At 70.4% G+C, this 55,582-nt stretch carries 54 protein-coding genes and 1 pseudogene (1 of these 55 cut by a window edge); 33 read left to right on the top strand and 22 right to left on the bottom strand.

Annotation, left to right across the window (positions count from 1 at the left end; all coding sequences use genetic code 11):
- A protein-coding gene (locus D7I43_RS28365) for an AfsR/SARP family transcriptional regulator (RefSeq protein WP_120331649.1) crosses the window boundary here: on the top strand, positions 1–1,402 show its 3' portion. 1,790 nt of this gene lie to the left of the window's left edge; 1,402 of the gene's 3,192 nt are visible here — the last part of the coding sequence; its start codon lies off the left edge, out of view; it ends in the stop codon at positions 1,400–1,402.
- Between the two features lie 134 nt (positions 1,403–1,536).
- Here the strand turns inward: D7I43_RS28365 and D7I43_RS28360 are convergent, their stop codons facing one another.
- A complete protein-coding gene (locus D7I43_RS28360) occupies positions 1,537–2,295 on the bottom strand; it encodes a hypothetical protein (RefSeq protein WP_120331672.1) in 759 nt (252 codons plus the stop codon).
- A 281-nt stretch (positions 2,296–2,576) separates the two neighbouring features.
- Here D7I43_RS28360 and D7I43_RS28355 point away from each other — a divergent pair, with 281 nt between their 5' ends.
- The 5 genes from D7I43_RS28355 to D7I43_RS28335 are packed head-to-tail and all read left to right on the top strand — an operon-like array spanning position 2,577 to position 7,179.
- Positions 2,577–3,755, top strand: a complete 1,179-nt coding sequence (locus D7I43_RS28355) for a mandelate racemase/muconate lactonizing enzyme family protein (protein ID WP_120331648.1) — start codon at positions 2,577–2,579, stop codon at positions 3,753–3,755.
- On the top strand, positions 3,752–4,669 hold the full coding sequence (locus D7I43_RS28350; RefSeq protein ID WP_120331647.1) for a dihydrodipicolinate synthase family protein: 918 nt from the start codon (positions 3,752–3,754) through the stop codon (positions 4,667–4,669). The genes D7I43_RS28355 and D7I43_RS28350 overlap by 4 nt, the downstream gene beginning before the upstream one ends.
- A 13-nt stretch (positions 4,670–4,682) precedes the next feature.
- Entirely contained in the window at positions 4,683–5,822 is a 1,140-nt protein-coding gene (locus D7I43_RS28345; RefSeq protein ID WP_120331646.1) for a mandelate racemase/muconate lactonizing enzyme family protein, read from the top strand.
- Positions 5,819–6,547 (top strand): SDR family NAD(P)-dependent oxidoreductase, encoded by a 729-nt coding sequence (locus D7I43_RS28340; RefSeq protein ID WP_120331671.1) that lies wholly within the window; start codon positions 5,819–5,821, stop codon positions 6,545–6,547. Before D7I43_RS28345 ends, D7I43_RS28340 begins: the two co-directional genes overlap by 4 nt.
- Positions 6,544–7,179, top strand: a complete 636-nt coding sequence (locus tag D7I43_RS28335; protein ID WP_120331645.1) for a YesL family protein — start codon at positions 6,544–6,546, stop codon at positions 7,177–7,179. The genes D7I43_RS28340 and D7I43_RS28335 overlap by 4 nt, the downstream gene beginning before the upstream one ends.
- A gap of 197 nt (positions 7,180–7,376) precedes the next feature.
- On the opposite strand, the gene D7I43_RS28330 is transcribed toward D7I43_RS28335, so the two are convergent.
- Both D7I43_RS28330 and D7I43_RS28325 read right to left on the bottom strand, forming a co-directional pair.
- Positions 7,377–8,189, bottom strand: coding sequence for an IclR family transcriptional regulator (locus tag D7I43_RS28330; protein ID WP_120331644.1), 813 nt, complete (start codon positions 8,187–8,189; stop codon positions 7,377–7,379).
- Positions 8,190–8,287: 98 nt separating this feature from the next.
- Positions 8,288–12,979, bottom strand: a complete 4,692-nt coding sequence (locus D7I43_RS28325; protein ID WP_147427311.1) for a golvesin C-terminal-like domain-containing protein — start codon at positions 12,977–12,979, stop codon at positions 8,288–8,290.
- Positions 12,980–13,276: 297 nt separating this feature from the next.
- Between D7I43_RS28325 and D7I43_RS28320 the strand changes: the two genes are divergently transcribed.
- The 8 genes from D7I43_RS28320 to D7I43_RS28285 all read left to right on the top strand — a co-directional run bounded on the left by D7I43_RS28320 (position 13,277) and on the right by D7I43_RS28285 (position 21,308).
- On the top strand, positions 13,277–14,752 hold the full coding sequence (locus D7I43_RS28320; protein ID WP_120331642.1) for an ABC transporter substrate-binding protein: 1,476 nt from the start codon (positions 13,277–13,279) through the stop codon (positions 14,750–14,752).
- Positions 14,749–15,741, top strand: coding sequence for a carbohydrate ABC transporter permease (locus D7I43_RS28315; protein ID WP_204985307.1), 993 nt, complete (start codon positions 14,749–14,751; stop codon positions 15,739–15,741). Before D7I43_RS28320 ends, D7I43_RS28315 begins: the two co-directional genes overlap by 4 nt.
- Entirely contained in the window at positions 15,741–16,559 is an 819-nt protein-coding gene (locus D7I43_RS28310) for a carbohydrate ABC transporter permease (protein WP_120331641.1), read from the top strand. Before D7I43_RS28315 ends, D7I43_RS28310 begins: the two co-directional genes overlap by 1 nt.
- Positions 16,543–17,430: an SMP-30/gluconolactonase/LRE family protein gene (locus D7I43_RS28305; protein WP_120331640.1), complete on the top strand. Its 888-nt coding sequence runs from the start codon at positions 16,543–16,545 to the stop codon at positions 17,428–17,430. Before D7I43_RS28310 ends, D7I43_RS28305 begins: the two co-directional genes overlap by 17 nt.
- Positions 17,427–18,569, top strand: coding sequence for a mandelate racemase/muconate lactonizing enzyme family protein (locus D7I43_RS28300; protein WP_120331639.1), 1,143 nt, complete (start codon positions 17,427–17,429; stop codon positions 18,567–18,569). The genes D7I43_RS28305 and D7I43_RS28300 overlap by 4 nt, the downstream gene beginning before the upstream one ends.
- 5 nt (positions 18,570–18,574) lie before the next feature.
- A complete protein-coding gene (locus tag D7I43_RS28295) occupies positions 18,575–19,333 on the top strand; it encodes an NAD-dependent epimerase/dehydratase family protein (RefSeq protein ID WP_120331638.1) in 759 nt (252 codons plus the stop codon).
- Positions 19,334–19,554: 221 nt separating this feature from the next.
- Positions 19,555–20,634 (top strand): tetratricopeptide repeat protein, encoded by a 1,080-nt coding sequence (locus D7I43_RS28290; RefSeq protein WP_120331637.1) that lies wholly within the window; start codon positions 19,555–19,557, stop codon positions 20,632–20,634.
- A 323-nt stretch (positions 20,635–20,957) separates the two neighbouring features.
- The gene (locus tag D7I43_RS28285; protein WP_120331636.1) at positions 20,958–21,308 is read left to right on the top strand and encodes a hypothetical protein; all 351 of its coding nucleotides are present in this window, start codon (positions 20,958–20,960) and stop codon (positions 21,306–21,308) included.
- A gap of 160 nt (positions 21,309–21,468) precedes the next feature.
- Here the strand turns inward: D7I43_RS28285 and D7I43_RS28275 are convergent, their stop codons facing one another.
- Entirely contained in the window at positions 21,469–22,116 is a 648-nt protein-coding gene (locus tag D7I43_RS28275) for a TetR/AcrR family transcriptional regulator (protein WP_120331634.1), read from the bottom strand.
- A 153-nt stretch (positions 22,117–22,269) separates the two neighbouring features.
- On the opposite strand from D7I43_RS28275, the gene D7I43_RS28270 reads away from it, so the two are divergent.
- Together D7I43_RS28270 and D7I43_RS28265 are read left to right on the top strand one after the other, a co-directional pair.
- Positions 22,270–22,821 (top strand): dihydrofolate reductase family protein, encoded by a 552-nt coding sequence (locus D7I43_RS28270; protein WP_120331633.1) that lies wholly within the window; start codon positions 22,270–22,272, stop codon positions 22,819–22,821.
- Between the two features lie 228 nt (positions 22,822–23,049).
- On the top strand, positions 23,050–23,346 hold the full coding sequence (locus D7I43_RS28265) for a metal-sensitive transcriptional regulator (protein ID WP_074311710.1): 297 nt from the start codon (positions 23,050–23,052) through the stop codon (positions 23,344–23,346).
- Between the two features lie 375 nt (positions 23,347–23,721).
- Here the strand turns inward: D7I43_RS28265 and D7I43_RS28260 are convergent, their stop codons facing one another.
- Positions 23,722–25,149, bottom strand: coding sequence for an MFS transporter (locus D7I43_RS28260; RefSeq protein WP_120331669.1), 1,428 nt, complete (start codon positions 25,147–25,149; stop codon positions 23,722–23,724).
- A gap of 262 nt (positions 25,150–25,411) precedes the next feature.
- Here D7I43_RS28260 and D7I43_RS33830 point away from each other — a divergent pair, with 262 nt between their 5' ends.
- A complete protein-coding gene (locus tag D7I43_RS33830; RefSeq protein ID WP_120331632.1) occupies positions 25,412–25,696 on the top strand; it encodes a heavy-metal-associated domain-containing protein in 285 nt (94 codons plus the stop codon).
- 396 nt (positions 25,697–26,092) lie between these two features.
- Here D7I43_RS33830 and D7I43_RS28250 read toward each other — a convergent pair whose 3' ends face one another.
- The 3 genes from D7I43_RS28250 to D7I43_RS28240 all read right to left on the bottom strand — a co-directional run bounded on the left by D7I43_RS28250 (position 26,093) and on the right by D7I43_RS28240 (position 29,232).
- Complete coding sequence (locus D7I43_RS28250) at positions 26,093–28,360, bottom strand: heavy metal translocating P-type ATPase (RefSeq protein ID WP_240033204.1); 2,268 nt, start codon at positions 28,358–28,360, stop codon at positions 26,093–26,095.
- Between the two features lie 203 nt (positions 28,361–28,563).
- Positions 28,564–29,022 (bottom strand): Clp protease N-terminal domain-containing protein, encoded by a 459-nt coding sequence (locus D7I43_RS28245; RefSeq protein WP_120331631.1) that lies wholly within the window; start codon positions 29,020–29,022, stop codon positions 28,564–28,566.
- Positions 29,023–29,028: 6 nt separating this feature from the next.
- Positions 29,029–29,232, bottom strand: coding sequence for a helix-turn-helix domain-containing protein (locus D7I43_RS28240; protein WP_120331630.1), 204 nt, complete (start codon positions 29,230–29,232; stop codon positions 29,029–29,031).
- Positions 29,233–29,305: 73 nt separating this feature from the next.
- Between D7I43_RS28240 and D7I43_RS28235 the strand changes: the two genes are divergently transcribed.
- Positions 29,306–29,974 (top strand): DUF998 domain-containing protein, encoded by a 669-nt coding sequence (locus D7I43_RS28235; RefSeq protein ID WP_120331629.1) that lies wholly within the window; start codon positions 29,306–29,308, stop codon positions 29,972–29,974.
- Between the two features lie 104 nt (positions 29,975–30,078).
- Here the strand turns inward: D7I43_RS28235 and D7I43_RS28230 are convergent, their stop codons facing one another.
- Both D7I43_RS28230 and D7I43_RS28225 read right to left on the bottom strand, forming a co-directional pair.
- The gene (locus tag D7I43_RS28230; protein WP_120331628.1) at positions 30,079–31,305 is read right to left on the bottom strand and encodes an RNA polymerase sigma factor; all 1,227 of its coding nucleotides are present in this window, start codon (positions 31,303–31,305) and stop codon (positions 30,079–30,081) included.
- Entirely contained in the window at positions 31,302–31,700 is a 399-nt protein-coding gene (locus D7I43_RS28225; RefSeq protein WP_120331627.1) for a YciI family protein, read from the bottom strand. Before D7I43_RS28225 ends, D7I43_RS28230 begins: the two co-directional genes overlap by 4 nt.
- Positions 31,701–31,860: 160 nt before the next feature.
- Between D7I43_RS28225 and D7I43_RS28220 the strand changes: the two genes are divergently transcribed.
- The 3 genes from D7I43_RS28220 (at position 31,861) to D7I43_RS28210 (ending at position 33,286) form a co-directional block, all read left to right on the top strand.
- Positions 31,861–32,274 (top strand): DoxX family protein, encoded by a 414-nt coding sequence (locus D7I43_RS28220; RefSeq protein ID WP_204985306.1) that lies wholly within the window; start codon positions 31,861–31,863, stop codon positions 32,272–32,274.
- A 46-nt stretch (positions 32,275–32,320) separates the two neighbouring features.
- A complete protein-coding gene (locus D7I43_RS28215; RefSeq protein ID WP_120331626.1) occupies positions 32,321–32,761 on the top strand; it encodes a DUF1579 family protein in 441 nt (146 codons plus the stop codon).
- A gap of 174 nt (positions 32,762–32,935) precedes the next feature.
- The gene (locus D7I43_RS28210) at positions 32,936–33,286 is read left to right on the top strand and encodes a hypothetical protein (RefSeq protein ID WP_120331625.1); all 351 of its coding nucleotides are present in this window, start codon (positions 32,936–32,938) and stop codon (positions 33,284–33,286) included.
- A 67-nt stretch (positions 33,287–33,353) separates the two neighbouring features.
- Here the strand turns inward: D7I43_RS28210 and D7I43_RS28205 are convergent, their stop codons facing one another.
- Positions 33,354–33,782 carry a DUF6010 family protein gene (locus D7I43_RS28205; protein WP_120331624.1) on the bottom strand — a complete coding sequence of 143 codons (429 nt, stop codon included), beginning with the start codon at positions 33,780–33,782 and terminating at the stop codon, positions 33,354–33,356.
- Positions 33,783–33,865: 83 nt separating this feature from the next.
- Between D7I43_RS28205 and D7I43_RS28200 the strand changes: the two genes are divergently transcribed.
- Positions 33,866–34,807, top strand: a complete 942-nt coding sequence (locus tag D7I43_RS28200; RefSeq protein WP_120331623.1) for a GlxA family transcriptional regulator — start codon at positions 33,866–33,868, stop codon at positions 34,805–34,807.
- Positions 34,808–34,826: 19 nt separating this feature from the next.
- Here D7I43_RS28200 and D7I43_RS28195 read toward each other — a convergent pair whose 3' ends face one another.
- Positions 34,827–35,438: a GNAT family N-acetyltransferase gene (locus D7I43_RS28195; protein WP_120331622.1), complete on the bottom strand. Its 612-nt coding sequence runs from the start codon at positions 35,436–35,438 to the stop codon at positions 34,827–34,829.
- A gap of 211 nt (positions 35,439–35,649) precedes the next feature.
- On the bottom strand, positions 35,650–36,558 hold the full coding sequence (locus tag D7I43_RS28190) for a LysR substrate-binding domain-containing protein (RefSeq protein ID WP_120331621.1): 909 nt from the start codon (positions 36,556–36,558) through the stop codon (positions 35,650–35,652).
- An 87-nt stretch (positions 36,559–36,645) separates the two neighbouring features.
- Between D7I43_RS28190 and D7I43_RS28185 the strand changes: the two genes are divergently transcribed.
- Positions 36,646–37,968: an aspartate aminotransferase family protein gene (locus tag D7I43_RS28185; RefSeq protein ID WP_120331620.1), complete on the top strand. Its 1,323-nt coding sequence runs from the start codon at positions 36,646–36,648 to the stop codon at positions 37,966–37,968.
- 218 nt (positions 37,969–38,186) lie between these two features.
- Here the strand turns inward: D7I43_RS28185 and D7I43_RS28180 are convergent, their stop codons facing one another.
- On the bottom strand, positions 38,187–38,771 hold the full coding sequence (locus D7I43_RS28180; protein WP_120331619.1) for a TetR family transcriptional regulator: 585 nt from the start codon (positions 38,769–38,771) through the stop codon (positions 38,187–38,189).
- A gap of 120 nt (positions 38,772–38,891) precedes the next feature.
- Between D7I43_RS28180 and D7I43_RS28175 the strand changes: the two genes are divergently transcribed.
- Positions 38,892–39,800, top strand: coding sequence for an SDR family oxidoreductase (locus D7I43_RS28175; RefSeq protein ID WP_120331618.1), 909 nt, complete (start codon positions 38,892–38,894; stop codon positions 39,798–39,800).
- 243 nt (positions 39,801–40,043) lie between these two features.
- On the opposite strand, the gene D7I43_RS28170 is transcribed toward D7I43_RS28175, so the two are convergent.
- Both D7I43_RS28170 and D7I43_RS28165 read right to left on the bottom strand, forming a co-directional pair.
- Positions 40,044–40,601 carry a YdeI/OmpD-associated family protein gene (locus D7I43_RS28170; protein WP_204985305.1) on the bottom strand — a complete coding sequence of 186 codons (558 nt, stop codon included), beginning with the start codon at positions 40,599–40,601 and terminating at the stop codon, positions 40,044–40,046.
- Complete coding sequence (locus D7I43_RS28165) at positions 40,598–41,323, bottom strand: DUF998 domain-containing protein (RefSeq protein ID WP_120331616.1); 726 nt, start codon at positions 41,321–41,323, stop codon at positions 40,598–40,600. Before D7I43_RS28165 ends, D7I43_RS28170 begins: the two co-directional genes overlap by 4 nt.
- A gap of 81 nt (positions 41,324–41,404) precedes the next feature.
- Here D7I43_RS28165 and D7I43_RS28160 point away from each other — a divergent pair, with 81 nt between their 5' ends.
- The 3 genes from D7I43_RS28160 to lexA all read left to right on the top strand — a co-directional run bounded on the left by D7I43_RS28160 (position 41,405) and on the right by lexA (position 45,295).
- Positions 41,405–42,136 carry a TetR/AcrR family transcriptional regulator gene (locus tag D7I43_RS28160; RefSeq protein WP_120331615.1) on the top strand — a complete coding sequence of 244 codons (732 nt, stop codon included), beginning with the start codon at positions 41,405–41,407 and terminating at the stop codon, positions 42,134–42,136.
- 397 nt (positions 42,137–42,533) lie between these two features.
- Positions 42,534–43,691, top strand: a complete 1,158-nt coding sequence (locus D7I43_RS28155; RefSeq protein ID WP_158610169.1) for a serine hydrolase domain-containing protein — start codon at positions 42,534–42,536, stop codon at positions 43,689–43,691.
- 953 nt (positions 43,692–44,644) lie between these two features.
- A complete protein-coding gene (gene lexA, locus D7I43_RS28145) occupies positions 44,645–45,295 on the top strand; it encodes a transcriptional repressor LexA (protein WP_120331612.1) in 651 nt (216 codons plus the stop codon).
- Between the two features lie 5 nt (positions 45,296–45,300).
- On the opposite strand, the gene D7I43_RS28140 is transcribed toward lexA, so the two are convergent.
- The gene (locus D7I43_RS28140; protein ID WP_400326917.1) at positions 45,301–46,179 is read right to left on the bottom strand and encodes an IS5 family transposase; all 879 of its coding nucleotides are present in this window, start codon (positions 46,177–46,179) and stop codon (positions 45,301–45,303) included.
- 227 nt (positions 46,180–46,406) lie between these two features.
- Complete coding sequence (locus D7I43_RS28135) at positions 46,407–47,315, bottom strand: SDR family oxidoreductase (protein ID WP_120331610.1); 909 nt, start codon at positions 47,313–47,315, stop codon at positions 46,407–46,409.
- Positions 47,316–47,368: 53 nt separating this feature from the next.
- Between D7I43_RS28135 and D7I43_RS28130 the strand changes: the two genes are divergently transcribed.
- Positions 47,369–48,031 (top strand): TetR/AcrR family transcriptional regulator, encoded by a 663-nt coding sequence (locus tag D7I43_RS28130; protein WP_240033202.1) that lies wholly within the window; start codon positions 47,369–47,371, stop codon positions 48,029–48,031.
- 214 nt (positions 48,032–48,245) lie between these two features.
- Here the strand turns inward: D7I43_RS28130 and D7I43_RS28125 are convergent, their stop codons facing one another.
- Positions 48,246–48,839, bottom strand: a complete 594-nt coding sequence (locus tag D7I43_RS28125) for a TetR/AcrR family transcriptional regulator (RefSeq protein WP_204985304.1) — start codon at positions 48,837–48,839, stop codon at positions 48,246–48,248.
- A 95-nt stretch (positions 48,840–48,934) separates the two neighbouring features.
- On the opposite strand from D7I43_RS28125, the gene D7I43_RS28120 reads away from it, so the two are divergent.
- The 3 genes and pseudogenes from D7I43_RS28120 (at position 48,935) to D7I43_RS34465 (ending at position 51,307) form a co-directional block, all read left to right on the top strand.
- The gene (locus D7I43_RS28120; protein ID WP_120331607.1) at positions 48,935–49,963 is read left to right on the top strand and encodes an aldo/keto reductase; all 1,029 of its coding nucleotides are present in this window, start codon (positions 48,935–48,937) and stop codon (positions 49,961–49,963) included.
- Positions 49,964–50,289: 326 nt separating this feature from the next.
- Positions 50,290–50,559, top strand: a pseudogene (locus tag D7I43_RS34470) (hypothetical protein); the annotation flags it as partial.
- Positions 50,560–50,950: 391 nt separating this feature from the next.
- A complete protein-coding gene (locus D7I43_RS34465; protein WP_363607206.1) occupies positions 50,951–51,307 on the top strand; it encodes a tyrosine-type recombinase/integrase in 357 nt (118 codons plus the stop codon).
- Here the strand turns inward: D7I43_RS34465 and D7I43_RS28110 are convergent.
- The 3 genes from D7I43_RS28110 to D7I43_RS28100 form a co-directional block, all read right to left on the bottom strand.
- A complete protein-coding gene (locus D7I43_RS28110; RefSeq protein WP_120331606.1) occupies positions 51,232–51,639 on the bottom strand; it encodes an Imm32 family immunity protein in 408 nt (135 codons plus the stop codon). The two genes, D7I43_RS34465 and D7I43_RS28110, sit on opposite strands and share 76 nt — an antisense overlap.
- A gap of 184 nt (positions 51,640–51,823) precedes the next feature.
- On the bottom strand, positions 51,824–52,138 hold the full coding sequence (locus tag D7I43_RS28105) for a hypothetical protein (RefSeq protein WP_120331605.1): 315 nt from the start codon (positions 52,136–52,138) through the stop codon (positions 51,824–51,826).
- 132 nt (positions 52,139–52,270) lie between these two features.
- Positions 52,271–53,095: an SCO6745 family protein gene (locus tag D7I43_RS28100; RefSeq protein WP_192902293.1), complete on the bottom strand. Its 825-nt coding sequence runs from the start codon at positions 53,093–53,095 to the stop codon at positions 52,271–52,273.
- A 1,065-nt stretch (positions 53,096–54,160) separates the two neighbouring features.
- Here D7I43_RS28100 and D7I43_RS28095 point away from each other — a divergent pair.
- Positions 54,161–54,568, top strand: a complete 408-nt coding sequence (locus D7I43_RS28095) for a four-helix bundle copper-binding protein (protein WP_120331604.1) — start codon at positions 54,161–54,163, stop codon at positions 54,566–54,568.
- A 302-nt stretch (positions 54,569–54,870) separates the two neighbouring features.
- Positions 54,871–55,446 (top strand): Dps family protein, encoded by a 576-nt coding sequence (locus D7I43_RS28090; RefSeq protein WP_120331603.1) that lies wholly within the window; start codon positions 54,871–54,873, stop codon positions 55,444–55,446.
- Positions 55,447–55,582 lie beyond the last annotated feature (136 nt).

Here is a 55,582-nt window from a genome sequence, read left to right as displayed (position 1 = left end):
CAGGGACTACTGCGTCGAACGCCTCCACCAGGCGGGTGAGCACGACGAGATCCGTCGACGGCACCTGCGCTACTACACGCACCTTGCCGAACGGGCCCAGCCGCACCTCCACGGTCCCGGTCAACGGCGGTGGCTGGAGTGTCTCGACCGTGAGCGTGCCAACCTACGTACGGCGCTCGAAACAGCGGTGCGCTCGGCGGACGCCGACAGCGCCACGCGGCTGGTCAGCGCGCTGGCCTGGTACTGGGTCCTGCGCGGTCGCCTCACCGAGGCCTGTCGGTCGCTGGATCTGGTGTTGGGCATCCGTGCCGACCCTCGAACCGCCGCCTGGCGAGCGGGCATGGCACTCATGCTCAACGCCGGTGCCGACCCGGCCGCACACACGGAGGGCGCATCGTACGAATCGATCGCCGACCCGCGGGCACGGGCGAGGGCCCAATGGTTCCTGGCGTACGCCCGGCGTGGTTTCACCGACCTCGCCGGCACCTCCGACCTCCTCGACCAGGCGCTGAAGAGCTTCCGCGACCTCGACGACGACTGGGGCACAGCCGCCGCGTTGAGCCTGCGGGCCACGATCAGCCGGGCCCGGGGCGAACTGACCGACGCGCAGCGCGACGCGATGGAGAGCCAGGCGCGCTTTCGTGAACTCGGCGACCGCTGGGGTCAGGTGAAAGCCACCAACACACTCGCCGAACTCGCCGAGATCAGGGGCGACTATTCGCAGGCCGCGCACCTGCACCGCGAGGGCGTACGGATGGCCGAGGAGCTGTCCCTCTGGGGCGAGATGTCGTTCAGGCTTTCCGGACTCGGCCGGATCGCCCTGCTCACCGGAGACTTCACCGCCGCCGACGAGTTCCACGAACGGGCGATGCGGATCGCAGCCGGGCAGTACAACAAGGTCGCCGAGCACTTCGCAGAGGTAGGGCTGGCGTTGAGCGCCCGCCGGCAGGGCAGGTACGAGCTGGTCGAAGACCGCCTCGCCAAATGGGTGGACTGGCTGCGGGGCGTCGACGGAGAACCCGGCCTGGCGCTGGTCCTGGCCGAGCTGGGCTTCGCCGCGGAGCAGAGCGGCGACGCCGAATCCGCGCTACACCTCCACGAGCAAAGCCTCGTCTCCGCGCGCAAGATCGGCGATCCCCGGGCCGTCGCTCTGGCCATCGAGGGCCTGGCGGGGGCACATTCCCTCGCCGGGAACGCAGCGCACGCCGCACACCTACTGGTCACGGCCACGGCACTACGCGAGTCGGTCGGCGCCCCACTGCCGCGCGGCGAACGAGGCGACGTGGACCGCATCATCGCCAGGCTACGGGAAGCCCTCGGTGATGAGATGTTCGCCGCCATGAACGAACAGAACCCGCCACCAGACCCCACGGGTCGCGCTGCGCCAACGCTCTCGCCGTAACGGACCAGCGGAGACCCGCAAACGCGCACCCGACATGACTGCAGCCGCCACCGCGCTCACCATCGCTGCCCGTCGGCCTGCCCAACACGACGAATACCGGCTGGATCGTCGGCTGCCCCCGCGGATCACCCGCCTCAGAACGTATGTCTGTCGCCCGTGAGGCCGGCGTCGCTCACGGTCACCGTGGCAGCGTTCAGCACGGCCCGGAGCGGGGCATGTGGGAACCCGTCGCCCGTGCCGGTATCCGGCCCCAGTCGGGTGCTGTAGAAGGGTTCGCCGTCGCGAGCGTCCTCGTCCTGATGGGCCCACAGGTTGCCGACCTCGTCCCGTTGCCAGACGACGTTCGCACCCCGGAAGTCGGCGCGTTCGAGCCAGTCGGCGCCGCTCGGCCAGTAGCCCTCCCATTGCGGAGGGCGTAACGCGGCGTATGCCTCGTCAACGGCGGCGACGGCCTGGTCCACGTCGTCATCGTCGAAGACGGCGGCGAATCGGCACAGCAGGGCCAACGGAGTGCCGGGGTGCGGCAGCCGTGGATCCCTCGTGGCGATCGCCCGGCAGATCAGGTCGAGTTCCGTCCAGCGCAACGCGTGCGGGTGCCAGTGCGCGAGGTCGTCCCACCCGAGCTCGACCGGCTCCGGCGAGTCAGGGGTGGCGATGAGCAGACTGTAGGAGTCGGCCGAGGCGTCCATACTCAGTACGACATGGTGGCCACTGCCGACCTCGAATGTCACGTCAAGCGACGAGTCGTCGAGATCCTCATCCGCGTCATCATCCAGCAGGCCTTCGAGGTCACCGAGCCGATCCGCGCCAGGTCCCTCCTCGTGGGCGAAGGTGTAGCGCGCCCAGAAGACGGGATCGTGCAATGACTCCTGCAACACCGATGGAATCGCCACCAAGAGAACTATAGGGACCACACAAGCGGCGTCCCGAACGGGGCAGCGGCGCGGTGGCCTTCCCCGGGGCCTCGTTGCCGTTTCCGGGATCACCCTCGTCCTCGGCGTCGACCCTCCAGGCTGCGGTCGATGCGGTGCTGCGCCGCGCCCGCGACGAGGCTGTCACGGTGGCGCTGGACCCCCAACCTGCGTCCGCGCCGCATCGAGATTGACGGACCGCTAACCCGTAGTGTGGAATCTACTTCCACAATGTGGCAGACAAGGTTGAGGGGTGGAAGGTGATGGCCCCGACACGGATCACGTCAGTCGACTGCTTCGTCCTCAAGCTCTCGAACGATGAGCGGTACCTCGGCCCCACCAACGAGCCTGCGAACCCGACACCACCGGCCGGCTACGCCGTACGTCCCCCGTGGCGCAGCATCTACTCACCGCGCTTCGAGACACTGCTCGTCCGCTTGACCACCGACTCGGGCGTCAGCGGGTGGGGCGAGGCCCTCGCGCCGGTCGCTCCCGAGGTCCCCGCCGAGGTGGTGCGCCGGCTGCTCGCACCGGCCCTGATCGGCGCCGATCCACGGCACGTGCGGCCGATCGGCGTGCGGCTGCGGGACCTGATGCGCGAACGCGGGCACCTGGGCGGGCACCAGGCCGACGCCATCGCCGCCGTCGACATCGCCCTGTGGGACCTGGCCGGCCGGCTGGCCGGACTGCCGGTGCACGAGCTGCTCGGCGGGGCATTCCGCGAGCACGTCCCGACGTACGTCTCCGGGCTGCCCCGTCCGGACGACGCCCAGCGCGCCGCCCTGGCCGCCGAGTGGGCGGCGAAGGGAGTCGAGCGGATCAAGCTGCATCTCGGCAAGGGAGTCGCGGCGGACCTGGCCACCGTGGACGCCGTGCGCGCCGCCGCACCGCAGGTGCGGCTCGCGGTCGACGCGCACTGGACCTACGACCTGGCCGCCGCGACCCGGCTGGCGCGCGGCCTCACCGCCCGCGGCGGGATCGAGTTCCTGGAGGCGCCGCTGGCGCCGGAGGACCTGGCCGGTCACGCCGACCTCGCCCGCCGCACGGACCTGCCGGTCGCCGTCGGCGAGGCGATGCGCCACCGGTACGACGTCCTGCCCTGGCTGCGGCAGCGCGCCGTCGGCCTGGTGCAGCCCGACGTCGCCAGGACCGGCATCACCGAGGCGATGGCGATCGCCGAGCTGGCCGCGGCGCATCACGTGCCCACCGCGCCGCACCACTCGGTGGCGCTCGGTGTCGCACTCGCCGCAGGGCTGCATGTCAGCGCGGCGGTCGAGCACCTGAGTTGTTTCGAGTACCAACCCACGACGACGGAGGTCGGGCAGCGGATCCTCACCGCGCCGCTGCCGGGCGGTCCGGACGGTTTCGCCGTACCGACCGGCCCCGGCCTCGGCGTCGAGGTGGATCTTGCCACTGTCAGCGCACTCGCGGAGGAACGTTGAGCACCCTCGCACCCCGGGCCCGCGTACGCGGGCTGATCCCCATCCTCGCCACCCCGTTCGACGACGCCGGCGCGTTGGACGTACCGAGCCTGCGCCGGCTGGTGGAGTTCCAGCTCGCGGCCGGCGTCGACGGACTCGCCGTCTTCGGCATGGCCAGCGAGGGGTTCGCACTCACCGCCGCCGAGCGCGCCACGATCCTGGCCGAAACCCGGGCGATCGCCGGCCCCGACGTGCCGCTCGTCGCCGGGATCAACGGCACCAGCACGGCCACCGCCGTCGAGCTGGCGCTGGCGGCCCGCGACGGCGGCGCGGACGCCCTGATGGTGCTGCCTCCCTACCTGGCCAAGCCCGCCGGCAACCAGCTCGTCGACTTCTACGGCACGCTCGCCGAGACCAGCGGACTACACGTGATGGTGCAGGATGCCCCGGCCACGACCGGGGTGACGATGCCGGTCCCGCTGATCGTGCAGCTGAGCAAGCTGCCCGGGGTCGAGTCGGTGAAGGTGGAGACCCAACCCACCGCACCCAAGGTGGGGGAGGTGGTGACCGCCACCGACGGCGACTTCGACGTCCTCGGCGGCCAGAACGCCTTCTTCGTGCTCGAGGAGTACGCCCGCGGCGCCGTCGGCACGATGCCCGCCTGCGAGTTCACCGACGTGCTCGCGCCGATCCTGGCCGACTGGCGCGCCGGCCGGCAGGAGGCGGCGCACGCCGGGTTCAACCATCTGCTGCCGCTGGTCCGGTTCGGACTGCAACCCCGCCTGGCGTGGGCCGTGCACAAGGAGGTGCTGGTGCGCCGGGGCATCATCGACTCCGCCTTCGTCCGCGACCCGGCCCTGCCGCTGGACGCCGGCAGCCGCGCCGCGCTGGACGCGATCCTGGCGCACACCCCCCTGCCGGCCTGGCGATCGTGAGAGGCTGACGATCATGACGAAGATCGTTTCGGTGGACGTCTTTCCCCTGGCGATACCTCGGGCAGATGGCGCAGCGCGGGCGTACGCCACCCAGCCGCCCTGGCCCAGCGTGTACGGCAACCACCGGGAGACCCTCGTGGTCCGGCTGACCGCGGACGACGGCACGACCGGCTGGGGCGAGGCGCTTGCTCCGGTCGCACCCGAGGTACCCGGCGAGATCGTCCGCCGGCTGTTGGCGCCGGTGCTCGTCGGCGCGGACCCCCGTCGGGTGCGCCCGCTTCGTCACCAGCTCGGCGACCTGATGCGCGAGCGCGGTCACCTCGGCGGCCACCAGGCCGACGCGATCGCGGCGGTGGACATCGCGCTGTGGGACCTCGCTGGCAAGCTCGCCGGCCGTCCCGTTGTCGAGCTGCTCGGCGGCGCCTTCCACGACACGGTCCCGACGTACGTGTCCGGGCTGCCCGGCCGCGCGGACGCCGACCGGGTCGCTCAGGCCCGGGACTGGGTGGCCCGCGGGGTCCGTCGGATCAAGGTGGGTCTCGGCCACGGCGTCGACGCGGACCTGGCGACCGTGTCGGCGCTGCGCGAGGTCCACCCCGACCTGCGGGTGGCCGTGGACGTACACGGCGTCTACGCACTGCCCGACGCGGTGCGGCTCGGCCGCGGCCTGGACGACCGGGACGCCTGGTTCTTCGAGATGCCGCTGGCCTTCGAGGACGTCGCCGGTCACGCGGACCTTGCCGCGCGCATCGACGTGCCGGTGGCGCTGGGGGAGAGCCTGCGGCACCGCTGGGAGTTCGCGCCGTTCGTGACGGCCCGGGCGGTGGGCCTGCTGCAACCGGACATCGGCCGCACCGGCATCACCGAGGGACTGGCGATCGCCCAGTACGCCGAGACGCACCACCTGGGCGTGGCCCCGCACCACTCGGCCGGGCTCGGGCTCGCCCTCGCCGCCGGTCTGCACGTCGCCGCCGCCTGCGCCAACCTGGTCGCCTTCGAGTGGCATCCGACCCTGTTCAACCTGGTCAACACGATCCTCACCGTGCCGATCGAGGCGACGCCGACCGGGATCCCGCTGCCCACCGGGCCCGGGCTGGGGGTGTCGGTGGACCCCGAGGCGGTCGCCCGGTACAGCACGTGGACGACGCGATGAGGCGTGTCCTGCTGATCGGCGCGTCGACCCCGATCGGCCGGGCCGTCGCGGCCCGCTTCGCCGCCGCCGGGGACCGGGTCGTCGGTTACGGTCTGGAACCCGCCGGCGAGCCGAGCCTGCTGGCCGACCTGACCGGCGATTGTGCGACCGCGGACGGCGCCGCCGCCGCGGTCGAGACGGCACGGGACCGGTTGGGCGGGCTGGACGTGCTGGTCGCCGCCGCCGGGGCGATGCCCATCGCCCCGGCCCACGCCACCAGCGACGCGCAGTGGCGTGCCGCCCTGGCCGGCTGCCTGGACACCCTCTTCTTTCCGCTGCGCGCGGCGCTGCCGCTGCTGGCGCCCGGTGCCGCGGTGGTCGCCGTCTCCTCGGTCAACGCGTTCCTGGCCGCCCCCTGGGTGGCCGCGTACGCCGCCGCCAAGGGGGCGGTGGAGGCCCTGGTACGCCAGGTCGCGCTGGACTACGGCGCGCGGGGGATCCGGGTCAACGCGGTGGCGCCGGGCATGGTCGGCGGCGAGCGGCTGCCCGACGCCGCCGGCGGTTACCCGATCGGGCGGACGCTGCGCCCGGACGAGGTCGCCGCCGCGGTGCACTTCCTCGCCTCCGAGGCCGCCAGCGGCATCACCGGCGTGGTGCTGCCGGTCGACGGGGGACTGTCGATCGCCTCACCGGCCGCGTTCGTGCGGGCGGACCTGCGCAAGCGCCTGGCCGAGCTGGCCCCGTGACCAGCAAGGACGTGCCGGTCGGCGGGCGGTTCGCCCGCCTCTACCGGCTGCTGGACTGGCCGCCCCGGCTGGCCGGGCTGAACCTGTTGTGGCTGGCCGGGGTGCTCGCCGGGGGAGTGGTCGCCGGCCTGTCCCCGGCCACCGTCGCGCTCTTCGCGCTGGTGCGCGACTACCAGCGGGGCCGGCATCCGCGGCCGTGGCGCGACTTCTGGCGGCACTGGCGGGCGGAGTTCGCACGCGCGCAGCTCCGGCTGGGCCTCCCGCTGCTGACCGTGTGGGTGTTCGCGTTCTACCTGCTCGCCGCGCGAGGCACCCCGCTCGCCGCCGCGGTGGCCGTGCTCGCTGTGGTGTATCTGGCGGTGTTGGCCTACCTGCCCGCGGTGCTGGCGCACTTCGACGTGCCGGCCACCGCCGCGTGGCGGATCGCCGCGCTGACGGCCGCGAAAGCTCCGCTGTGGACGGTTGGGTTGGGGGCGACGGTGGCCGTGCTTGTCGCGGCGATGCTCGTCGCCGTGCCGGTCGCCGTCCCGTTCTTCCTGCCCAGCGTGCCGGCGGCACTGATCACGCTGGTCGCCGCGCGAATCTTCGACGTGCTCCCGGCACCTGTCACCAGAGCAGGGGAAGCCGAATGAGCGCGCCTCTTCGTCGGTTCGCCAGCTCACTGGCCGGCGTCGCCGCTCGCTACGGCCGGATTCCCGACTCGACCGCGATCTGGACGCTGGCCGCACCGGCGGTGGTATGACACGACCGCGCGCCGCTCCCTGCCGGGGAGCGGCGCGCGGCGCCGGGTGCTGGCCGTGGGACGGGCGGTGGGATGGGCCGCCCGGGCTCAGCCGACGGCCGACAGCGGCGCGGCGGTGGCGTGGTAGCCGAGCCCGGTGGAGATCTGGTCGGCGTACTCGATGACCTTCATGGCGAGTTCGTCCTGGCGGCGGGGCAGATCCATCGCCGACAGCGGGCCGGAGACCGACAGGGCCGCCACGACCTTTCCGGAGCGGTCCCGGATCGGGGCGGCCAGGCAGGCCCGGCCGAAGGCCAGCTCCTCCAGTTCGGTGGCGTAGCCGCGGCCGCGTCCTTCGGTGATCGCGGCGAGCAGGCCGTCCAGGTCGGCGATGGTCCTCGGGGTGTACGCCGGGTACTGGCTGCCGATCAGGGATCGGATCTCGTCGGCGGTCAGATCCGACAGCAGCGCCTTGCCCAGGGCGGTGGCGTGCAGCGGGCCGCCACGACCGACCAGGGTGAACGAGCGCGGCGCGAGCCGCCCTTCGAAGTTGCACAGGTAGAACAGTTCGGTGTCGTGGCGTTCGGCGACGTTCGCGCCGAGGCCCAACTCCTGGGCGAGGGTCTGGGCGACCTGCCGGGCCTGCCGGTGCACCGTCGACTGGTTGAGGGCGACGCCCGCCAGGGCGACCACCGTGGGCCCGATGCGGTAGAGGCCGCTGCGCTGGTCGTGGGTGACGAAGCCGAGCGCCTCGAGCGTCCCGACCAGCCGGGAGACGGTCGACTGTCCCAGCCCGGTGAGCTGGACCAGTTCGGACACACGCCGCTCCGGGTGCTCCTCGGTGAACGCGCGCAGCAGCGACAGGGCGCGCTCGACACTCTGCGTGCCGCCGCCGACTTCGCGGGTGGTGGAGCGTGGCATTCCGCCCATCCTCAGAACGTAGGAGTGCAATCCAGATTACGGATCATACATCGCCAAGCGGCGTGGGCCGTCGGCCGGCCGACGGCCCACGCCGCTTCTCAGCAGTCCGGCTCGCCGGCCGGGGCGACCGGTTCGAACCGGACGGCGTCGGCCCGGTGATGCCCGCTCTGCTGCGCCGAGAGACTCACCGCGGCGGTGGTCGGGTCGAGGTCCCACACGCCCAGCACCCGCCATTGCCCGGCGTCGGTGGTCTGGTCGACGGTGAGGGTGGCGGTGCCGGTCGTGTGCACGACCCGGTAGGTGGCCGCCGTGGTGGTGGTGGCGTTGGTCGGATACCAGACGCTGACCCGGTACCGGCCGGCCGGCAGCGTCGGTCGCCACGTCGCCACGGCGGCCGTGCCACCGCTGGCGAACCGGGTGGTGCTGCCGGCGTACCCCTTGAGCGTGCTGGCACTCCACGTGCCTTCCTCGGTGTAGCCGGGCTGGCCGTCGTCGACGACGACCGCCCGCGCCGGATCGGGCGTCCCGACCGGCACGGCGATCCGGTCCACCGCCCCGGCACCGTGCAGGGCCACCTCGTGCAGCGCGCCGACCGTGGCGTCGGGCGGCGCCGTCGCGGTGAAGCTGACCTGCTGTGCGGCGTTCGGTGCGAGGGCGACCGGGATGGAGGCGGGGGTGCTGCGCCACCCGTCCGGCAGGGCGAGGGTGGCGCAGCCGGTCGCGCCCGCCATCGAGGACGCGGTGATGGTCGCCGTGACCGTGGTGCTGCCGCCGGGCGCCGGCACCGGTTCGGCGGCGAGCCCGGTGATCCGCGGCCGTACCGCGTCCGGATCCACCGGCCGCAACCGGACGGCGCTGACCCGGTGGTAGGCCGGATCGTCGACGACGAGCCGGACGAAGCCCTCCTCGCCGGCGGTGAACGGGAAGGTCCCGAGGACCCGCCACGTGCGGGGGTCCTGCTGCTGATCGACCCGTACCGGAGTGTCACCGTCGCGGTGGTGCACCACGTAGTCGGCCTCGGTGGTGGTCTCGTTGTTTGACGGGTACCAGACGGCGACCTCGTACCACCCGGCCTCGGGCACGATCGGCCGCCAGGTCGCCGTGCCGCCGAGCTTGCCCTCCGCGCTGTAGCGCGACGGGATCCCGTTGTACCCGGCCAGGCCGCTGGCCAGCCACTCACCGGTCTCGGTGTACCGGGGGCGGATGTCCTGCGGGGTGACGATGATGTCCTCGCTGGCGATCCGTACCTGTGCGGTGGCCTCGGCGCCGGTGTCCAGCGCCGCGCTCACCCGGTACGTCTGGTCGCGTGCGGCGGTGGCGGGTGAGGTGAGGGTGAAGCGGTACGCTCCTTCGCCGCGCGCGGCGACCTCGTAGGACACGCTCGCCGGGGTGACCGTCCAGCCGGCCGGCGGTGTCAGGCGCAGCGTGCCGCGGGCGGTGGTCGGGCCGACGTTGAGCACGCTGGCGGTGACCGTGGTGGCGTCACCCGGTTCGGCGAGTTCCGCCGGTGCCGCGACCAGAGCGCTCAGCCGGGTGGGTGGCCGGACGGTGAGCCGTCCCGCCGTGAGCGCGACCTCGCCGCCGCGCCAGCTCGCCGTCGTCGCCAGCGCGACCGTGCCGGGAGCGGCGTCGGGCGCGACCGACAGGTCGTAGCGCCAGGTCGCCGCGGTCCCGGCGGGCACGGTGGACGGTTGCTGTCCCGCCGGCCGGGCCGACCAGCCCGCCGGGAGGTGGAGGGCGACGGTCGGGTCCACCAGGGCAGCCGGGCCGTCGTTGCGGACGGTCACGGTGACGCCCAGAGTGTCGCCCGGTGTGGTGTGCGGCGAGGCGGGGGTCACCGCGCCGCAGACCGGCGTCTCGGTGGGGCAGTGGCCGGTCACCGCCGGCGGCAGGCGCAGGGTGGCCTCGCCCGTTCCGGCGGCGTCGGTGCTGATCCGGTACGTGAAGGCCGCGCCGGCGTCGTCCACCGGGATCGTCCACTCGTTGGGGTAGATCCGGTCAGCCACCTGGTGCCAGGTGGCCCCGCCGTCGGTGGACCAGTGCAGGGTCGCCGGGGCCTCGGTGGCCGCCTGCACGTACGCGTCGTAGCCGCTGTCGTCCGGACGGGTCAGCAGCATGCCCCGGGCGGCCCCGATCGGGCTGTCGTCGTCGAAGCGGTAGCTGTCCTGGCCGACGTCGGCCTGCTCGCCGCCGACCTGATGCGTCACGCCCGGCACCTGCACGCCCCGCACGACGAGCGCGGTGATGCCCCGGCCGGCCACGGTGACCGGTAGCGTCGCGCCGTGCATCGTGGTGACGCTCCGGGAGCCGTTGTCGCGGATGACCTCGACCTGGTACGCGCGGTCGCGCTGCACCCCGCTGATCGTCGGATCGAAGCGCACCACGCTGTGCGAGGTCGTCGTGGCCTCGTTCGTCAGGCTGACGTAGAGGCTGTCGTTGCCGTGCCCGGTGATCCAGTTCAGTTGCGGGTCGGTGACGTCGACGATGCCCTTGGGCAGGTACGGCCAGACGCCGTCCTCACCGTAGAACTGGCCGGGCTGGTGTCCGTAGACGTGGAACTTGAAGTAGACGTAGTTGGTCTCGAAGGCGGCCGGAAAGCTGATCTTGCCGTTCGAGCGGTAGGTGTGCTCGGAAAACAGGTAGTCCATCGCCAGCCCGAGCTGCGCCGGGATGTGGTGGTAGTAGATGGAGGTGAGTCCGGCCGGGCCGGTCAGCGGGAAGTCCGGGCGCATCTGGGCCGCGGTGAACTCCCGGTAGTAGTAGCCGGGGTAGTTGGTGAAGCGGCCGACCACGAGGTTGTGCGCCACGTCCGCGAGCAGCCGGTCGTCGGTGTGGGCGGCGAGGCGCAGCAGGAACGGCGCCCAGATGGGGTTCATCACCAGGCCGCCGCCGGGGTTCTCCCGACCCGCCGCGATCTTGTACGTGCTGAGCTGTTCGAAGGTCATGCCGTTGGTGGAGACCATCCAGGCCGGCACCTCCTCGGCCGGCACGTCCGTCTTCGGGTAGTCGTAGGTCACGCGGGGGTTCCACCGGTCCACCTGGGCGTCGATCCAGCCATCGGCGTTGACGGTGACGGTGCCCTCGGGGACCGGGCGCACCATGGTCTGCGTCACGAACCGTTTCGCCTCGGTGTAGGCGGCGTCGAGGTAGCGCTTCTCGTGGGTCTCCTCGTACAGCTCCAGCAGCTCGATCCAACCCTTGGAGTAGTTGAACTGGAAGCCGTTCTCGGCGATGTTCGTCGTGTACGGGGGATCGATCTGGGCGGCGATGTAGCGGTCCGCCTCGGCCTTGGCCTCCGTCAGGTAGGCCGGGTCGCCGGTGAGTCGCCAGGCCGCCAGCGGAGTGCTCACCGGCGTCCGGCTGTCCTTGCGCGGGTTGTCCTGGATCGACTTCAGGGCCAGTTCGTGCAGGCCGGCCACCTGTCCTCGGGTCTGCTCGTACAGCGGCACGAGGGTGGAGGCGTCCCCGGCCACGCTTGCGACGCGCCAGGCGTTGGTGTCGCCGTAGACCGGGTTGCCCTTGATCGGGGTCCAGCCGATCCCGTTGCGGGACACCTGGTACTCCAGTGACGGTCGCGCCCGCTTGTCGTAGAGCTCCCGGTCACCGGTGAGGTAGTAGGCGCCCAGCAGGACGCCGCTGGTGGCGGTGCGCACGGCCCGGTCGTTCTCGGTGTCCACGAAGCCCTTGGCCCGGTCCCACCAACCCGACAGCGAGCGCTGGTAGGTCTCGCTGTCGTCGGCGTCGGAGTCCTGCATCACCAGGTCGACGAGGTTGTGCACGGTGTCGGTGAGCGAGGTGTCGTGGATGTTGCGCCGGTAGGCGGAGTAGTCGTACTCGTCGCGTACCAGCTGGGTGTAGGCCTGGTACATCGTCGCGGGGCGGGCGTAGACGCCGAAGGTGAACTGGTGCCGTTGCCCGGTCTGCAGGGGCGAGAGCCGGCCGACCTGTGGCGCGAAGGCGGTGGGCTGCACGCCCCCACTGTCGTTGCGCAGGCTCATCCCGAACGGCTGCCCGTCCGCGCCGGCGTCGCGTTGGTGTTCGAACGGGATCGCCTCGGCTGGCGCGTACACCCCGCTGGTGACCTGCTGCCCCGCGACGGTGCGTTCCATCAGGCAGGCCGGCGCCATCAGTTCCCACGCGCTCAGTGCCTCGGCGCCGTAGACGACGCGGGCGTGCTGGCGGCTGCCGCAGAGCACCTCGTCGACGTCGGCGAAGGGGGTGATGTCGAGGGACTGGTAGCCGACGACGAAGTGGTCGGCGCGGCGGGCGGTCAGTGTCCAGGACGCCTCCGGGTTGTCGCCCGCGACCGACCATCGGACGGTCAGCTCGTGCGCGCCCGCCGCGCTGGTCCGCAGCTCGACCGTCCGCCCGTCGACCTGCTTCAGGTCGGTGAAGCCGACCCAGGCGGGGTTCATGGAGCTGTAGTAGTCGGTGGGGGTTCCGCCGTCCCCGCTGAGCACGAGCCACTGCTCGTCGAAGCGTCGCTGCGCGTCGGTGACCGGCAGCCAGCCACCGCGGGTGCGGACCAGGATCTCGCGCAGGTAGGTCTCGCCGCCGCGCCAGGTGGCGTGATGGAAGATCATCCGATGGTGTCGGCCTTCGATGCTGGCCACCCGGCGCAGCTGCAGGTCGGGCTTGTCCAGCTCCCGCAACGGGGTGGCGAACGGCGCCTGGTCCTGGGCTGCCGGCGCCGCGACGGCCACCCCGGAGGGCAGCACCAGCGCCGCGAGGGCGAGGAGAAGGGTGAGTGTGGAACGATGCCGCCTCGATAGTGTGGGCCTCACATCCATGAAGTGGATAGTTAATGCAATCGATGGCGCTGTCAAGGGTGTGCCGGGGCGCGACCTGCCTGCCCGCGCTGAGCAGCCAGCCTTCTGCTAAGAGCACCGCCACGGCCGCCGTGTGCCGAGTGTCCGTGTGGCAGCGGCATGCGTTTCAGACCCACATTGCGGATGCCTATTGCACAACATGGTCGGTGACGCTTACTGTCCTCACACGCTCGTCACCACGTCGAAACATGGATCAACACCTTCGTCCTCGTTGGCCGACCGGCACCGCCACCCGGTGACCGAACACAGGAGTAGGACATGATGGAACCAGAACTCACCCGCCGGTCCCTGCTGCGGATCCTCGGCGTGGGCGCTGCCGCCACCGCGGTCGGCGGGCTGACCACCGCCTGCAACCTGGTGGGCAGCAGCGACAAGCCCAGCGGGGACAAGGTGCGCATCAAGGTCATGCTGGTGCCCGACCCGACCGGCGCCTCCCAGTTCTACCGCGAACAGTTCGACCGCTTCGAGGAGAAGAACCCGGACATCGAGGTCCAGATCATCGAGAACCCGACCGACCAGCAGGTCAACGCGATCGAACTCAGCTTCCAGCAGGGCGACCCGCCGGACGTCTTCCGGGCACAGGACAACGGCTTCGACCGCATCTTCGACCGCGGCTGGATCGCCCCGCTCGACCAGTACGTCACCGACGAGTTCACGTCCCGGTTCCCCGAGGGCAGCCTCGACCCTGCCACGTCCGGCCTGCACCGCGACGGCAAGCTCTACACCCTGCCGCTCGTCTGGGGCAAGTGGTCGGTGGTGCGGTTCCTGCTGGTCAACAACACCGCCGCGAAGGTGGGTGGGGTCACGACCGCCCCGAAGACCTGGGAGGAACTGGAACAGGCCGCCGCCGCCATCACCCGCGCCGGCGGGGGCAGGACCTTCGGCTTCGCCGGGCTCTGGAGCAAGAGCAACCTGGCCCGCATGTTCCAGCACACCGCCGGCCCGTCCTCCATCGACAACGGCATCGACCTGCGCACCGGCCGGGCGGCCATCAACCACCCCTCGCTGGCCGCCGCCGTCGACCTGCTCACGCGGATGCACGCCGCGAAGACCATGACCCCCGGCTGGGAGAGCTGGACGGACGCCAGCAAGGTGCACACCGCGTTCGCCAAGGGCGAGCTGGCGATGTTCCTCGCGGCGCCGTACCAGATCAACGAGGTCCGAAAGCTCAACCCACAGCTCGACATGACCATCGCGGCCGTGCCGGTGCCCGCCGCCGGGCGAGGCGGCTACTCCGGGCAGACCGCCAGTTTCAGTCCCCTGTGGTCCATGTCCGCCCAGTCCAAGCACCCGGAGCAGGCGTGGAAGGTGATGGACTTCCTCGCCTCGAAGGACTTCCACCGGGCCTACTACGAGAAGTTCGGCACCCTCACCGCACTGGAGAGTGCCTGGCAGGACAAGGCGGCGAGCAACGCGGACCAGAAGGCGATCATGGACATCGCCGCGGAGACCGTACGGCTGATCCCCAACCCGGTGCTCGCCAGCAAGGGCGGCAAGGAACTGATGTCGGCCATCCGCGGCAAGCAGGACCTGCAATGGTCCGAAATCGCGCTCCCGGCGATCCTGCGCAACCAGCCCTTCGACCGCGCCGCCGCCGACCTCAACGCCAAGCTCGACGCCTTCATCGACGAGCAGGCCAAGGCCATCTCCGCCAAGGGGACACCGGCCTCGCGCGCCGACCTCACCTTCCCCACCTGGAACCCGCTGCAACCGTTCAACCCGAGTCAGAAGTGACCAGCACATCAACCGTCGGCCCGGGCGGCACCACCGAGCAGGTGGCGCCACCACCCCAGCGCCCTCCCGCCACCCCGCGGCGGCGCCGCCCCGGCACACTGCGCCGGCACGCCTGGCAGTACGTCTTCCTCGCCCCGATGCTGCTGCTGTTCGTGGCCTTCACCCTCTGGCCCATGGTCGCCAGCTGGTGGTACTCGTTCTTCGACTGGGACGGGGTGGGCCCCGCCACCGAGTGGGTCGGCTTCGCCAACTTCACCGAGGTGCTCACCAGCGGCCGGTTCTGGCACGCCTTCCGCAACTCCTTCCTCTTCTCACTGGTCGCGATCTGTGTGGAGATGCCACTGGCACTGCTCGTGGCGATCCTGCTCAACAGCCGTCGGCTGCGCGGACGCAACCTCTACCGGCTCCTGCTCTTCCTCCCGGTGGTGACCACCACCGCAGTCGTCGGCATCGTCTTCGCGGTCCTGCTGGACCCCGCCGGCGGGTTCATCAACGAGCTCCTGCGCTCCACCGGGCTCGTCGACTCGCCGGTGACCTTCCTCTCCGAGTCGTCCGCCCTGCCCACGGTCATGGCCATCGACGTGTGGAAGGGGTTCGGCATCACCCTCGTCTACTGGCTCGCCGCGCTGCAGACCGTTCCCGAGGACCTCTACGAGGCGTCGAAGGTCGACGGGGCGAACGGGCCCCAGACGCTGCGGCACGTCACCATCCCGGTGATCGCCCCGATCGGCGTGGTGATCCTGCTGCTCACCTTCCAGCGCAGCATGAACCCGTTCGACCTGGTCCAGGCGATGACGCAGGCCGGCCCCAACTACGCCACCGACGTGGTCGCCACCTACATCTACCGCTATGCCTTCAACCCCGAGCTGAACGCGCCCCGCTACGGCTTCGCCTGCGCCGCCGGCGTCGTGTTCGGGGTGATCACGCTGGTCATGACGGCGCTGCAGGGACCGCTGCTGCGCCGGCAGTACCTGAAGGGAAGCCGCTGATGCGCCGGATGCACCTGTGGCACCTGCTGCTGATCCCGCTCTGCCTGGCCTGGATCTATCCCTTCGTCTGGATGATCTCCACGGCCTTCAAATCCGAGCGGGAGGTCTTCCTCGGCGGCCTGTCGGTGCTACCGAAGGAGTGGACCCTCGACAACTTCACCCGCGCCTGGGACACCGCCCACTTCGGCACCTACCTGTCCAACACCGTCGTCTTCTCGGTCACCACCGTCGCCATCGTCCTGCTGGTCTCCGCCACCTCCGGATACGCCCTCGGCCGCGGCAGCCTGCCGGGCAAGAAGGTCATCGTCGGACTGCTCATCGCCACCATGTTCATCCCGCACGGCTACACGATCATCCCGATCTTCAAACTGGTCGACGGGCTCGGACTGAACAACGGCCTGCTCGGCGCGGTACTGGCCACCGCGGGCCCCGCGCACGTCGTACCCATCCTGCTGTTCATGGGGTACTTCGCCGGGATGCCCCAGGAGCTGGAGGACGCCGCGCGCATGGACGGCGCCAGCTATCCGCGAATCTTCTTCCGCATCATGCTGCCGCTGGCCAAGCCGGTAATCGGCACCGTGGCGCTGTTCAACTTCATGGCCGCGTGGAACGCCTTCTTCATCCCCCTGGTGTTCACCCTGGGCCGACCGGAGCTGCGCACACTCGGCGTCGGCATGTACAGCTTCTTCGGACAGGAGGCGACCGACTGGGGCGGTCTGGCCGCCGCGGCAACGATCAGCCTGCTTCCGATCATCGCGATCTTCCTGTTCCTGCAACGCACGTTCGTCGAGGGGATCGCGGGTGCGGTCAAGTCCTGACATCCTGTGGGCGCGCCCGATCTCCGCCGAGCGCTACGAGCTCGGCGAGGGGCCGCGGCTGGACCCGCGTACCGGCGAACTGCTGTGGGTGGACATCCGCGTCGGCCGGTTGTGGCGGGGACGGCTCACCGCCGACCGCATCGACGTCCTGGCCGGCCACGACATCGGGGCGGCGACCGGGTCGGTGGCGCCGCTGGCCGCCGACGGCGCCGGCTGGATCGTCGCAGCCGGGCGCGGATTCCGGCACGTGACGGCCGACGGCCACGTACGCCCGCTCCGCGACGTCGCCGCGCCCGGCACCCAGATGAACGACGGCGCCTGTGACCCGTCCGGCCGGTTCCTCGCCGGCAGCCAGGTCATCGCCGGCGGCGAACCCTATTCCGGCGGGCTCTACCGACTGGAGCCCGACGGTGCCGTGGCGACGGTGCTGACCGGGATCGGCTGCGCGAACGGGCTCGGGTTCGACCCGGCCGGCCAGACGATGTACCACGTGGACAGCCGCCGACGGCGGCTCACCAGCTACCGCTACGACCAGGCCACCGGAGAGGCCGCAGACCCGCGCGTGCTGGTCGAGTTCGACGACGCCACCCCCGACGGACTCTGCGTCGACGCCGAAGGCTGCCTCTGGGTGGCGATGTGGGACGGCTGGAACGTCCGCCGGCTCACCCCCGGCGGCGTCGAACTGGCCCGGGTCCAGCTGCCGGTACCCCGACCAACCGCCGTCTGCCTGGCAGCCGGCACCCTCCTGGTGACCACGGCCTGGATCGGACTGGACGAGGGCGCCCGCCGGGCCGCACCGGACAGCGGCCGCATCTTCGCCGCCGACGTCGGCGTCGACGCGGCCCCCACGCACACCTGGGGGACAGGATGAGGATCACCGGGCTGGAGCTGCTGACCGTGCCGCAGGGCGCGAGCGCCATGCTCCTGGTTCTCGTGCACACCGACGACGGGCAGTACGGCGTGGGCGAGGTCGGCATGCGCTCGCGGTGGCGCGCCGTCCGTGGCGCGGTGGAGGACTTCGCCGAGGAGTTGGCCGGCGCCGACCCGAGCCGCATCGAACATCTCGGACAGCTGCTCGCCCGGTCGGGATTCTTCCCGGCCACCGGCGTGCTCGCCGCCGTCCGCGCCGCCATCGACGTGGCGCTGTGGGACCTGCGCGGCAAGGCACTGGGCGTCCCGCTCTACGAGGTGTTCGGCGGCGCCTCCCGCGACCACATCGAGTGCTACGTGCACGTGCCGGGCGACGCCGTCAGAGACCCGGAGGCGATGGTCGCCGCCGCCGAGCGGCTCGTCGCGGCCGGCTGGCGCTACCTGCGGGTACCGGCGAACGGCCCGAACGGCGCCGAGTACGACCAGCGCGCAGCCCTGCGGCACACCGTCGCGACCATGGAGCGCCTCCGCGCCGTACTCGGCGACGAGGTCGAGCTGCTGCTCGACGTACACACCCGGTTCGAACCCGCCCAGGCGGTGACGCTCTGCCGGGAACTGGAGCCGACGCGCCCCTACTTCGTCGAGGACCCGCTGCGCAGCGAGCACCTCGACGGCTACCGCATGCTGCGCCAGCGCACCGGCGTCCCGCTCGCCGCAGGCGAACAGCTCGGCACGAAGTGGGAGTTCCGGCCGCTGATCGAGGGGGAACTGATCGACCACGCCCGGATCGACGTAGCCAACACCGGACTGACCGAGGCCCGCAAGATCGCCGCGATGGCCGAGGTCCACCACATCAACCTGGCCACCCACAACCCGCTCGGACCGATCACCGCCGCCGCGTCCGCGCACCTGAACCTGGTCCTGCCCAACGTGTCCGTGCAGGAACAGCCCTGGCCGGAGCTGACACTCCCGCCCGTGATCACCGCCGGACCCGAGCTGACGCCCGGCCGGATCAGACCGGCCGAGCGACCCGGCCTCGGCATCGAACTGGACCTCGCCGCCGCGCGCCGGCTCGACCACCGCGGCCCGGCACCCCTGCCCCTCTATCACCGCCCCGACGGCTCCTTCACGAACTGGTGACCGGAATGCGCGTACTGGTAACCGGCGCCGCCGGCGGAGTCGGCACCCTGCTACTGCCGCAACTCGCCGGTGACCACCACCTCCGGCTGACCGACCTGCGACCGCCCGAACACGCCGAGGGACACGAGGTGATGCTTGGCGACCTCGCTGACCCGGCATTCACCGAGCGGCTCTGCACCGACGTAGACGCAGTCGTGCACCTCGCCGCGAACCCGCGCCCCGGCGACGACTGGGACCAGCTACTCGGCCCCAACCTCGACGTGCCAGCCCGCATCCTGTCCGCCGCCGCCCGGACGGGCGTACGTCGCGTCGTTCTCGCCAGCTCCGTCCACGCCCTCGGCGGCTACCACCCGCCGTCCGCCCGTCCCGACGACGGCCCGATCCGCGACACGTGGCCACCCCACCCGTGCTGCCGCTACGGCGCCACCAAGGTCTTCGGCGAGGCGGCCGCCCGGGTGTACGCGGACTCCGGTGCCTTCTCCGTCGTCTGTCTGCGGCTCGGCGGCTGCCAGCCCGTGCCGCCGACGCGCGGCTGGTGCGACACCTGGCTGGGACCAGCAGACCTCGGGCAGGCGGTGCGCCTGGCGTTGCGGGCCGACATCCGGTTCGGCACGTACACGATCACCTCGGCGACCAGCGCGGCTGTCTTCGACCTCGACGCCGCCCGCCGCGGCCTCGGCTACGCACCGATCCAGAGCTGCGACACCTACCGGGACACCATTCCCGACGGCCCATCGACGATGTGCCGGGCTCGGCGTCCGTGACAGTTCGACGGCGTGATGGCGAGCTTGCCGGCGGTGCGGGTGCGGGCGCCCGCCCGGCGGCAACCGTCCGTCGGTGATCGCCTGCCGGAGGTGGGCGTGGAGCTGCGTACTCAGGAGTGCGCCAGTCGGGGAGGGGCGATGGGGAAGGTATCGACGGGTAGCGAAGGCTGCCGCCGGCCTGCTCCAGCCAGGTGGCGCCGTCCTGACGCTAGGGTAGGCCGGTGACGAGGCAGGCGTCCGATGCCGGTGTGGCACGAGCCAGCGCCCTGCTGGAAGTCGGCCGGATCGATGCCGCGCGGCGGGAGATCGCGGCCGTGCTGGCCGACGATCCGGACAATGCCGAGGCGCTGTACGTCCTGGCCCGCTCGCATCAGGCGGAGGACGAGTTCGCCGCCATGTTGGACGCGGCGGCCCGGGCCGTCGCGGTCGCGCCCGGACAGCACGAGGGCCACGTGTTGCTCGCGTTCGCCCAGATCGGCGTGGGCAACCCGGCGGAGGCACGAGCCAGCGCGTGCGAGGCCGTCCGTCTCGCGCCCGAGGACTGGCGCGGGCACGCCGCGCTGGCGCTCGCCCGGCTCAACCTCGGACAGCCGCGCCGCGCGTTCCAGACGATCAAGCAGGCGGTGAATCTGGCCCCCGAGTCGGCCGGCCCGCACCACATCCGGGCACTCATGTTCCACTCAATCGGCTGGCACATGTTCGCCACGCGGTCGTACCGCCGCGCGCTGACGCTCGACCCGGAGCACCGGGCGGCGCTCACCGGGCTCGCTAGCATCGCCGCCACCCGAGGGTGGCTGACAGCCGCCGCCGGACACCTCAGCGCGGTACTGACCGCGGAACCAACAAACCACGCGGCACGCACCGAACTGGATCGGGTGGTCATCGCCGGCGTCGGCGGTTGGGCGGTCATCTCGGTCTGGACGGCCGGCTTCCTCGGCATGTTCGCGATGCTTCCGTGGATGTCGTTGGTGGCGCTGCTGCCGCCTGCACTGTGGCTGCTGTGGGCCGCCCGGACCTGGCGCGCCCTCACCCCGGGCGCGCGGGTCTACGCCGGACACGTCGCACGCACGGACACCCGCGCACGTGTGCGACTGTTCGGGCTGGCGCTGTGCACGCTCACCGCGACCGGGCTGGTCATCACCGCGCTGCGCCAGGATGCGGATCGGCCGCCGGCGGCCCCCATGGTGGTCATGATGGTGGCACACGTCGTTGCGCTGCTTGCCACCGCAGCGGCGATCGTCATCACCGATCGCAAGGCCACCAGCCCACGTGCCGCCGACCCCAGATCCTCCTCCGAGTAGGGCACCCCCCGCCGGGTCCACGTGGGCAGGTCGCCCAGGGTTCGCGCAGCCACCGCACTCGCCCCACCCCAGCGATCTCAGGGCGTCGCCCCCCGACGTGGTAACCGACGACAACATCTAGCGGTGAAGAACTGCCCCATGCAGGCCCCGGCCGACCAAGTAGCGGGCCAGGTAATGCCTGAGGTGGCGGCGGCAGGGTCAGAGATATGACCGTTGGGTGGGGTTATCGGCTGGATCGGGTGACAGTGATAAAGTCAGATCTTTAGTGCAAGCCGCGCCCGACATCAGGCCGCCCTGACGCGCATCGGCATCGGAGGAAAGCCGTGGGCTACAAGGAACGACGGACCAAGATGATCGCCGAACAGGCGGCGCCGTATCTGGAGCCCGGCGAGCAAATCCAGACGGGATTCATCACGGTGACCGGTTCGGGGATCTTCACGGTGCCGGCGGAGACGATCGTGGTCACCGACCGTGCGATCCTCGTCGTGGGCCGCGGCAAGGTACAGCGCCATCCGCGTGACTTCTGGTTCGGCAAGCCGACCGGGCTGTACCACAAGATCGAACTCGACCGCACCTACAAGGTGCACCGGCAGTGGTACCAGGAAATCGCCGCCGCCGACGAGGCGCTGCGCGAAGCGCAGACCCACGACGACCCGGCGGTCGGCGAGCAGTGAACCAGGCGATAGCGTCGCCGCGGCTCGCTTGCGCCACCGCGGCAGTATCCAGGGCAGTCATCGCCTCGTTGCGCGAGGGCGCGGGGAGGTTCGCCACGGACCCCGACCACTACGACTGCGACTGCTGGCCGGGGAGGCAGGCGCGGCGCCCGCTCGACCCTCAGGCTGTGGCGGGGCCGTAGGCGGCGAGGAACACCTCGACGGCGGAGTGGGCGATACGCTTCAGCTCGCGCGCCGACGGCAGGCCATCCGACCCGGCGAACATCGCCTGGTTCATCGGCTGGTACATCACGAGGCCCGCGAACTGGTACGCCGCTCGCCGCGGGTCGTCGAGGGACCGCAACAGCCCACGGCCCGCCATCTCCTGTAGCGAGTCGCCGAGGATCACCAGCGCTCGATCGAACCCCCGCTCGAACCAGGCTCGCCCCACCTCAGGGAATCGGTCCGCCTCCGCGATGACGAGACGTCGCAGGCGGAGCACGTCCGCCGCGAGCAGCCCGCGCAGCCAGCCCTCCGCAACCATGCGCAACGCCGCCCGGGCGTCGTTCGACCGTTCGAGCAGGCTCACGGTGGACGCGAGCCGCTCGACCGTGCCCAGCGTCGTTTCCAGGATCACCTCGGCGAAGAGCTTCTGCTTGTCGCCGTACATCTTGTAGACCGTCTGCTTCGACACGGCCGCGAGCGCGGCGATCTCGTCCGTGGTCGCCCCGACGTAACCGTTGCGCATGAAGACGTCCGCGGCGGCAGTCATGATCGCCTGGCGCTGCCGGGTGGTCCGGTCGGGCACGGCGCGTTGCTTGGCCCCCATGTGGTCTCCAACTGTTCCGGGGCGGCGGGGTGGACACGCTCGCCCATTTGCGCCTAGCGTACCAAGCAGTACTACGAGTACTGATCGGTACCTGGGGCTGCGCTCGCGGTGCTGCACCGGGCCAACACCGTCCCTGCTGAACAGGAGATCCGCATGGGTGAGATCAAAGCTGGTCTGTTCGTGTCGCTCGACGGGGTCACCGAGGCTCCCGAGACATGGCACTTCCCGTACTTCGACGACGAGATGGGCGCGGCCGTCGGTGCGTTGATGGCCACCGACGCCACGCTGTTCGGCCGTGTGACCTACACCGAGATGGCCGAATACTGGCCGAACGCCGACCCCGCCGATCCGACGACGGCGATGATGAACGGCGCCCGCAAGTACGTCGTCTCCAACACCCTCACGTCCGCGGACTGGGAGAACACCACGCTGATTCGCGGGGACGCCGCCGCTGAGGAGCTCGCCAAGCTCAAGCAGGACAGCCGGATCGGTGTCACCGGAAGCGTCACTCTGGTGCGCTGGCTGCTCGAGCAGCGGCTCCTCGACGAACTTCACCTGCTGGTGCACCCGATCGTGGTCGGGCACGGGAAGCGGCTCTTCCAGGACGGCCCCACGGTTCCCCTGAAGCTGGTGTCGTCCACCGCGTTCGCCAGCGGTGTGCTCCACCTGGTCTACGCCGCCGCCGACGAGTCGACCGAGGCTTGAGCTTCGGGAGCCCGCCCGCCGGGTCGGATTGAGACGCAAACCGGCAAACCGGCCCGGCGAGCCGACGTGAGTGGGTGCGTTCGGCATCGCCAGCCTCGCGCGGAGGAATGCGTGGCGTGCGAGGTGATTGGTGTGGGTGGGGTGGTAGGACGCCCCTGGAGTACCTACAGGGGGTATGCCTCGCACCGCACCGTAGCATACCCCCGAGGGGTACGGTACCCTGGTGTCATGACCACACCCACTCCGATCCGCGGATACACCGCCAGCAAGGATCAGCTGCTCGCGCGGCTCCGCCGCGTCGAGGGGCAGGTTCGCGGCGTCGAGAAGATGGTCGACGACGACCGGTACTGCATCGACGTGCTCACCCAGATCTCCGCAATCCAGGCCGCCCTGGACAAGGTCGCCCTCGGACTGCTCGATGGGCACGCCCGGCACTGCATGCACGAAGGCGCCGCCGAGGGCCGCGCCGACGAGATGGCCACCGAAATGATGGCCGCCGTCGGCCGGCTCATGAAGCGAGGCTGACACAGCCGCCGGTGGATCGACCGGTGGCCGCCCGGATGCTGGCCGTCACGCCAGCCCAGCCCGGGGAGTCAGCTCCTGTGCCGCTTCCCCTTCTCGTCGGGCGACAGCCAGCGCAGCTCTGACCGGTGCGTGCGCCGGCCGCCTCACGCCTCGCACGCCCAGAACGACTCAATGCCGGCCGATACGTGATCGGCCGGCATTGCCGCATCAGCCCCGCCACAGCCTCGGGCGGCCGGCTCCGGGACCGGCCGCCCGACGGCGGGTTCTCGTTGTCTGTCAGGTTGCGTCGCACCCCAGCCGTGGCGGTGTCCGCCTCGTCATGACGACTTGTCCCGATGGATGTCGGGCTGACGTTCGGGGTTCGGTCCGCTCATGTCAGCCGACCTGGACGTTCTCGGGCTCCGTCGCGCTCTGTGCATCGGAGGTGCGGGTGCGCAGGGTTACCGCGGCGGTGACGGCTCCGATGGCGGCGATGGCCGCGGCGCCGACGAAGGCGGCGGAGAAGCCGTCGGTGAGCGCCGGCAGGTCACCGACCCGATCCGCGCCGTACGAGGCGGCGACCGCCGTCATCGCGGCCAGGCCCAGCGCGGAACCGACCTGATAGCTGGTGTTGACGATCCCGGACGCAAGGCCGCCCTCCTCGGGTCGGGCGCTGGAGATGGCCGTGCCCAGCGACGGGATGAACGCCAGTGACATACCCAGCGCCGCGACGAGCGATGCGGGCAGGACGTCCACGGCGTAGCTGCCGCCGGGCCGGACGAGGGCCAACCATCCCAGCCCTGCGGCCAGTACGGTGAGTCCCGCCACCACCATCGGCTTCGGGCCGAACCGGTTGATCGCGCGCGGCGCCAGGGCGACCATCCCCACCATGATGAGGACCGTCATCGGAAGCAGCGCAGCGCCGCTGGGGAAGGCGCTGTAGCCGAGCACCTGCTGCAGGTAGAGGTTGAGGTAGAACCACATCGGGATCCACGCCGCCCCCAGTAGGAGCTGAGCGACGTTGGCCGCGGCGAGATTCGGCGTGCGGAAGATCGACAGCCGCATCAGCGGATCCCTGCGGGCGGCCTGGATGGCCACGAACGCCACCAGTGCGGCGACCGCACCGGCCAGGACGAGCCAGGTCTGCCCGGAGGCCCACCCCACTTCGGGGGCCCGGACGATCGCGTAGACCGCCGCCGCGAGACCGGCGGTGACGGTGAGCGCCCCGGCGACGTCGAGGGAACCGCGGCGGGCGCCGCCGGCGGGCATCAGCGCCGGGGTGGCCAGTACCGCGATCAGAGCGATCGGGATGTTGATGTAGAACACCCACGGCCAGCTGAGGTACTCGGTGATGACCCCGCCGAGGAAGACGCCGGCAGTACCGCCCGCCGGTGCCGCCGCACCGTAGAGCGCGAGCGCCGTGGTTAGTTCTCGCGGCTGGGCGCCGAAGAGCATCATCAACAGCGTCAGCGCCGACGGTGCGATCAGGGCGGCGCCGGCGCCCTGCGCGGCGCGGGCAGCCAGTTCCACCGCGACGCTGTCAGCCAGCCCGGCGGCCGCTGATCCGGCCAGCAGGATCAGCCACCCGGCGGTGAAGACGCGCCGCGCGCCGAACAGGTCCGACAGCCGGCCGCCGAGCAACAGCAGTCCCCCGAAGGCCACGACGTAGGCGTTGAACACCCACGACAGGTTCTCGGGTGAGAACCCGAGGTCGTCCTGCATACGCGGAAGGGCCACGCCGATGATCGAGGTGTCCATGATGACCATGAACTGAGCGAGCGCGATGAGCCCGAGGCCCCACCAGCGCTTGGATCCCTGTGACATCTCCACCACTCCTAAATGCCCATAGGGGGTATGGGTAAGTGGGAGAATGTGTACCCCCTAGGGGTATTGCCTGTCAAGGGAGACCCTTGGCCGGCCTCAGGCTTTCGCGCTCTCGTGCGCACCTCATTGATCCCTCTACCCCCTATGGGTATATTCATCGTCCTGGGGCTGCGCTGGCTCCCGGGCCAACCGGCTGCCTGCCGGTTCCGTCCGGCGCGGCAGGGCGCCAGCCAGCGCCCCCTTGGTCGAGAGGAGAGAGTTCATGTGCACCACTGGGACCAGTTGCGGCTGCGGCACGGCCACGGCCGACAGCACGCCGGCCGCGGTTGAGGCCGTCGACGGCGTACGCACCACCTACACCGTGTCGGGTATGACCTGCACCGGCTGCGCCAACAACGTGAGCAAGCAGATCCAGACGGTCGAGGGCGTGACCGGCGTCGAGATCGACGTGGCCTCAGGCACCGTCGCGGTCTCCAGCGCCGCGCCGCTGGAGACCGCCGACGTCCGCGCGGCCGTCGAGAAGGCCGGTTACCAGCTCGTGAGCTGAGCGGAGGTGATCCGCCGCGACCGACCGGCGACTCTGGAGCGGTCGCGGCGGATCAGTACTTGTCGGTGTCCCACCGCGCGGCCTGGTCGTTCTATTCGGCGACGCCTGGCCTGAGGGTGATCCAGCCGCAGCAGCACGTCCGCGCCCGCGATCGACAGGGCGCATTCCTGCGGCGCCAGCCGCCTTCACCGGACACGGCGATACGTTCTTCGTGGCCACCGCGGACGCCGCGCGCTGCCCAGCACCGGCGCCGGCCCCCGTCTGGGCAACCCGGGCGACCTGTCGTGGCCCTCGCCCAACCGTGGGCACTCGTCACGAAGGGCTCTCAGCGACGCGTCCACAGTTCATTCGCGCAGGTGTGGCGGCGGCCCGGGTTGGGCCGCCGCCACACCGTGTTCAGGCCTGCGGGGTCAGGCGGACCCGCCTCAGCAGCTGGGCGTTGAGCGCCACGACGATCGTGGAGACCGACATGAGCACTGCGCCGACTGCCGGGCTGAGGCTGATCCCCGCCCAGGCGAGGACGCCGGCCGCGAGCGGGATCGCCACGACGTTGTAGCCGGCGGCCCAGGCCAGGTTCTGGATCATCTTTCGGTACGAGGCCCGGGACAGGCGGATGACGCCGGTGACGCCACGCGGGTCGGAGGAGGCGAGGATGACCCCGGCGGACTCGATCGCGACGTCCGTGCCGGCACCGATCGCCAGTCCGACGTCGGCGCGGGCCAGGGCCGGCGCGTCGTTGACCCCGTCGCCGACCATCGCGACCGTGTATCCGCGGGCCTGCAGGTCGGCCACCGCCTCGTCCTTGTCGGCGGGCAGCACCTCGGCGAAGACCTCGTCGACGCCGGGGCGGAAGCCAAGGTCCGCGGCGACGGCCTCGGCGACCGGCCGCGCGTCACCCGTGATCATGACGATCTTCCGCACGCCCTGCTCGCGCAGCACCGCGATGGCCTCCCGGGCCTCGGGACGGACCTCGTCCTCCAACGCGAACGCCCCGATCGCCTCCGCGGGCCCACCCTCGACGAGGCGGACCAGGTGGAGCACGGCAGCCCCGCGGGCCGACCAGACGTGCGCTGCCCGGACCAGTTCGTCCGGCACCGCCGCCGCCATTTCCCGCAGCAGAGCCGGCCCACCCACTGCGTAGGTCGTACCGTCGACGACAGCCTGCACACCGCGACCGGTCAGCGAGCGGAAGTCGCGCGCGGTGGCCTGCAGTCCCCGATCCTGTGCGACGGCCACCAGCGCCTTGGCCAGAGGATGCTCGCTGTCCGCCTCGACCGCGCCAGCGACGCGCAACACCTCGTCCTCGGTGACGCCGGCCGCGGCGGCCATGTCGGTGACCGTGTGCGCGCCCTTGGTCAGCGTGCCGGTCTTGTCGAACAGCACCGCATCGACGATGCGCATCCGCTCCAGCGCGAGGCGGTCCTTGACGAGGACGCCCGCCTTCGCCGACACGGCGGTCGAGAGCGCGATCACCAGCGGGATGGCCAACCCGAGGGCGTGCGGGCAGGCGATCACGAGGACCGTCACCGTCCGGACGACCGACTGGTCGAGGTCACCGAGCGCCCACCAGGCGCCGAAGGTGACCACCGCGGCGGCAGCGGCCACGTAGAACAGCATCGCCGCGAACCGGTCGGCGAGCACCTGAGCCCTGCCGCTGGAGGCCTGCGCCTGGGCGACGAGCCGCCCGATGCCGGCCAGTGCGGTGTCCTCGCCGACCGCGTCGACGCGTACCCGCAAGGCGGAGTCGGTCGCCACGGTGCCGGCCACCACGCGGTCTCCCACGCCGCGCGGGACCGGGCGGGATTCGCCCGTGATCATCGACTCGTCCAGCTCCGCGGCGCCGTCGACGACGCGCCCGTCGGCGGGCACCCGACCGCCGGAGCGGACCAGGACCACGTCGCCGACCCGCAGTTCGCCCACCGGCACGCGGTGCGGCTCACCGTTGTCGTCGAGCCGTTCGGCGTCGTCGGGCAACAGCGCCGCCAGCGCGGCGAGCGCGCCCTGGGCCTGGCCGATCGCCTTCATCTCCTGCCAGTGACCGAGCAGCATGATGCTCACCAGCGCGGCGAGCTCCCACCAGAAGTCCAGGTCGAACGCGCCGAAGCTGGTGGCCAGGGAAGCCAGGTACGCCACGGTGATCGCCATGGAGATCAGCAGCATCATCCCCGGCGCCCGGTCGCGGACCTCGCGGACGCCGCCGACCAGGAACGGCCAGCCGCCGTAGAAGAAGACCACCGATCCGAGGACCGGACCGACCAGGCCCCTGCCCGGGAAGTCCAGGGAGTAACCGAACCAGTCCATCACCATGTGACTGGTCGCCACGATCGGCAGCGTCAGGGCGAGGCTGAGCCAGAACTTGCGGCGGAACTGCTCAGGATCATGCCCGGCGTGCTTGTCGTGCCCACCGTGTCCCCCGTGACCCGCGTGGTCGCCGTGGCCTGGGTGGTGGTTGCCGCTAGCAGCCTCACCGCGCCGGCCCTGGTGCGCCGCACCGGCGTGGGAGGCGTCGTTTTCGTGGTGCTCTGCCAGGGGTTTTGGCGTGGACGGGCCCGGAGCCGGACCGTGGTGTGGTGCCCTATGGTCGTGGCCCTCGTGGGAGTGCGGTGGCACCGCCGCCTCGCCCGTGCCGTTCGCCTTCTCGTGTGCCGTGTGGTTGTTGCTCATACCGTCCACCTCCACACAGCACCATATACCCCCGGGGGGTACATGACAAACCTCTACCCCGAACCGGTATAGCTCGTGACGCGGGCGTTCATGGGGCCCATGATCAGCCGTGCCGGTTGCGGGGTGCGGTCGCGGGCGGCCGGTAAGGAGTGGCCTCCGCCAGCCGAGACGAACCGCGGGCCATCCAACCAAGCGGGCGACGGCTACGGCACCACACGGGCGCGGACAGCCACACGGTCCACGCCCACCTCGGCCAATACGCTCGTTGCGGGATCGGTGCGGTCGCTATCCAGGAGCCCGGCCAGCAGGTGGACGACGGCGATCCGACGCGCGCCGGTGCGTCGGGCCACGGTGAGAGCATTGGACAGGGTGGCCTTCGCGCCGGACGTGAACGGCAACCGTGTCGACGATTCCGTGATCGTGGCCCGCTCGACGCCACGGGCGTCGATGCCGATGGCGGCAAGGGCCGCCTCGTCCAGAGCGGCGAGCGCGGACCGTGCTGTCTCGATGTCGACGCCGAGCGTCTGGGCCGCCTCTACGTCATGCAGCACGCCGAGGAGCAGATGCTCCGTGCCGACGCGCCGGTCGCCGCGCCTCCGCGCCTCCGTCGGTGCGTGCACCGTAACCGCGGCTCGGGCGCCAGCCGTGAATCGTTCGAACATGGCGACTCACTTTCCATGCTTGGTGTGGGCGGACTGGCGGGAGACACCGAGCGCGTCGCCGATCTGCTCCCAGGTCCAACCTTCGGCTCGGGCGCGGGCCACCGCCGCAGCCTCGACCTGCTCGGCGAGCCGGTGCAGGGCACCGACGGCGCGAAGCAACACGGCCGGATCATGCGACCGCAACCGCGCGACCAGTGGGGACTCCTCCATGCCTGTCAGTTTGGGTTGACAAGCACCCCTTGTCAACCCAGACTGACAGCCCTCGACGACGCTGGAGGTCTCCATGTCCAAGGCCCCACTCATCTGCGGTACCGCCGCCGGCCCGCTGTTCGTGCTCAGCCTCCTGATCCAGGGCGCCACCCGCGACGGTTACGATCCGCTGCGCCATCCGGTCAGTTCCCTCGCCCTCGGCCACCACGGCTGGGTGCAGACCGCAACGTTCCTGGTCGCCGGCGTGTTGACCGCCGTACTCGCCGTCGGGCTCCGGCGGACTCTGCCCCGAGGACCCGGCCGGCTGTGGGGCCCGCTGTTCGTCGGCGTGTGGGCGCTCGGCCTCGTCGGCGCCGGCCTCTTCACCACCGACCCGGTCAGCGGTTACCCACCCGGCAGCCCGGACCGGTTGCCTGCCTACAGCAGCACCCACGCGGCCCTGCACGACGGCGTATCACTGCTCGCCTTCATCGCAATCATGGGAGCCTGCATCGTGTTCACCCTTCGGTTCGTCGCCGGCAACCAGTGGCGCTGGGCGTTCTACTCGGCCACGACCGCCGCCGTCGTCCTCGTCGCGCTCGGGCTGTCGAACGCCGCCTTCGCCCAATCGCAGAACCTCGTAGCGTTCGGTGGCCTGTTTCAGCGGATCATGATCGTCGTTGCCTGGTTGTGGCTGACCCTGCTCGCCTGGAAGACGTACCGCAGCGACGAGCGGTCAAGGCCAGGCGCCCGCGTCGGCTAGTACCGCACCGGCAGTTGTGGATGGCCTGTAGTGGTCCCGGCGGGCAGAGCCATGGGCTCCAGTGCGCCACTCCCTGTCCTCGGGCTGCCGCCGGGTTCCCAGGGTTACCGGGACGCGAGTCGGGCCTGTCGGAGCAGGTATTCGCGTTCGGGGACGCTCGCCGTCTGCTGTGCGGCGGCGTGGTACTGGGCGGCGGCTGCCTGGTGATCACCGGCTTGGTCGAGGAGGTGGGCGCGTACGGCGGCGAGGCGGTGGTTGCCCGTCATCCGAGGGTCGGAGTCGAGCGTTTCCAGCAGTGCCAGGCCGGCCCGGGGTCCGTGGACCATGGCGGTGGCGACGGCACGGTTGAGGGTGACGACGGGGGTGTCGTCGAGACGCTGGAGCATGTCGTACAGGTTGAGGATGTGCCGCCAGTCCGTGTCCTCGGCGCGGGCGGCCTGGTCGTGCGCCGCGGCGATCGCCGCCTGGATCTGGTAGGGGCCCGGTCGACGGCGCGCCAGTGCGGCGGTGAGCAGCGTGATGCCTTGGTGGATGAGGCGGCGATCCCACCGGCCACGGTCTTGCTCCGCCAGCGGCACCAGTTCACCGGAGGGACCGGTGCGCGCCGCCCGGCGGGCGTCGGTGAGGAGCAGCAGGGCGAGCAGGCCGGCGGCCTCGGCGTCGTCGGGGCGAGCCTGGTGGAGGGTACGGGCGAGCCGGATCGCCTCGGCGGCCAGGTCCGTACGCTGGAGGGCGACGCCCGAGCTCGCCGTGTGGCCTTCGTTGAAGATGAGGTAGAGCACGTGCAGTACCGCCCGCAATCGACGGTCGTAGTCGTCCGGGGTGGGGGGTTCGAATCTGGCACCGGCGTCCTTGATGCGCTGCTTGGCGCGGCTGATCCGCTGTGCCAGCGTCGCCTCGGGCACGAGCAGCGCGTGGGCGATCTCCGCCGTGGTCAGTCCGCCCACCGCTCGCAGGGTCAGCGCGATCTGCGAGGCCGCGGTGAGCGCGGGATGACAGCACAGGAACAGCAGCGTCAGGGTGTCGTCGGACGGCGTGTCGCCGATGTCGGCCGCCGGAGCCAACCAGTCGGCGGGCGGTACCTGCGCCGCAAGTGCCGTCTCGCGGCGCAGGCGGGACTGCTCGCTGCGCAGGTGGTCGATCAGGCGCCGGGAGGCGACGCGGATCAGCCAGCCGCGCGGATTGTCCGGTACGCCTTCGGCGGGCCACTGCGTGGCCGCGGCCAGCAGGGCCTCCTGGGTGGCGTCCTCGGCCTCGTCGAAGTGCCCGTAGCGGCGCGTCACCGCGGCCAGGACCTGGGGCGCCAGTTCGCGCAGCAGGTCGGCGCTCATCCGTACACGGGTCGTAGTTCGACGCGGGTGGACACGACGCCGGCGAACCGGGCTGCCAACTCGATCGCTCGTTCGTGGGTCGCCACGTCGATGATGCCGAACCCGGCGAGGAACTCCTTGGTCTCGGCGTAGGGCCCGTCGGAGACCACGGGAGTGCCGCCGTGGAGGTCGACCGTCTGCGCGGACGCCGGCTCGGACAGCCCGAAGGCGGTGACCAGCTCACCGGTGGCGGCCAGTTCCTCCTGCAGCGCCTGCATCGCTTCGAAGTGAGCGGCGATCTCCGCGGGTGACATCGCGTTCGGGCCGGTACCGGCCAGCGCTTCCCAGTCCGACGGGCCGCCGTAGGTCATCACCATGTACTTCACCGCCACCTCCGCGTTCGCCCGGTCGGACATTGATACCAGATGACAGGAGCCGGTTCCGTCCGGCGACCGCGACGGCCGTCATCGCGGAGCGGCAAAAAATCTTCAAAAGAATCTCGACCGGCGTGTAGAGAGCCGGTGGTCGGCTCCGACGTCTCGGGCACAGCAACGACGATCCGACGAGGAGAGCCCGATGACCGCCACCGTCACCACCCGTTCCACCAGCCGCTCGACCGCGCTGCGCCGCGCCGCATCGATGGGCCGATGGGTACTGCAGGTGTTCCTCGCCGTGCAGATCGCCTCGGGCGGGGTGCTCAAGCTCATCGGCGACGCGCGAATGGTCGACCTGTTCACCGACATCGGGATGGGGCAGTGGCTGCGCTACCTCGTCGGCGTCTGCGAGGTGGCCGCCGCCGTCGGCCTGCTGGTTCCGCGGCTGGCCGCGCTGGCCGCCCTCGGCCTGAGCGGGCTCATGGCCGGGGCCGTGGTCACCAACCTGCTCATCGGCGTCAACCCCGCGATGCCAGCCGCGTTCCTGCTGGTCGCCGGCGTGATCGTCTACAGCCGCCGCGCCCAGCTGCGCCCACTCGTCACCCGCACCCGCTGACAACCCGACCGCTCACCCACCTCATTCGCTGAAAGGAACCACCACCATGACCGACGAGATCCTCGGCGGCGCCCCGTCCGCCAACACCCCCCACCCGGCCCTGAGGACCCTCGACGTGCTGGTCGGCACGTGGCACGTGTCCGGGCCCGGACACCACGGCACCGTCACCTACGAGTGGATGCCGGGCGGTCACTTCCTGGTCCAGCACGTCGACCTGAGCCAGGACGGCGGGTCCACCACCGGCGTCGAGTACATCGGATACGACGCAGACAGCGGCACCCTGAGATCACACTTCTTCGGCAGTACAGGAGACATCCTGGAGTACGTGTACGAAGTGGTCGACCGGGAGTTGACCATCTGGTTCGGCCAGCCGGGCTCGCCGGCCCGGTACCGCGGCACCTTCGACGCGCAGGGCACCAGCGCCACCGGAGCGTGGGCGTGGCCCGGCGGCGGCTACGAGTCCGCCATGACCCGCGTCCGTCCCTGAATCGCGGCAACGCTCGGCGGCTCGACATCCTGCCCGGTTGTCGAGCCGCCGAGTGGCGGGAGGTCGACGACACCCAGCCGCCCGCCCCCTGGGCTCCGAACCGCCCATCACCAGGTTGTACCGCTAGGTCGTGTCCGGTGGATCATGCTCGGCGGGGCTCGGTAGGTTGGCTGCATGCCATCTGCACTTGTTGTTGGATACGACCCGCAAGCGATACCCGGCGTCGACGGAGAGGCCCTTCGTGCGGCGCTCGATGCGGAGCTGGCCCGGTTCGGTGAGCACGGCATCGACGCGGACATGACGCTGATCGTGTTCGGCGAATCGGCCGAGTCCACCCTCGTCGCATCGCTGACCAAGCAGCCGTGGGATGTTGTGGTCGTCGGCGCCGGGATCCGCAAGACCGAGTCGCTGCTTCCGCTCTTCGAACAGATCGTGAACCTTGTCCGGCGCCACGCGCCCCAGGCCGCGATTGCGTTCAACACCAGTGGCGGGGACAGCGTCGAGGCGGCACAGCGGTGGCTCTGAATCCCGGCCGCCCGATCATGGCTTGCCATCGCGCGCTGGCGAGGTGACCTCGCCGGGCCGGCAGGAGTCAGCTCGTTCGGCTGGCCGCTGCCGGCCCTGCCCGGCGGATGGCGCGGGTGCGCAGCACGTCCCGCACCGACCACCCGCCGGTCAGGCACCACAGCGCGATGACCGGGTCGCAGATCGCGCAGCCGAACGACGAGCCGGGCAGGAACGGGATGATCGGATTGCCGTACAGGTGGTGAACCACGTCCCAGCCGGTGTGCAGGAGCCAGCCGACGCCGATCCACCGCCACGACTCCAGCCCCCGGTACGCCACGTAGGCCAGCACCGCCACGAACGGGAACTCCCAGCCCGCCAGCCCGCCGCCGCTGAGGTACGCCGCCCCGGCCCCGGCGACCATGATCGCGTTGAACCGGCGGCGGTGTGGTTCCCGGATCAGCGAGTTGAGGCAGACGTACAGGGCGCCGACGAGCAGTGGCATGAGTATGGTCATGGCTGGTGAATCTAGGTGCGGTGGCCGGCGCCGAGCAGAGGCCGGCGAGCCATCCATCGACGGGTTCTCGCCAGAATGGGCATATGCACAGGGTGGTGGTCGTCGCGAACGACGGCGTGGTCCCGTTCGACCTGTCCGTGCCGATCGAGGTGTTCGGCCGCGCGCGGCTGGCCGACGGTCGCCCGGCCTACCAGGTGCAGGTCTGTGCGGTCACCGAGGAGGTGCGGGCGGGCGCGGTCGGGGTGCGGGTACCGCACGACCTGTCCGTGCTGGCCGAGGCCGACACGGTGGTCGTACCGGGGACCGCCGACCTGGGCGCAACGCTTCCCGCCGCGATTCGCGAGGCGCTGGCCACCAGCACAGCCCGGCTCGTGTCGATCTGCACCGGCGCCTTCGTACTGGCCGCCGCCGGCCGGCTCGACGGGCGGCGGGCCACCACCCACTGGGCCGCCGCGGCCGAGCTGGCCCGCCGGTATCCCGCCGTCACGGTCGACCCGGACGTGCTGTTCGTCGACGATGATCCGGTGCTGACATCGGCCGGTGCCGCCGCCGGGCTCGACCTGTGCCTGTACGTCGTCCGACGGGACCACGGCGCGGCGGTCGCCGCCGACACCGCGCGCGACTGCGTCATGCCGCTGGAACGGGCCGGGGGACAGGCGCAGTTCATCGCGTACGAACCACCCGTGCCGGCGGGACACGGCATTCAGCCACTGCTGGTCTGGATGGCCGACAACCTCCACCGTCCGCTCACCCTGGCCGAGATCGCCGCGTACGCCTCGATGAGCACCCGGTCGCTGAGCCGGCATTTCCGTGACCAGACCGGCACCACGCCGATGCGCTGGCTCAGCCGGCACCGGGTCCGGCGGGCCCAGCTGCTGCTGGAACAGACTGACCAGCCGGTCGAGCACATCGGCACGCTCGTCGGGTTCTCCTCGCCGACCGCCTTTCGGGAGTGCTTCCGACACGTCGTCGGCGTCAGCCCGCGCGACTACCGGGCGGCCTTCCCGCCGCCCGACCGGGACTAGCACGTCGATCAAACGCGGTCTACGACTGCCCGACGAGGAGATCCGCTGTTCGCAGTTGGCGAGCGGACTGGTGCATGATCCAGGTTGGCAGTGGTTCTGTTACGACACGCACCACCTCCCAGCCTGCGCGGCGGTAGACCTCGACGTTGCCGGGGTTGCTGGTCTCCAGAACCGCCGGCAGGTCGTCGGCGGCGGCGCGACGCAATCCCTCCCTCATGACGGCGTGACCCCAGCGACGGCCGGCGTAGTTGGGGTGGGTGCCCAGGACACCGAGGTACCAGAAGGGGGTGGCCGGCAGGGCGGCGTGGACGGCCTGGTCGTAGGCGCGAACGCGCGCCAGTGCGTCAGCCGGGAGTTGGGCGGCGAGATCCGCGTCCGACGACCCGTTCTCGACCGCGGCGGGGGGCTCCCAGATTGCGACGGAGGCACCGCGCCCGATCGTCCAGATCGTTTCCCTGCCCACCCGCTTGTCGAAGAGGTGCCCGAAGAAGGCAGCAGCATGCTGCGGATAGGTGCTCTTCTCAGGAAACAGGAACGTCAGGACGGGATCGTCGACAAATGCGGCGACCAACGAGTCGATGACCCGCCCACGGTCTGCCGGGGTGGCGACGGTGATCTCAGACGCTGTCACACCGGCGAAGGTATCTCAGGCGTCGTGCCGTCCAGGTGCCAGTGGCCGGTAGCCCGGACGGTCGCCAGGGAGACACGGTGAGGTCGCCGGCGGGCCCCTCGCGGAGGCCGCCGACACACCGGCCGGGCCGGTCGAGCAGGAATGAGGGCTGGATGACCGCTGGGTTCGACACCTTCGGCGTCGACGGGCTCCGCGAAGCGTCCCTTGTCGGTCAGATGGTGTTCGCCGACGCCGCAGAGAGGTTGCGTAGTTCGTTCAGGACGACCTGGCTTGCGGCGGTGAGAGTCGAGCGGCTGCGGACGGCCGCGTAGATGTGACGGGTCAACGGCCGGCGCAGCGGCCGGGTGGTGACGCGGTAGCGGCGGTCCACGGCCAGTTCGGGCAGGAGTGACACGGACAGTCCGGCCTCGACATGCGCCAGAAGCACCTCGTAGCTGGCGAAGCGGCCGGCCACGACCGGCTCGAAGCCGGCCTGCCGGCAGGTGCTCGTCACCAGGTTCGACAGGTACGTGCCGGGCATGTCGATGGACCAGGCCGCCTCGGCGAAGTCGGCCAGGTCCGCCGGCGTCTCCGACCCGGTCTGCGACCGCGGCGTCACGAGCACGATGTCGTCGGTGAGCAGGGGGATGGTCTGCACGTCGGGGTGCAGCGGCATGGACCCGTCGATGAAGTCCGCGGTCACGATGATGTCGTAGTCGCCGCGGCGCAGGGCCGGAAGGCTGGCCTGCGGGTCCAGTTCGGCGACCTCGAGGGCGATCCCTGGATGCGCCGTGCGTAGCCGCGCGGCGAGCGGGATGACGGCGGCGCGGATGGCGCTGGAGAAGGCCGCGAGGCGTACCGGACCCGTTGCCCGCCCGGAGAGGCCCCGCAGGTCCGCCTCGGCGGCCCTGATCTGGTCGAGGATGACGCGGGCGTGCCGGGCGAGGGTACGTCCGGCGGTCGTGAGCTGGACGCGGCGGCCGGTACGCCGCAGGAGCTCGGTGCGGGTCTCCGCCTCCAGGACCGCCAGCTGCGCCGAGACTGCCGACGGGCTCAGGTGCAGGGCCGCGGCGACCGCGCGCATGGTGCCGAGGCTGTCCAGCAGGCTGAGCATCTCCAGGCGTGCGGTGTTCAGCCGCATCGCAACCCTCCTGTGCAGGATTTCCGCACAGCGTAGCCACAAACTTCAGCTTTTCGTGCACTCCGAAGCGGGCCTACCGTGAGGCGCATGACGTTGACTACCGAGCAGAGCACCGCTGGGCAGTTCTGGTCTGACGTCGACCGCCATCTGGTGCGCTACGGCGGCTGGTTCACGCCCGAGATCATCGACCGCGCGGCGGGTAGCTTCGTGTACACCGCCGACGGCCGGCAGATCCTGGACTTCACCTCAGGCCAGATGAGCGCCATTCTCGGGCACTGCCATCCCGCGATCGTCGCCACGGTGCAGCGGGAGATCGCGAGGCTGGATCACCTGTTCAGCGGCATGCTGTCGCGCTCGGTCGTCGACCTCGCGCGCCGGCTCGCCGAGTCGCTGCCCGCGCCGCTGGAGAAGGCGTTGCTGCTGACCACCGGCGCCGAGTCGAACGAGGCGGCCATCCGGATGGCCAAGCTCGTGACGGGCCGGCACGAGATCGTCGCCTTCGCCCGGTCGTGGCACGGCATGACCCACGCCGCGGCCGCCGCGACGTACAGCGCCGGCCACCACGGCTACGGGCCCACGCCGCCGGGAAACTTCGCGATCCCCACGCCCAACCCGTACCGCCCCGACTTCACCACCCCGGACGGCGAGCTGGACTGGCAGCGGCAGCTCGACTACGCGTTCGCCCTCGTCGACGCACAGTCGTCGGGGAGTCTCGCGGCATGCATCGTCGAGCCGATCCTCAGCTCGGGCGGCATCATCGAGCCACCGCCGGGCTACTTCGCCGCGCTGGCGGCCAAGTGCCGCGAACGCGGCATGCTGCTGATCGTCGACGAGGCGCAGACCGGCCTGTGCCGCACCGGCACCTGGTACGCCTTCCAACGCGACGGCATCGTGCCCGACATCCTCACGCTCTCCAAGACGCTGGGCGCCGGCCTCCCACTCGCCGCGGTGATCACGACCGCGGAGATCGAGCAACGGGCCCACGAGCGGGGGTACCTCTTCTACACCACCCACGTGTCCGACCCCCTCGTCGCCGCCGTCGGCAACACCGTGCTCGACGTCCTCCAGCAGGAGCAGATGGACGTACGGGCACGGGAACTGGGCGACGTCCTGCGAGCGGGCCTGCTCGACATCAAGGACCGGCACGACGTGGTGGGAGACGTACGAGGACGCGGCCTGATGCAGGGGATCGAACTCGTCCTCGACCGCACGACACGAGAAGGCGCTGACGCCCTCGGCGCCCAGGTCACCCGCCGCTGCCTCGAACTCGGCCTCCATATGAACGTCGTGCAGCTGCCCGGCATGGGAAGCACCTTCCGGATCGCGCCACCTCTCACCATCACGCGAGAGGAACTAGCCCTCGGCCTGGAGATCCTCGACCAGGCGATCGGCGAAGCGGCGCTGGCCTGATCGGCATCGTCGAGGTCTCCGGTAGAGGGTTCATCGACCAAGAAGAACCTGACTACCGGGGACCTCGCGGCCACCACAGCGGTGAGAAGCGGCACGACGGCCCAGGTCACCGGGGCGAACGCGCTTCGTTCCGGCCCGGGCGACGAAAGAGAAGAGCCGGCCGCTGGCCATCTAGGTGCTGCCGATCGTGCGGGTGTGGCCGGTCGCCGGCGTCCAGGTCAGACTCTGGCCGGAGGTGTGGCTGGGGACGACGTGACCGCGCGCAGCTCGGCGGCCGTCTCGGCGATGAGATCGGCGAGGGAGGCGTCGTTGCCGGGCGCGACCCATCGGGCGAACGCCACCCGGAAGACCGTGACGCCTGACTCGGTGGCGAGGGTGGCGGTGGTCTCGCCGACGCCCTTGGCGCGCAGGGCCGCGGCGACCGTGGCCGCCAGCCCGTTCGTCTTACGCAGTTCCCGTTCCTGCAGTTCGGGGCTGGCGTCGATGATGGTTTGGCGCACCCGGACCAGGTCGAGGCGGTCGGCGAAGATCTCGTCCGCCACCTGGCGGAACGCGGTGACGACCGTCTCGAAGGGGTCGGCGTCCGTCTCGGCGACCGCCTTGACCAGGACCTCCTCCAACCGGCTGCCGCCGCTGAACAGCACCTCGCGCTTGTCGCCGAAGAGCCGGTAGAACGTGCGCTTGTCGAGGCCGGCGCGGGCCGCGATGTCGGTGACGGTCGTCTGCTCGAAGCCGCGCTCGTTGAACAGCGCCAGGGCGGCCGCCTCCAGGCGGCCGCGTGCGTCCGGTTGCCAGCGGGCCATGGGGGCAATGCTATCCGATGTCACTGAGTGACATGTCACGAGCGAGGTCATGTCGCATGGTGACATCAGAGGTGTACGGTGATGTCACACGATGACATCGGCCCTTGGGAAGGAACCACGATGCGTGTATTCGTCACCGGCGCCTCCGGCCACCTCGGCTCCGCGGTCGTACCGGAACTGCTCTCCGCCGGACACCAGGTCGTCGGCCTGGCCCGCTCCGAGACCTCGGCCCCCGCGGTGGAGAAGCTCGGCGCCCAGGTACGCCGCGGCGACCTGTCCGACCTCGCCGTGCTGCGCGAGGAGGCGGCCGCCTCCGACGGCGTGATCCACCTCGCGTACCGCCACGACCTCCTGCTGACCGGCGACCTGGCCGCTGCCGCGGAGGCCGACCTGGTCGCCCTCAAAGCGCTGGCCGACGGCCTGGTCGGCAGCGGAAAGCCGCTGGTCGGCACCAGCGGGACGCTCACCCTCGCCATGGGCGGCGTCGTCGGCCGCCCCGGCACCGAACGGGACGTGCTCCCGGGCGGCCACCGGATCGACGCGGAGAACTTCGTGGCCGACCTCGCCTCGCGCGGCGTGCGCTCCTCGATCGTCCGCCTCACGCCCACGGTGCACAGCTCGCTCGATCACCAGGGCTTCATCACGGCCATCATCGCGGCCGCCCGGCGGCACGGGTACGCCGCATACGTCGGCGACGGCGCCAACCGGTGGCCCGCCGTGCACACCCTCGACGCAGCCACCCTCTACCGGCTGGCCCTCGAGAAGGCGCCGGCCGGGTCCCGCCTGCACGCGGTCGCCGACGAGGGTGTCCCGTTCGCCGAGATCGCCACCGCCATCGGCCGCAACCTGGGCGTCCCGGTCCGGAGCATCAGCCCCGAGGCGGCGGACGACCACTTCGGCTTCCTCGGGCCGCTGGTGCAGATGGACAACCCGGCGTCGGCGGACATCACCCGCGAACTGCTCGGCTGGACCCCGGTCCACCCCGGCCTGATCGCCGACCTGGACGAGGGGCACTACTTCCAGGCGTGAATCACCAGTGGCGACCCGAGAACGAACCCGGCGTGCGCGCATCGCCGCGCATGCCGTGGGTCTGGGGTCCCCGGAGCCCTTGGCCACCGTGGCGTTCCTGGCGGATCTGTGGGAGGACGATGCGGACGCACCCGGCCGAGTCGAGGCAGGACGGCTCTGGCGCGACAGCCCGGTCAGCGCCGGCCACCAGACGCTTCGACCGTCGGTCTGTCCACCGGTGTCAGGCAAGCTCTCGGTGGCCGTTCATCGCTGTTTGCCGTTGCGGAAGAGGTCGATGGCCTTCTCGATGCGCCGTTGGCGCGTCTGGTCGGTCTTGGCGGCGTTGATGTTGTCGACGTGGTAGCGCCGCAGGCTGTTGGAGAGGTTCGCGAAGAACGTCGCCGCCGGTTCGTCCGCGGCGAGAGCGGCGGCGAAGTCGGGTGGGAGTTCCACCTCGCGTGGGGTGTCCGCGACGGTGAGGGTGACGCGGACCGGGTCCCCGCCCTTCAGGCCGGTGGCCTTGCGGACCGCGGCGCTGATGCTGACCATCGACTTGCCGCCCATCACGCCCACGGTGTTGCGGTACTCGTAGCCGTTGAGATTGACAAGCACCGGCGGCCGCTTGCCGGCCGCGAGTTGCTCCATCACCTCGACCGGCACGACGATGCCGGTGTTGTTGCCGGTGGCGGCCACGGTGGTGTCGAACGTGACGCTGTTCGGTCCGGTCGTCTCCACGTGCTTTCTCTCCTCCTCGTCGACCGTCATCGGTAGGGGAAGCGGGTCGTGGCGGGGTGCGCCGACGGCCCACCCCGGTGCTCTCATGCTGGGTCGCTCGGCTGCCTGGGGTGGGGTGTGCGCCGGTAGAGGTGGATGCAGACGGCGGCGATCCATCCCCAGCCGGTGACCACGCCGATCCACAGCCCGAGGACGGCGAGGGAGGACGCCGATCCGGTAGCCACGCCGAGGAAGCCGGCCAGCACAACCAGGCCGGCCCCGAGCGAGGCCCAGGCCCAGCCGCGCCGGCTGGTCCGGGCGAAGAAGCGGGCGAGGACGAACGCGGCCGCGACGAGAGCGGCGAATCCGACCCCGCCGGCCGCGATGTGCAGGACGCCGTGCGGCGTCACCTCGGTGGGCGGACCGTCCGGCGTGCCCACCGGGAAGCCGTTCATGGGGTCGGCGACGAAGATGCCGGCCGCCACGAGCGCCAGGCCGTACGCCCCCAGCAGGCCCGCCGCCCACGTGGTAGCGCGGCCCCGCGGCAGCGCGCGGAACACCCCGATGGCGGAGGCGACCGTCATTAGGCCGGTGAGCATCAGGGTGAGGATGTGGATCCACCCGAGCGGCCCGTTGGCGAGCAGGCTCAGGTCGTGCCGGCGCAGATCGAAGCCGTCGCGGGTCAGCGCCTGGGCCAGTCCGGAGGCCAGGTAGCAGGCGCCGGCGAGCGGGCCGTAACCGAGCAGGGAGCGGGTCACGGCGGCAGGGCGGTTGAACACCTGGTTGGCCCCGGTGCCGGGGGCGGAGCCGATCGCGTTTTCGGTGGTCATGGCGCATCCCTCTCTTGGATACTACACTGAACAGTACCGCGTGGTACTGATCAGTGCAAGAAGTCGAGGGGCGGGGAGGACATGACTGGTTCCGAGGCGAACAGTGACGACCTGCTGGTGCGGGTGTCGTTGCGGCCGCCGCACCAGGCGCCCACGCCGGACGGGTCGGCGCGAGATGACCGCTCGCAGGATCCGCGAGCGCTCCGCAGCCGGGCCGCTATCGTGCAGGCCGCCACGACCCTGTTCCTGGAACGGGGGTACGTCGACACCAGCGTCGACGACATCGCCGCCCGGGCCGCGGTGTCGAAGAGGACCGTCTACAACAACTTCGCCGACAAGGAACGGCTGTTCACCGAGATCGTGCTCGGGGTCACCGCCACCGCGGAGCAGTTCGCCGACGAGCTCATCGCGCCACTCCGCCAAGCCGACGACCTTCCCGCGGCGCTACGCGAGTTGGCTCGCCGGCACCTGGCGGCGGTGACCCGGCTCCCCGTGGTGCGCCTGCGCCGCCTGATCAGCGCGGAGTCGGCACGGTTTCCCGACCTGGCCCGCGAGTACCACCGGCGAGCACCGGGCCGCGTGCTCACGGCCCTCGCGGCAGCATTCGCCGACCTTGCCGCTCAAGGGCGGCTACGCATCCACGACGCCGAAACGGCTGCCCAGCACTTCGCCTTCCTCGTCGTCGGCGCGACGCTCGACCGGGTCATGTTCGAAGGCGAAGCAGCCATGCCCTCCGGCCCCGAACTGGATCGGCTCGCGGACGGCGGCGTCGAGGCGTTCCTCGCAGCGTACCCACCCGACGAACGTCCATAGCCGTGCCGACTCCCTGACGACATGACGCCCCGCCCTCGCGCGAACCCGCGGCGGTGCAGGCCGCCCAGCGGGCGTCCGCCCGACCCATCCTGGTCCGCCATCGACCCTGACCACCGCGGCCGCCTCCTCACCCAGATCGCCGACATCTTCGAACAGTGCGGCGAGGAGTTGGCGAACAGGCCCGCAAGAGGCCGGCGGACGGCAGGGGAGTGGGTGGGATGTCGACCGGGCTCCGCTGACAACACCGCCACCCGCCGGGCCAGCCCGTGAAGGGTCCGCCGCTGGGCCTTGATGTCGACTCGGAGGTCCCCGACGTTCGATCCTGGGGCTAGCACTACCTCAAACCAGCGGGTAGACCCCAATGTGACTGCCGTAATGCGCCATTAGCCTCATGATCATGACGATAGTTAAGCAGGCGGCAGGCGTGGTGGCCGGATCCGCACTCGTGTGCCTGGCGCTGCCCGTCGCACCGGTAGCTGCGGCACCGGACGTGGCACCATCGGGTTCGCCGCCATCTCGGTCAACGTTGCTGCAACAGGCGGGCCGGGTCGTCGCGGCCGGCGTACCTGGCGTCACCATCGAGACGCGCGATGATCGTGGTACCCGGTCTGTCGTGGCCGGGGTAGGGAATCTTCGCACCAACAAACCGCCAAGCCCCTCCGGCCAGTTCCGGATTGGCAGCATCACCAAGTCGTTCACGTCGACTCTGGTGCTCAGCCTCGTCGCGGACGGGAAGATCGACCTCGATGCTCCGATCGACCACTACCTGCCGGGGCTGCTGCCTTACCCCGAACCGATCACCGTCCGCCAGCTGCTGCAGCACCGAAGCGGTCTGTACGACTACGCGAACGTCCTGTGGCCGAATCCAAAGGTGATGGCCGAGTCGCGACACCTCGACTATGCCCCGGCAGATCTCGTACGCATCGCCATCGCCGCGCAGGAGACGCTGCCGTTCACCCCCGGCGAACAGTTCCTCTACTCCAACACCGACTACGTCATCCTCGGCATGCTCGTGGAAAAGGTCACCGGCGAGAGCTACGCACACGAACTGTCCCGACGCGTCCTGGGACCAGCCGGGTTGCGGGACACCTACCTCCCCGGACACCACCCGCGCCTGCGGCAACCGTCGGCACGCGGATACGAGGCCGTGGATTCGTCCGGCCGGTTGACCGACCTCACCACCTACAACATGTCCGTAGCGTGGGCGAGCGGCGACCTCGTGTCCACCACCCACGACCTGAACCTCTTCTACTCGGCATTGTTCGGCGGGCGACTGTTGCCCCTCCCACTGCTGCGCCAGATGCAGCAATCCGACGACGCTTTCCCCGGCTTCGAATACGGGCTCGGCCTCGGGCACACCGAGATGTGCGGCCAGCAGGTCTGGGGCCACCAGGGAGGCGTACCCGGGTACGGCACCTACAGCTTCACCAGTCCGCAGAGCGCACGCAAGATTACGATCTCGGTCAACCGCAGCCTCACGCTGAGCCCAGCTGCCGAAGACGCGATCAACGCGCTCATCGCCGTTGAGTTCTGCGGCGACCCAGCCGAGGGATAAGGCGACGGCAATCGAAAGGGCCTGACCTGCGGAAAGCGGGTCAGGTTCTTCGCTTGTTCGTCCCTCTTGTACACGTGGCTGCCGGAGCTCGCCGAAAACGCGGGCGGCTGGCGATGACGCGCCGTTGCAACAGTCCGAACGAGGTACGCGCCCGGCTGACCTCCCAGGCCAACCTCGCCTCCTACTGCTGCCGCGGCTTTCTTGGCGCCGCACGATTCTGCGGCCTGGGCCCCGCCCACCACCCGCCAGACCAAGTCCCCTCGCCGGGCATCCGACGTCGCGGACTCGCCACGGCCCCACCGACACCATAGGCGCCGCGGGGTAGACGGCCCGGCGATGCGGTGCGACCACCAATGCATTCGTTGTCGTAGATCTCCGCCCGAGGTGAGCTGGTTCCCGCCCACGATGACGTGGGGGGGCGAAGATGAGAAGGGCTCATGGACGGGGCTGGAGGTGAACGCCGGCCCGGTGGGGGAGGGCGCGACCGCAGGGGCGGTGCTGCGGAGGCCGGTCGCGCCGATGCTCGCCGCACCAGTCGATGCCGTGCCCGAGCGTCCGGGCCTGATCCACGAGCCGAAGTGGGACGGTTATCCAGAGACTTTGAGGTGTGTCAGGGGCGAGACGTCGCCGCGCAGTCAACCTGACCATGCCAACCCACACGCTTGATCGAGACCACGCTGATTTGCTACCGGCAGCTCTGCGACGATGCGGTGTCCGCTTCTGTCGACGGCCTCTAGGTAGTCGGACAACGGGACGTCGCGAAAGACCTATGCGTTCGAGCGGGGAAGGTTTCAAGCTGCCTCGCGGTGGTGAGGCTTGGTCCCGCTCTTGCTCAAGGGAGCCGACCTGATCCGAGCGGCCCGAGCCGAGTGCCGACGACCGATTGCTCTGGACACATAACAAACCCGACCAGCATTAGCACATATGATCTAAGACTGAGGTATCGTCCGGGAATGACGTCCTCGGATGCAGCACCCAGTTCACCCAGGTTGAGCCCTCGACAGCAGCGGATCTTGGAAGTGATCCGCGAGTGGGTCGAGCGCCACGGTTATCCGCCGACGGTGCGTGAAATTGGTGCTGCCGTCGGACTCGGCTCCCCGTCATCGGTGACGCATCATCTGAAGGTGCTCCAGCGGCTTGGCCTTGTGCGGCGCGCTGCCCATGGGCCGCGCGCCGTCGACGCGCGGCCATCGGCCAGCGCCACCGCGCCCGATCTGGACTTGTGCCCCGGTGTCCGAGTCCCGCTCGTTGGGGCCATCGCCGCCGGGGTCCCGATCCTCGCAGAGGAGCATGTCGAGGAGATCCTGGCCTTGCCGTCCGAGCTGGTCGGCCGAGGCACGTTGTTTGCGTTGCACGTCCGCGGGGATTCAATGATCGAGGCGGGCATTGCCGATGGAGACGTCATCGTTGTACGACAGCAGGTGTCCGCTGAGAACGGTGACATCGTCGCCGCGTTGATTGATGACGAGGCCACCGTCAAGGTCTACCGCAGCCGCGATGGGAAGGTCGAGTTGCTGCCCCGCAACCCGCTCTACCCGGTCATCCCAGGGGACGAGGCGGTGATCCTTGGCAAGGTCGTATGCGTGCTAAGGCGTGTTTCATAAGCCGGTCAGAGCCACTCGGTGATGATGGTGATGGTCAGGACGGCTTGGAAGCGGACGGCCAGCTTGTCGTATCGAGTGGCGACGCCGCGGTGGCGTTTGAGTCGGTTGATGCCGTTCTCGACGGCGTGGCGTAGCCGGTAGAGGTCCTTGTCGAAGGTGGGTGGGCGGCCGCCCTTGGAGCCTGTGGCTTTGCGGTGGGCGTCCTGGTCGGTCTTGCGGGGGATGCATGCCTTGATCCCGCGTGAGCGCAGGTATCGGCGGTTGCCGCGGCTGGTGTAGGCCTTGTCGGCCAGGACCAGGTCGGGGCAGGTGCGGGGCCGGCCGACACCGAGGCGGCTCACGCGGATGCGGCGCAGGACGGGAATGAACTGCGGGCTGTCACCACGGTGCCCGGCGGTCACGATCAGGGAGAGGACCTTCTGTCCCTGCTCGCAGGCCAGATGAGTCTTGGTGGTCAGCCCGCCGCGGGATCGGCCCAGCCCGTGATCGGCCGGTTCGTCGTGCACGCCGCCGGGCGGTTCCTTCTGCAGATGCCCGTCGGTGCGGGCGCCGGCGGCGTGCTGGTGGGCGCGGCTGGTCATCGAGTCCACGCTCACCGTCCAGCCGATCCGGCCGATCGCGTCGCCGGCGGCTTGCAACGCGGACAGGATCTTGTCCCAGGTCCCGTCCCGCTGCCAACGACGAAACAGGCCGTAGACGGTAGGCCAGGGCGCGTACTCGGCCGGCACGTCCCGCCATGGGGCGCCGACCCGGATCCGCCACCGGATCCCGTCGATGAGCTGCCGTTTCTCCCACTTCGGCGGACGACCCGTCGACGGCGCGGCAGGTAACAGCGGGGCGAGAACAGCCCACTGCCTGTCGGTCAGGTCATGCCGCCTCGTCACCGCTACGCTGGGCACGAGGTCTCCGGTATGAAGTTCTTGCTTGGTCGCAGAACCAGATACCGGAGACCTCTTCAGTTATCGATCACCGCCACGCGGCAACTTGTACGGATCCCACGACTTACGAAACACGCCTTAAGCGTCAGCCGGTGAAGCCGAGCAGCTGGTACCCGAGTACCCGATAAAACGAAACGGCTGCCCGGGAGCAGTCCCGGGCCACCGCTTGTGGTTTATGCCTGGAAGTAGTGCCCCTCGTCCAGGTCGGCGATTAGGCCGGGGTGGGTCGGGGTCCAGCCGAGCATTTCGCGGGTGATCGCGGCCGACGTCGGGTTGTCCATCTGCGCGAACGATCCGAGGAAGCCGAAGTAGTCGCCCGCCTCCTCGGGTCTGATGCTGCGGACCGGGATGTCCAGGTTGCGGCCGACGGCGGCGGCGATCTCGGCGAAGGGGACGCCCTCGTCGGCGACCCCGTGTAGGTGCGAGCCGGCCGGCGCCTTCTCGAGGGCGAGCCGGTAGAGCTTGGCCGCGTCGAGCGTGTGCACGGCCGGCCACCGGTTGGTGCCCTCGCCGACGTATGCGGCGTACCCGTTCTGTCGGGCGGTGGCAATGATGGCGGTGATGAAGCCGTGGTGGTCGAGCGAGCTGTGCACCGTGGGCGCGAGCCGGACGATCGAGGAGCGCACGCCGCGCGAGGCGAGGTTGGCCACGAAGTTCTCCGCGTCGATCCGGTAGCCGCCCGGGAATACGTCCCGTTCGGTGCCGGGGCGGCCGACGACGCCGCCCATGACGAGCATGGCCGTCCCGCTCGTGCCGACGAGCGGCTTGCCGGAGCCGTCCAGGCCGTCGGCCAGTGCCTTGAGGGCGATTAGGTCGGCCTCGGCAGCGGCGGCCATTTCGCCGGTCAGCATGAGGTCGTGGCGGAACGCGAGGTGGATCACGCCGTCGGAGGCGGCCGCCTCCTCGCGTAGCACGTCGAGGTCGGACAAGTCGCCGCGGCGCACTTGGGCGCCGAGCTTCTCGGTCGCGGCGGCCGACGCGTCGGAGCGGGCCAGGCCGACGACCTGGTGCCCGGCGGAGAGTAGTTCCGGCAGGACCGCGGAGCCGAGGTGGCCGGAGGCGCCGGTGACGAATACGCGCATCGTGGTTCCTTCCCAGGGACCGATGTCATCTTGTGACATGACCGTACACCGCGATGTCACCACGCGACATGCTCTCGTCGAGAAGATGTCGCCGTGTGACATCAGATACCATCGCCGACATGACCCGCTGGCAACCGGACGCGCGCGGCCGCTTGGAGGCGGCCGCCTTGGAGCTGTTCCGCGAGCGCGGCTTCGACCAGACCACGGTCACCGACATTGCGGCCCGCGCCGGCGTCGACAAACGCACGTTCTACCGGCTCTTCGGCGACAAGCGCGAGGCGCTCTTCAGCGGCGGCAAGCTGCTGGAGGGGGTCCTGGTCAAGGCGGTCGCCGAGACGGACGCCGCCCCTTTCGAGACGGTTATCGCCGCCTTCCAACGGGTGGCGGACGAGATCTTCGCCGATCGCCTCGACCTGGCTCGGGTGCGCCAGTCCATCATCGAAGGCAGCCCCGAGCTGCAGGAGCGCGAGCTGCGCAAGACGAGCTCGCTGGCGGCGGCGGTCGCCGACGCCCTGCGTGCCAAGGGCGTCGGCGAGACCGCGGCCACCCTGGCCACCGAGTCGGGCGTCACGGTCTTCCGGGTGGCGTTCGCCCGCTGGGTCGCGCCCGGCTGCGACGCCTCCCTCACCGAACTGATCGCCGAGATGGCCGCCGAGCTACGCGCAGTCACATCGGCCCCAGCCGTTCCGGCCCCGAACGCGGCGACGCTCACCTGACGGTCGTGACGAAACGTCGGCAACACTACTGAACGGGTGCACTCTTATGCCGCCGGGCGTCACGGGGCGTCACGAATCGCGGTGGCGCTCAAGGCACCGTCGTGCCGAATTGAATGTGGCCGCGATTGGCGGACCGCCACGGCAGCGTGCTGTGTCACCTGCCCGATCTGGTCGCTGAACTTCGCGGCAATCCGAAGCCACCGAGTGAGTGAGCCTAGGGCTCGGCGGATTGAAGTCTTGGCTTGGCTCCGTAGCGCAGGCCGTCGATGAGCAGGGCGATCATGCGCTCGGCGCGGATGAGGTCGGGGTGGGACAGGTTGGCCACCGCGTGCAGGAGTTCCATGGGCTCGATGTCGCCGCGGATCTCGCCGGCGGCGGACGCGGCGGCGAGCAGCGAGCCGAGGGCGGGCTCGAAGCGCTGCTGGAAGTAGGCGGGCAGCGGTTCGAAGGCGGGATTGCCGGAGTGCAGCGCCGCGGCGAGGCCGTGTTTGGTCGCGAGGAACCCGGTGTACCGCCGCAGCCAGCGGGTGAGGGCCTCGAGCGGTTCGTACTCGGCTGTCAGGGTGGCCGCAGTGTCGGCGCAGGCGTCGACCTCGTGCCGAAAGACGGCGGTGACCAGGTCGGAGCGCTCCGGGAAGTGGCGGTAGAAGGTGGCGAGCCCGACCCCGGCCTTGGCGGCGATCTCGCGTACCGGGGCGTCCACGCCTGAGGTGGCGAAGACCTCGCGGGCCGCGTCGAGCAGCGCGTCGATGTTGCGTTGCGCGTCGGCGCGGACGCGACGTGGCCGGTCAGGTGTGGCCGCGCTCACTGAAGGCCTCCCGTGCAGAAGTGAGAAGATGTTCCGTATAGTGTTAAGTGATAAGCCGTTCCGCTTGGTCGATGATACGCCTCCGGAGGAGAGCCATGCACTACCGCACGCTGGGCCGCACCGGCATCCAGGTCAGCCCGTACTGCCTGGGCGCGATGATGTTCGGCGGGGCCGGCAACCCCGACCACGACGACTCGATCCGCATCATCCACAAGGCCCTGGACGCCGGCATCAACTTCGTCGACACGGCCGACATGTACTCGCGCGGCGAGTCCGAGGAGATCGTCGGCAAGGCGCTCAAGGGGCGCCGTGACGACGTCGTGCTCGCCACGAAGGTGTGGGGACCGATGGGTGACGACCCGAACCAGCGCGGCAACTCCCGACGCTGGATCATCGCCGAGGTCGAGAACTCGCTGCGCCGCCTGCGGACCGACCACATCGACCTGTACCAGGTCCACCGGCCTGACCCGACGGTCGACGTCGAGGAGACCCTGTCCGCCTTGACTGACCTCGTACGCAGCGGCAAGGTCCGCGTGATCGGATCGTCGTGCTTCCCCGCCTCCGACATCGTCGAGGCCCAGTGGGCCGCCGAGCGCCGCGGCCTCGAACGGTTCCGCACCGAACAACCGCCCTACTCGATCCTCGACCGCGGCATCGAGCGCGAGATCCTGCCCGTCGCCGAGCGGTACGGGATGGGCACGCTCGTCTGGAGCCCCCTGGCCCAGGGCATGCTCACCGGACGCTTCCGCAAGGGCCAGCAGGCCGACACCCACCGCGCTGCCTTCGGCTTCAAGCACTACCGCGACGAACGCCGCCTCGACGCCGTCGAGCAACTCATCCCGCTCGCCGAGCAGGCCGGAATGAAGCTGACCCACCTCGCGATGGCGTTCGCGATCGCCCACCCCGGCGTCACCTCGGCCATCATCGGGCCGCGCACCATGGAGCACCTCGACGACCTGCTCGCCGGCGCGAACGTCACCCTTGACGACAAGATCCTCGACGAGATCGACGCGATCGTCGCGCCCGGCACCGACGTCGGCCGGCTCGACATGGCCTACGCCCCGCCCGCACTCGAGCGCGCCACGTTGCGCCGGCGCCCGGCCGACGAGCGAGCCGCCGCCTGAGAAAGACGGGAGAACACCGTGACCGCGACGCCCATCACCCGCCGCTGGCGGGTGATGGGCGTCATCGGCATGGCCGAGCTGATGGTGACGCTCCGCCGGGGTGGCGACGCCGCCGGCGGTGAACAGACCATCGACGTAGTCGAGGCGTGCCCCCCCCGTCTTGATCGGAATGTTCCAGGGAACCGGCCAGCTACGGCCCGATGCGCCACCGGCCGCGAACCAGGCAGGCTCGAGAGCCCCGGGAACTTCATCTGCATGATCAGGTGCACTAATCTGCCGCTCCCGGCGTGCTGGCGTTCATCACCGCTGGTGACGCGCCGTAATGTATGGCTGCCTATCCTGCTCCCGCTTCCAACGCCGTACCGGCCGATCAACTCGTCCTGCGAGCCGCGGTATCCGCCTTCCTGGCCCGCTACCGTGGCCAGACACGCGTCCATACCGAGTCCGACCTGCACGTCTTCCTCCGCTGGTGCAGCGACCACGGCCTTGACCCGCTGACGGCGGTGCGGGTGGACATCGAGCGGTACGTTTGCTGGCTGCAAGACGTACGCCGGTATCAACCCTCGACAGTCTCCCGCCGGCTGTCGGTCGTGGTCGGCTTCTACCGGGTCTGCGTCATCGACGCCCTCCCGAAGCACTCGCCGGCCGACTATGTCCGCCGACCCACCGTGCCGGCCGAGTCACCGACCCTCGGACTGGGGCACCTACAGTTCGAAGCCCTGATCGCCACCGCCCGGAAGTCCTCGAACCCGAACGACTTCGCCCTGGTCGCCCTCCTGGGCCTGCTCGGCTTGCGCATCTTCGAAGCCTGCGGGTCGAACATCGCCAACCTCGGAGAGGAGCACGGCCACCGGGTTCTGCGTGTGCGCCGCAAGGGCGGCAAGGTCGTCCTCGTCCCGCTGCCACCCGCGGTCGCCCGAGCCATCGACCGGGCCGTCGACGAGCGCACCAGCGGACCGATCCTGCGCAACACCCCACGGTCGGCGGATGGATCGGCACGCCGCCACCCGCCGACTCAAGCACCTCGCCGACACGGCAGGCATCCGGATGCCGAGGATGCACCCCCACATGCTGCGCCACACCTTCGTGATCACGATGCTCGACGCCGGCGTCAGCCTCCGCGACGTGCAGATCGCCGCCCGCCACGCCGACACCCGCACCACCATGCGCTACGACCGAGCCGCAAGAACCTCGACCGCCACGCCAACTACATCCTCGCCGCGTACATGCCCTCCGGGACGTAGCAAGCGCTCGCGGCTTTGTCGAAATCAGTGCGTTTGCTGCTGCGGCGCGTCTGGCCAGTCGGCCACGATGACCAATGGAACCGAGTCGGGCGACCGATAGTGGTCCCCGGGAAGGTACTCGATGTGCTGATGCCGATTGACTGTCCGGTCATCGGCGGTCTCGGCTTGCTCAGCCACGCCGTCGAGCGCATCCCAAATGATGTCGAGATACTCGCGACCACCGGAGAAGTGCAGCGTGGTCCCGCCTTGCAGACGGACAAGCAGCGGACCGGCGGTCGCCTCTTGACTGACAACCCCGCCGGTGATCGCCACCTCAAAGGGCTCAGGATGTTGGCGTAGCAGCCGGCCGAGGGCGCGGAGGGCAGCCGGCGACCCGGCAAGCTCCAACTCGCCGTCGCTGACGGAAAGACGGCAGCGCCGGTGATCGTCCATCGGCGCATTGTCCCGCACCTTGCGGCCCCTCACGTCGCCGGCACCGCTTCCGGATCTGCCCTCTGTGCGCGCCTCGGCGCTATCCAGCCGCTAGGCGGTACTACTCGGAGGGATTCTCTTCCTCGGCGTCCTCCCGGAATCGGCCCCTTGCCTGCATGACGTCCAACGCCGCGCGAGCAGCGGGTTAAATCCTGCCCGGCCAGCCGGAGGCGATGAAGTCGTCGTCAGTGTCATGCCCAGGCGTCACCGCGCAGGCTGCCTGCAGTAGTCCGTGTACCGCACCGAGTCGCTCAACCTCCTCGGGCGTGAAACACGACCAGTCGCGCCACTGCCACGGGATGTCGTCGTCGATCACGTCGAAGAACAGGTTGACGTAGTCGCCAACGCCGACGCTGCGAACGCCTGAGTCACCTTCGCTCAGGGCGACCAGCGCTTCCATGGCACGACTGCGCAGGCGTTGCTCGACGAGGCGCTCGCTGGGGCGTTCGGGATCGTCCACACCTCGAAGGTAGCGGCTCGTCAGGTCAAGCAACGCAAGCTCATGGCGCAGTGCACTCGCTGCTGAACAGCGCAGGCGAGTGACCGCGGGCAGCGACCGTCTGTTCTCGTGGCCGTCGCCTGACGCGCCCGCTCAGTCGTCGACGTCCTGTGCCGCGGCGACGATCGGCTCGAGCCGTGCGATCAGCTCGTCGAGCTCGTCGGCGGTGAGCACGTCGTACGCCGGCGCCGCCAGCTCGTCGGTGAGGGCCTCGATCCGCTCCTTGGTCTGGCGGCCGGCGTCGGTGAACCCGCCGGCGGCGTCCACGAGGCCGCGGTCGCGCAACCCGTCGACGACAGCGGCGAGCTGTGCCGTGGGCAGGTGGTGGGTCCGGCCGAACTCCTCCGCCCGCATGCCGAGGGAGAGGGCGAGCAGGACGTGGGCCTCGGTGCCGCCGATGCCGTGGGCGAGCAGGGCGGCGTTGTGGCCGTCCCCGCGGTGCTCCCGCAGCAGCGTCGCCGCGTGCCAGAGCCGGGCCACCGGCTCGGCGGGCACGTCGAGCGCCCGCAGCCCGGCGTACAGCGCGCGGCCCTCGGTCGGCGCGCTGACCGCTGCCCGGGTGGCCAGGCCGGCGGCCCGCACCAGAGCGGGGGAGTCGGCGAGCTGCCCGATCCTCTCCCGCAGCGCGGCGGCGCTGCCTCGCTCGCGCACGGCGATCGCCTCCTGCGGGGTGGTCTTCCCCCAGACCCACGGGATGTGGCGCGCCACCTCGCCGTCGGCGAAGTTGTAGAAAACCGCGTGCACCACCTCGGCCGGCGCCAGGCCCAGCGGCGCAGCCCGGCCCGCGAAGTACCCGTCCCAGTAGTTGCGCATACCCAAGGCCAGGAACGCCTCGTTCGGCACCTCGGAGAAGGTGACGGTGGCGATCGGCTCGACGAGCTCGAACATGCGGTGGACCTTGGCCAGTGGGTGCGGCATCGCTCGGCATCTCCTTCGGTCGCGCTCACCCGAAATCCGCCCGTCTCGTCGGCTGCGGCGTCGAATCGGCCGCCGAAGATGGTGACCCGCTCACGCAGTCCGTTGCTCAAGCCGAGGTAGGTGACCACCGTGGACGCCTCGTCACGCCTTACACCCGGCTCCTTGCTGGTCATCAATGCCGCGCGGGCGTCCAGTTCGCCGGCTCGGCCGGCTTCACCTTCCGCCTCATTCGAGTTGATGACAAGGCGACCTATGACGGCTGCACGTGGCTGGAGGGATACCAACTCGACGGCCAGGGCGCGGCGTTGCTCGCCGGTCGATCTTCATACAGACGGCCGGGCTGGCGCCGGCGCGCACCGCTGCAGAGTGTGCGCCGGCTCGACCGCGGGCTTGTCGCTCGGGCGGTGATCGGCGGTGACGGTATCGGTGGTGGCCGCACTCGCCGCCCCCTGCCGGCTGGATGCGGTGACGCCGGAGGTAGTGGCGGATTCTCGCCGGCTACTGGGGCGTGTGCTGGCGGACGCGCGGCGATCGGCTGTGCTTGCAGCTCACCGCTGCCAGTCGTTCGCCCTGCTGATGAAGGTCAGCCGGAGCGCGAACGTCAAGCTGGCCGAGGTAGCCCGCTATCTGGCGGACACCCGTGAGCTCGGGCGCCCCGCTGAGGCTGGTCGGCTCGCGGCTCCTCGATGCCGAGGACCGTCAGCATGCCTGTGAACTGCAGCACGCGCCGTACCGCTGGGTTGCGGGTTGACGGCGACCAACTCCGGCCCTCAGCGCTTCGCTCTGGAATCCGGTCGTCCGGCCTGGTCCTCGGCTGAGAAAGAACGGTGACGTCAGCGAGCCAGGCCAGCCGGTCGGTGAGCGAGCAGCCAGCTCGCGGAGCAGGAGCCGCGGACCGCGGCGGCGACCACGCCGGTGCCGCGCGGCGGAGGTACTCCGCACCTGTATCGGGTGGGCCATGTGGGGGCGCTACCCACAGGCGCCAACACCGGGCTGCTGGCGCCGGTGAGGTGTGTGTCGGAAGTCTTCGGGTAGGGCGCAGGGGACCGAGAGAGGGAGTTCCCGATGCCGAGCACCACCATGCCGATGCTGAGGACGTACCCGAAGCCGATGAACCTGGACCGGGCGAAGCTGGCGGCTGCGATCGACGCGCTCAACGACTGCGCGCAGGCCTGCACCGCGTGTGCGGACGCCTGCCTGAGCGAGGACGTGGTCGCCGAGCTGACCAAGTGCGTCCGGACGAATCTGGACTGCGCGGACATCTGCGCCACCACCGCCCGGGTGCTGTCCCGGCACACTGGCTACGACGCCAACATCAGCCGCAGCCTGCTGGAGGCGTGCGCGACGGCGTGCAAGTCGTGCGGGGACGAGTGCGTCCGCCACGCCGACCAGCACGAGCACTGCCGGATCTGCGCCGAGGCCTGCCGCGCGTGCGAGCAGGTCTGCCGGGACCTGCTCGCCACCATCAGTTGAGCATCGCAAGCGGCGCCGCAACGTGTGCGGCGCCGCTCGGGTTTGTTACCGCTTGGCCTCGTGTTTGGCCATCCGGGGCTGCTCGTCGCGCTGTCCAGTGGTCAGGAGATGGAGCTGCGGGACGGTCCTTCTACAGAGAAAGTGGCGATATCACCCGGTTCCCGAGGACCAGCCGCCTACGCTCGAACCGAACGGTTTCTAGGCAACCAATCCTGTGTAACGTCGGGTACCGCTGCGCCTAGAAGCTGGCGTGGGTCGGTGGTCGCAGGCGGGAGCGTGAGCATGCACCGAGGAGGGGCAGCATGAGCGAGCAGGAGCAGCGATCGGACAGCCAGCCTCGACTGCATCAGCACGGCCGTGAGATCCAGCGGTTCGGCAGCGTGCGGCAGTTGCCGGTCGGGCTGGCCGACGACGTGCGGAGGTACTCGTGTGAACGGCTGAACACAATCCTCGCCGATACGCGGATTCTGTACTCGTTGTACAAGAAGCATCACTGGCTGATGCGTGGGCCGACGTTCTACCAGCTTCATCTGCTGCTCGACAAGCATGCCGACGAGCAGCTCGAACTGATTGACATGGTCGCGGAGCGCATCCAGACCCTCGGTGGGATTGCGGTGGGGGACCCACGTCACGTCGCCGAAGTGACGCGGGTGCCGCGTCCGCCGGACGGGGCGGAGGAAGTGCCGGCGATGCTGTCGCGCCTGCTTGAAGCGCACGAGCTGATTCTCCGCGACGCGCACGATGCCGCTGGGCGGGTGGCTGAAGGCGGTGACGACGGTAGTAACGACCTGCTGGTGTCGAATCTGATCCGCACCAACGAACTTCAGACATGGTTCATCGCAGAGCACCTCGTCGACACGCCCGTTGTGCGGACCTAGCGACGATCCGGTTGCGTCCACGGAAGTGGTGTACGACTTGCCCGTGATGGGCGTGTTGGGTAGATAGGAGACGGCCACCGCGCGATCCTTCGAGACGGCTAAGCCCAGTGAAGGAGAGTGATGCGCGATGGCCGCA

Source organism: Micromonospora globbae, assembly GCF_003610785.1.
Lineage (GTDB): Bacteria > Actinomycetota > Actinomycetes > Mycobacteriales > Micromonosporaceae > Micromonospora > Micromonospora globbae.
This window is presented reverse-complemented; position numbering and strand designations above follow the sequence as displayed.

Bases quoted from the DNA above. Each gene is read 5' to 3' on its own strand.
- D7I43_RS28355 (WP_120331648.1), top strand. From the start codon at position 2,577: ATGGCCCCGACACGGATCACGTCAGTCGACTGCTTCGTCCTCAAGCTC.
- D7I43_RS28345 (WP_120331646.1), top strand. From the start codon at position 4,683: ATGACGAAGATCGTTTCGGTGGACGTCTTTCCCCTGGCGATACCTCGG.
- D7I43_RS28340 (WP_120331671.1), top strand. From the start codon at position 5,819: ATGAGGCGTGTCCTGCTGATCGGCGCGTCGACCCCGATCGGCCGGGCC.
- D7I43_RS28330 (WP_120331644.1), bottom strand. From the start codon at position 8,189: ATGCCACGCTCCACCACCCGCGAAGTCGGCGGCGGCACGCAGAGTGTC.
- D7I43_RS28325 (WP_147427311.1), bottom strand. From the start codon at position 12,979: ATGGATGTGAGGCCCACACTATCGAGGCGGCATCGTTCCACACTCACC.
- D7I43_RS28320 (WP_120331642.1), top strand. From the start codon at position 13,277: ATGATGGAACCAGAACTCACCCGCCGGTCCCTGCTGCGGATCCTCGGC.
- D7I43_RS28310 (WP_120331641.1), top strand. From the start codon at position 15,741: ATGCGCCGGATGCACCTGTGGCACCTGCTGCTGATCCCGCTCTGCCTG.
- D7I43_RS28300 (WP_120331639.1), top strand. From the start codon at position 17,427: ATGAGGATCACCGGGCTGGAGCTGCTGACCGTGCCGCAGGGCGCGAGC.
- D7I43_RS28295 (WP_120331638.1), top strand. From the start codon at position 18,575: ATGCGCGTACTGGTAACCGGCGCCGCCGGCGGAGTCGGCACCCTGCTA.
- D7I43_RS28275 (WP_120331634.1), bottom strand. From the start codon at position 22,116: ATGGGGGCCAAGCAACGCGCCGTGCCCGACCGGACCACCCGGCAGCGC.
- D7I43_RS28270 (WP_120331633.1), top strand. From the start codon at position 22,270: ATGGGTGAGATCAAAGCTGGTCTGTTCGTGTCGCTCGACGGGGTCACC.
- D7I43_RS28265 (WP_074311710.1), top strand. From the start codon at position 23,050: ATGACCACACCCACTCCGATCCGCGGATACACCGCCAGCAAGGATCAG.
- D7I43_RS28260 (WP_120331669.1), bottom strand. From the start codon at position 25,149: ATGTCACAGGGATCCAAGCGCTGGTGGGGCCTCGGGCTCATCGCGCTC.
- D7I43_RS33830 (WP_120331632.1), top strand. From the start codon at position 25,412: ATGTGCACCACTGGGACCAGTTGCGGCTGCGGCACGGCCACGGCCGAC.
- D7I43_RS28250 (WP_240033204.1), bottom strand. From the start codon at position 28,360: ATGAGCAACAACCACACGGCACACGAGAAGGCGAACGGCACGGGCGAG.
- D7I43_RS28245 (WP_120331631.1), bottom strand. From the start codon at position 29,022: ATGTTCGAACGATTCACGGCTGGCGCCCGAGCCGCGGTTACGGTGCAC.
- D7I43_RS28240 (WP_120331630.1), bottom strand. From the start codon at position 29,232: ATGGAGGAGTCCCCACTGGTCGCGCGGTTGCGGTCGCATGATCCGGCC.
- D7I43_RS28235 (WP_120331629.1), top strand. From the start codon at position 29,306: ATGTCCAAGGCCCCACTCATCTGCGGTACCGCCGCCGGCCCGCTGTTC.
- D7I43_RS28230 (WP_120331628.1), bottom strand. From the start codon at position 31,305: ATGAGCGCCGACCTGCTGCGCGAACTGGCGCCCCAGGTCCTGGCCGCG.
- D7I43_RS28225 (WP_120331627.1), bottom strand. From the start codon at position 31,700: ATGTCCGACCGGGCGAACGCGGAGGTGGCGGTGAAGTACATGGTGATG.
- D7I43_RS28220 (WP_204985306.1), top strand. From the start codon at position 31,861: ATGACCGCCACCGTCACCACCCGTTCCACCAGCCGCTCGACCGCGCTG.
- D7I43_RS28215 (WP_120331626.1), top strand. From the start codon at position 32,321: ATGACCGACGAGATCCTCGGCGGCGCCCCGTCCGCCAACACCCCCCAC.
- D7I43_RS28210 (WP_120331625.1), top strand. From the start codon at position 32,936: ATGCCATCTGCACTTGTTGTTGGATACGACCCGCAAGCGATACCCGGC.
- D7I43_RS28205 (WP_120331624.1), bottom strand. From the start codon at position 33,782: ATGACCATACTCATGCCACTGCTCGTCGGCGCCCTGTACGTCTGCCTC.
- D7I43_RS28200 (WP_120331623.1), top strand. From the start codon at position 33,866: ATGCACAGGGTGGTGGTCGTCGCGAACGACGGCGTGGTCCCGTTCGAC.
- D7I43_RS28190 (WP_120331621.1), bottom strand. From the start codon at position 36,558: ATGCGGCTGAACACCGCACGCCTGGAGATGCTCAGCCTGCTGGACAGC.
- D7I43_RS28185 (WP_120331620.1), top strand. From the start codon at position 36,646: ATGACGTTGACTACCGAGCAGAGCACCGCTGGGCAGTTCTGGTCTGAC.
- D7I43_RS28180 (WP_120331619.1), bottom strand. From the start codon at position 38,771: ATGGCCCGCTGGCAACCGGACGCACGCGGCCGCCTGGAGGCGGCCGCC.
- D7I43_RS28175 (WP_120331618.1), top strand. From the start codon at position 38,892: ATGCGTGTATTCGTCACCGGCGCCTCCGGCCACCTCGGCTCCGCGGTC.
- D7I43_RS28170 (WP_204985305.1), bottom strand. From the start codon at position 40,601: ATGAGAGCACCGGGGTGGGCCGTCGGCGCACCCCGCCACGACCCGCTT.
- D7I43_RS28165 (WP_120331616.1), bottom strand. From the start codon at position 41,323: ATGACCACCGAAAACGCGATCGGCTCCGCCCCCGGCACCGGGGCCAAC.
- D7I43_RS28160 (WP_120331615.1), top strand. From the start codon at position 41,405: ATGACTGGTTCCGAGGCGAACAGTGACGACCTGCTGGTGCGGGTGTCG.
- D7I43_RS28155 (WP_158610169.1), top strand. From the start codon at position 42,534: ATGACGATAGTTAAGCAGGCGGCAGGCGTGGTGGCCGGATCCGCACTC.
- lexA (WP_120331612.1), top strand. From the start codon at position 44,645: ATGACGTCCTCGGATGCAGCACCCAGTTCACCCAGGTTGAGCCCTCGA.
- D7I43_RS28135 (WP_120331610.1), bottom strand. From the start codon at position 47,315: ATGCGCGTATTCGTCACCGGCGCCTCCGGCCACCTCGGCTCCGCGGTC.
- D7I43_RS28130 (WP_240033202.1), top strand. From the start codon at position 47,369: ATGTCACCACGCGACATGCTCTCGTCGAGAAGATGTCGCCGTGTGACA.
- D7I43_RS28120 (WP_120331607.1), top strand. From the start codon at position 48,935: ATGCACTACCGCACGCTGGGCCGCACCGGCATCCAGGTCAGCCCGTAC.
- D7I43_RS34465 (WP_363607206.1), top strand. From the start codon at position 50,951: ATGGATCGGCACGCCGCCACCCGCCGACTCAAGCACCTCGCCGACACG.
- D7I43_RS28110 (WP_120331606.1), bottom strand. From the start codon at position 51,639: ATGGACGATCACCGGCGCTGCCGTCTTTCCGTCAGCGACGGCGAGTTG.
- D7I43_RS28100 (WP_192902293.1), bottom strand. From the start codon at position 53,095: ATGCCGCACCCACTGGCCAAGGTCCACCGCATGTTCGAGCTCGTCGAG.
- D7I43_RS28095 (WP_120331604.1), top strand. From the start codon at position 54,161: ATGCCGAGCACCACCATGCCGATGCTGAGGACGTACCCGAAGCCGATG.
- D7I43_RS28090 (WP_120331603.1), top strand. From the start codon at position 54,871: ATGAGCGAGCAGGAGCAGCGATCGGACAGCCAGCCTCGACTGCATCAG.